A 53,633-nucleotide genomic window follows, 5' to 3' on the forward strand; every position below is an offset into this window, starting at 1 on the left:
GGTGAACAAGGCGACGGGCCTGGTGCTGGACGTGTGGGGCGAGGCGACCGCCGACGGTTCGCCGGTGCAGACGTACTCGCCGACTGCGGCGAGCAACCAGCGCTGGGCGGTGACCGATGAGACGGTGCTGGCCGCGGCGCAGATCAGCACGTACACGGTGCCGGGCTTCACGCCGGAGCTGCCGGCGACGGTGCCGGGCGTGTACCGCGACGGCGAGCGCGGGGCGCTGCCGGTCGAGTGGGTCATGCCCGACCCGAAGAAGTGGAACAAGCCGGGGACGGTGACCGTGAAGGGCACGGCGACGGATCCGCTCGGGAACACGTTCAACGCCAAGGCGAAGGTCAGTGTGGACACGTTCGCCGAGACCGCTCCGGCCGCGGCGAAGACGTACCCGGGCTTCACGCCGGACCTGCCGGACACGGTGACGGCCGTGGGCAAGCGCGGCACGCAGGCGTCGGTGCCGGTGGTGTGGGAGGAGGCGCCCGAGGGCGCGTTCGACGACTACGGCACGGTGACGCTGGAGGGCACGGCGACCCTGATCGACGGGACGGAGCTGCCTGCCGAGATCGCGGTCGAGGTGACCGACCCGATCGAGGTGAACGTGGCCACTGAGGACGGTGTGACGACCTCGGCGACGTACACGGAGCCCGGCTACTCGACCGAGTCCCTGCGGAACGGGAGTCTGACCGACAAGGGCTGGTCGAACTGGAAGTCGGGGCCGTTCAACACCGAGGACACCATCACGGTGACGCTGCCCGAGGCGCGCGACGTGACCCGCGTGGTGTCGTACTTCTGGAGCGACGGCGGCCGCAACAGCTACGCCGACACGCTGCAGGTGCAGTACCTCGACTCGGAGGGCAACTGGCAGAACGCCGGCGACGTCGTGGACGTGCCGACCGGCGAGGCGCCGGTCATCGACGTCGAGGTGAACGCCGAGACCTCGGCGGTCCGGGTCGCCATGACCGCCGGGTCCGGCGGCACGGTCGGCTGGATCATCCTCAGCGAGATCGAGGTCTACGCGAAGGCCCCGGCCGTCTAAGGCAAACGCGATTCGAGGGGTCCTTACCGCCGAGAGGCGGTAAGGACCCCTTCGTCGTGTCGGTCGGAGCGCGCAGGCCGGTGAGGTGGAGGGTCAGGAAGCGCCGCCAGTCCCCCGATTCGTGGATCACCTGGGAGACGGCCGCGGCGAGCATGGCGAGGTCCATGGGCGCGAAGTCCTCGCGGAGCCCGCCGCCCGCTTTGGCGCGGGCGATGAGTTCGAGGACGGCGTCGACGCTGCGGGCGCAGGCCTCGGCGACCTCGTCGCCGGCGGGTCGGCGCTGGGCGATCGCGTCGTTGAGGCTGCGGTCCCGGGCCATGAGGCCGAAGAGGCCTTCGAGGTAGGCGACGAAGCCTTCCCAGGGGTCTTCGACGTCGAGCGCGTCGGCGACGATCCGGTCGAGGGCGTCGAGGCGCGCGGGGATGATCGCGGCGTAGAGCGCGTCGCGGGTCGGGAAGTGGTTGTAGAGGGTCCCGATGCTCACGCCCGCGCTGCGGGCGATCTCGTCGAGCGGCACCTCCAGGCCGCGTTCGGCGAAGAGGTCGGCGGCGGTCGCCAGGAGCCGGTCCCGGTTGCGCAGGGCGTCGGAGCGGCGGGATCTGGTCTCAGCGGGCATACCTCCATCATACGAAGTCGAGGGCACCCTCAAGTTATGGTACGGTCGTTTTGAACTTGAGGGAACCCTCAATTTATTGTTCGGAAAGGGAACCGCCATGTCCACCAACAAGACCGCCGTCGTCCTCGGGGCCGGCCCCGGCCTCGGCATGTCCATCGCGCACCGGTTCGGCCGCGAGGGGCACCGGGTCGCCCTGGTCTCGCGCAGCGACGCCCGCCACGGCGCCTACCTCGCGTCTCTCGCCGAGGCCGGCGTCGAAGCGGCGGCCTTCACCGCCGACGTGAACGACGCCGCGCGGCTCGCCGCCGTGCTCGACGAGATCCGCACCCGCTTCGGCACGATCGACGTCGTCTACTACGGACCGGCCGCGATGGACGGCCCCATGCCCGGGGACATCGGCGCGGCCGGCCCGGCCGACGTGCGCGCGGCGATGGAGCTCATGTACCCGGCCGTCGACGCGGTCGCGAACGTCCTGCCGGGCATGGTCGAGCGCGGCTCCGGCGGCCTCCTCTTCGCCGGCGGGCTCAGCTCCGTCGTGCCCATGCCCTCGCTCGGCGCCCTCGCCGTCATGTCGGCGGCCCTGCGGAACTACGCCCTCACCCTCAATGCGGGGTTGGCGGACACCGGCGTCTACGCCGGGGCCCTCACCATCGGCGGACTCATCGAACGCGGCGACATCCACAAGGCCGTGACCGCCGACCCGAACATGTTCGGCGACATCGCCATCGCCACCCTCAACCCAGACGGCATCGCCGACGCCGCCTGGGACCTGTTCAGCGGGCGCGACCGCGCCGAAGCGGTCTTCAACGCCCTGGGCTGACGCGGGCGGCGGTGCTGCTAACCTTCGGGCTCGTTGAGGGCGAAGGGCGGCAGATGGACTCGTGGGTGGCGATCGACTTCGAGACCGCGAACGGCAGCCGGGCGAGCGCCTGCTCCGTGGCGGTGGCCCGGGTCAAGGGCGGGGAGGTCGTGGACCGGTTCGCGAGCCTCATCCGGCCGCCGCGAGGGCATGACCGGTTCGAGTACCGCAACACCCAGATCCACGGCATCCAGGCGTCCGATGTGGTCGGTGCGCCGGGGTGGCGGCAGGTGTGGGGGCGGCTGAGCGAGTTCGCGGGCGGCGATCCGCTGGTGGCGCACAACGCCTCGTTCGACACGTCGGTGATCCGGGCGGCCAACACCGCGGCCGGGCTGCCGTGGCCCGCGATGCGGTACGCCTGCACGATGGTGATCGCCAAGCAGACCTGGCCGATGCGCTCCTACCGGCTGCCCGATGTGGCGGCCGCGGCGGGCGTGAACCTCGCCCGGCACCATGAGGCCGCGTCGGACACGCTCGCGGCCGCCGGCATCCTCGTCGCCCAGCAGCGCGCGCACGGCGTCGACACCCTCGACGGTCTGCTCGAGTCCGCGCGGGTCTCGTGGGGGCGGATCTACGACGGCGGTTACGACACCTGCAGCCGGAGGTAAGGCTGCGACAGCACTGAGGCCCTTACCCTCGTTCGGGGGTAAGGGCCTCAGCGCTTCCGGCTAAGCGCCGATGACGTCGGAAAGCGCGGTGAGGTCGTCGGCCTCGTCGCGGGTCAGCTCGAGTTCGGCCGAGGCGAGCAGCGGGCCGAGCTGATCGGCGGTGCGGGCGCCCGCGATCGGCGCGGCGATGCCGGGCCGGGTGCGCGTCCACGCCAGCGCGACCGAGGCGATGGCGACACCGCGGGCCTGGGCTATCTGGTCGAGCTTCTCGATGATCGCGAGCCCGGAGGGGTTGAGGTGCTTGGCGGCCGAGTCGCCGCGGACGCTCTGCTGCAGGTCGGCCTCGGTGCGGTACTTGCCGGTGAGGAACCCGGAGGCGAGCGCGTGGTACGGGAAGCCGCTGAGGTCCTCGGCCACGGCGATGTCGCGCAGGCCCGGTTCGAAGGTGCTGCGGCTGACGAGGCTGTATTTGGGCTGCAGGGCGACCGGGCGGGCCGCGCCGATCGATGCGGTGATGTCGAGCCATTCGCGGACGCGCTCGGGGCTGTAGTTGGAGACGGCGATGTGCCGGACCTTGCCTTCGGTGACGAGGTCGTTGAAGGCGGTGACGGTCTCCTCGAGAGGCGTGTTCGGGTCGTCGAAGTGGGCGTAGTAGACGTCGATGGCGTCGGTGCCGAGACGTTTGAGGGAGGCTTCGGCGGCGGCTTTCACGTTCGGTCCGGCGAGGCCCTTGAACTGGGGGTGCTGGGAGACCTTGGTGGCGACGAGGACGTTCTTGTGGCGGTTCTTGGCGAGCCAGGTGCCGATGACGGTCTCGGATTCGCCGCCGGAGTTGCCGGGGGCCCAGGCGGAGTAGGAGTCGGCGGTGTCGATGAGGTTGCCGCCGGCGTCGGTGAACGCGTCGAGGACGGCGTGCGCCTCGGCTTCCTCGGTGTTCCACCCGAACGTGTTGGTGCCCAGGACGAGTGGGTGGATCTCGATGCCGGTCCTGCCGAGCGTGGCCATGTCGAACCTCCGTGCTGTCAGTGTTCGCGGGGGCGCTGCTCGCCCTGCTGCGGTGTACCCAATCGGCAATCCTGCCACGCGGCCCGGGGGCGCCGCGCCCGTTTGTGAGCGGTCGTCGTCTGGCGGCCGCCGGGCGGGCGCGGCGCGGCACCCGGTCGCAGGGCTCTAGCTCTGCTGGAAGGTGGGCATGATGGTGATCTGCTGGAAGTTGACGCGGGCTGGCTGCTGGGCGAGGAAGGCCACGGCCTCGGCCACGTCAGCCGGTTCCAGTACCTCCCGGGTCGCCAGGGTCTCGTCGAGCCAGGCCGTGGCACCGGGGTCGGTGACGTGGCTTTGGAGTTCGGTCTTCACGATCCCCGGTTCGATGACCGCGACGCGCACCTGCTTCGCGCCGAACTCGGCGCGGAGGTTGCGGGAGGCGTGCGAGACGAAGGCCTTCGAGCCGGTGTAGACGGCGAAGTTCTCGAAGATGTTCTGCGCGGCGATCGAGGAGGTGTTGACCAGGTCGGCCACGCCCTTCTCCGCCGCGGCCTTCACCAACTGCGGGGTGAAGGCGCCGATCGCGTTCATGAGGCCGCCGATGTTGATGTCGATCTGGCGCTGCCACTGGTCGGCGCGGAGTTCCGTGATCGGCGAGGCCAGCATGAGGCCGGCGTTGTTGAACAGGAGGTCGGCCGTGCCGAGTTCGGTCTCGACGCGGGCGGCGGCGGCCTCGAGCGCGGCGGCGTCGGTGACGTCGACCTGGATCGCGAGGGCGGTGCCGCCGCGGTGCTCGATGCGTTCGGCGAGTGCGGTGAGCCGGTCGGCGCGGCGGGCCAGGAGGGCGACCTTCGCGCCGCGTGCGGCGAGGAGTTCGGCGGTGGCCTCGCCGAGTCCGCTGGAGGCGCCGGTGATGACGGCGACGCGGTTCGCGAGCGGCGAGGCAGTGTTCACAGTGGACATGATGTTCCTTCGGTGTGCTGGGCGTTCTGGGCGGTCGATCCGTCCCGTGCTCAAGTGCATCACCGTTCGCGGCCCGTTCGGGGCGCTAAGACGACCCCCTCGTGACTGGTACCGCCAGGACCACCTTCGGGTCGCCGAGACGGGGGCGGCCGAGGCAGGATGGGACGCATGGACTCTCGCAGCGAGATCTCGGACTTCCTCCGCGGCCGGCGCGCGCGCGTGCGCCCGCAGGAAGCGGGCCTGCCCGACGACGGCCGCGTCCGACGGGTGCCGGGGCTGCGCCGCGACGAGGTGGCGCGCCTGGCGAACATGAGCGTCGAGTACTACACGCGCCTGGAGCAGGGCCGGGCCGGGAACCCGTCGCCGGAGGTACTGGAGGCGCTGGCCGAGGCGCTGCGGCTCGACCCGTCCGAACGCGAGCACCTGCTGGACCTCGCCGGGCCGCGCACGCCGCGCAAGCGCGGTCCGATCAAGGCGCAGCGCGTGCGGCCGGGGCTGCTCCTGACGCTCCAGAGCCTGGAGTCGGTGCCGGCGTTCATCATCGGCAGGCGCATGGACGTGCTGGCGTCGAACCGGCTCGCGAAGGCCGTGATCACCGATTTCGACGCGCTGCCGGCCAAGCGGCGGAACCTGGCGCGCTGGTACCTGCTCGATCCCGAGGCGCGGGAGAAGACCGTCGACTGGGCGGCCATGGCGCGCGATTCGGTGGCGGTGCTGCGCTTCGTCGCCGGGCGCCACCCCGACGACCGGCAGCTCGCGGACCTCGTCGGCGAGCTGACGCTGGGCTGCCCGGAGTTCACCGCTTGGTGGAACGACCACCACGTGCTGCGGCGCACGCACGGCAAGAAGTCGTACCGGCACCCGGTCGCGGGCGAGATCGAGTTCAGCTACGAGTCCCTGGCACTCCCGGACGACCCCGACCAGACGCTGTGCGTCTACAACGTCGAGCCGGGCTCGCCGAGCGCCGAGGCGCTGCGGCTCCTCGACAGCTGGACCGCCCCGGCCGCGCAGCGATCCTGAACCGCCCCGCCTTTTTAGCAACTAACGATTGCATGTCGTCGAGGTGTGCGGTATCGTGATACGCAACCAAAGGTTGCTTCAATGAGTGAAAGGCGGCGATCATGGAACTCGGATCGATCGAGCGGGAGATCCGCATCGAGGCCTCGCCGGAGGTCGTCTTCGACGTGGTCAGCAGTCCCGAACACCTCAAGGAGTGGTGGCCCGACGAGGCCGAGCTCTCCCCCGACGGCACCGGCCGGATCGGCTTCGACCAGGGCGACAAGGGCATGGCCTGGGAGCGGATCACCGTGGTGGACGCAATGCCGCCGCGCCACTTCTCGTTCCGGTGGACGCACCCGGAGGGCGAGGCGGCCGCGCTCGGCAACTCGTACCTCGTGGTCTTCGAACTCGAGCCCGCCGGCACCGGCACGCTCCTGAAGATGACCGAGACCGGCTTCCGCGAGCGCGGCTGGGCCGAGGCCAAGGTCGCCGCCGAGCACGCCGACCACGTCTCCGGCTGGGACTACTTCCTGCCGCGCCTGGCGCCGTACGCGGAGAAGGTGGGGGCCGGGCGATGAGCACCGCGGTCGACGACGACCTCTGGTCGGCGATCGGCGACCCTACCCGCCGCCGCATGCTCGACCTGCTCTTGAGCGAGGGCAGCGGCACCGCGACGAGCCTCAGCGAGCGCCTGCCGGTCACCCGCCAGGCCGTCGCGAAGCACCTCGCCGTCCTCGACCGCGTCGGCCTCGTGCACGCCGCGACCGCGGGCCGCGAGCGGCACTTCCGCGTGGACGCGGCCCGGCTGGCGCGCGCCGCCGCCCAGCTCGAGCAGGTCGGGTCCTCATGGGACTCCCGGCTCCAGCGCATCAAGCGCCTCGCCGAGACCATCGAGCGCCAGAAGCAAGAGACCGAAACGAACGAGTAGAAGGAGACACCGCGATGGTCGACATCCTGCACCGCATCGCCGCCGAAGGCGTTGCGGCCGAACGAACCTACGACGCGCTGACCACCCTCGAGGGGCTTTCCCGATGGTGGACCGAGAACACGACCGGCACCACCGACGTGGGCGGGCGCATCTCGTTCAAGTTCGAGAACGGCGACTTCGAGATGGAGGTCGCCGAGCTCGAGGCGGACCGGCGCGTCCTCTGGGAGGTCGTGGGCGGCAGCGCACCCGAGTGGATCGGCACGAAGATCCACTGGGACCTCAAGACGGACGGGGACGACACGGTCGTCCTGTTCAAGCATGAAGGATGGCGAGAGCCGGTCGAGTTCATGCACCACTGCAGCACCAAGTGGGGCTCGTTCCTGATGAGTCTCAAGCAGTTCCTCGAGCAGGGCCAGGGCGCGCCGTGGCCGCACGACGTGCACGTCGACAACTGGGGCTGAGCGAGCGCGCACGGGGAGGGCGGCAGGCCCTCCCCGTTTTTGTTACCAGTGAGTAATCAAGTGGTGGCACTCAATGACTGGTTTGCCCGCACTGGTTATGATTCGCGCCATGACGTTCATCTACGATGTGATGACTTGGACCCGTGAGGGAACCAGGGTCGAGGGCCGCATCACCAGCCTCGAGCGCGACCCCGTGAAGTTCTACGAGGGACCCGAATTCGGCCTGCAGCTGCTGATGGACGCCTGGTTCAACGGCTGCGGCGCCCTCACCGTCGACAAGGACGCGGCCCGCGAGTTCGAGCGGTGCTTCGAACTCTTCCTCGGCAAGAAGGTCTGGACCGACGCCGAGGGCCACGTGCTCGACGAGGCCACCAAGGAACCGCTGCAGCCCAAGGTGAAGGCCGAAACGCACTTCGCCGGCCGGCTCGACAGCGCCCGCGGCTACTGGGACGGCTACGACTACCTCGTCCTCAAACCCGACCGGCAGGGCTTCCTCGACCGCACCGCCGAGGTCATCGCGTCCTTCCGCATCGAAGGCAGCGGCACCGGCGAGCACGCCGACATCCTCATCGAGGCCACCGACCCGAAGTACGTGAGCCACATGGACGAGAGCCACCACTTCAAGACCACCTTCACCGGCCACCTCCCGCGATAGGGGCGCGCCGCCCCGGAGTCCACCGGGACGGCGCGGGCTCACCCGATCACTTACCGGTCCACGACCACAGCGGCGCCGTGTGGACACCCTGGCCGCTGGTCTTGTACCCGCCTTCGAGCCAGTGCTTGCCGGTCTCGGCCCAGTCGAAATTGCACCGGACCCACGAGCCGCTGCCCTTGGTGTTGCGGCAGATCCGGCCCGAACCGTTCTCCGACTGGAGGAACGAGATCGCCGACAGGTCGTCGACCTTGCCGTCCTTGACGTAGATGTAGTCGCCGTCGTAGACGACGCACACCCGCGTGCTCGCGTAGTCGCTCGGAGCCGTCTCGCACTGGCCCTGCGGCGCGGAGACTTCGACACCGGTCTGGCAGCTGATGCCTGGCTCGTACGCACCATCTGCCGCGAAAGTTGTCGATTGTGGCTTGCATCATGGTTTCCTCCGACAGCCGCGCACTCATGGCGCCAGGACGGGCGGACCGGCCGGTGCTCGGACCGCGGCGGTAGGGTGCCCGGCATGGGCGACAACGGGTATGAGCGCGCGACGCGCGAACGGTACGACCACTACGCGGGCGAGTACTTCGCGATGTTCCGCGACTCGCTCGACCACCACCGCTTCGACCGGGTCATGATCACGGCGTTCAGCGAGGCCGTGGCGGACTCGGGGAACCGGAAGGTGCTCGACATCGGCTGCGGCCCAGGGTATGTGACCGAGCACCTGCACGGCCTCGGCCTGCGGGCGCAGGGCATCGACCTCTCCCCCGAGATGATCGCGCTCGCGCGCGAGGCCTATCCGCACCTCGACTTCGCGCTCGGCGACATGACCGCGGTCGACCTCCCCGACGGCACGCTCGGCGGCGTCCTCTCGCGCTCCTCGGTCATCCACATGCCGCCCGAGCGCCTGCCCGCGGTCTTCGCCGAATGCCACCGGCTCCTCGCGCCCGGCGGGCACTTCCTGCTGATGTTCCAGGCGCACACCGACACCTCGCAGCTCGCCTGGGCCTTCGACCACACCGTGACGACCGCGTACCGGCTCTCAGTCGGCCGCGTCGCCGACCTGCTCACCGAAGCCGGGTTCCAGGAGGTGGCCCGCCTGGTCGTGGCCCCCGAAGAGGACACGCGGCGCGGCTTCCACCACGGCTACCTGCTCCTGCGCAAGCCCGGGGGCGACACCGCCGCGTGAGGTAATCATCCTCACAGCTAATTCAATTATCCATCTGGTTGATTAATCTGGTAGCGTCTTCGGCATGGAACCGAAGAGGCCCGGTCGGCGCTCCCCCGAATCCGCGGAGCGGGTGCGGGACGCCGAGCGCACCAAGCGCAAGCTCCTCGACGCTGCGCTGTCCGAGTTCGCCGCCAACGGCTACGACGGCGCGCGCGTCGGCGAGATCGCCGCGCGCGCCGGGGTCAACAAGCAGCTCATCAGCTACTACTTTGGCGGCAAGGAAGGGCTGTTCCGCGCCATGACGCGCGAATGGCTCGACGACGAGCGCGACCAGGCCGGACCCGACGTCCCCGCCGAGGAGGCCCTGCGCTGGTACCTGCGCGACAACCTCAAGGACCCCCGCATCGGCCGCCTCGCCATGTGGCAGGCCCTCAGCGACGACCCCCCCGAGGAGGAGTCCGAAGAGGACACCGCGCGCGAGGTCGCGCTCATGCGCGAACGCCAGCGCAGGGGCGAGATCGCCGCCGACCTCGACCCGGCGGCCGTGCAGATCGCCCTCATGGGCATGACCATGGCCCCGGTCGTCTTCCGCCGCACCGCGAAGCGCCTCTTCGGCGTCGACATCGACGACCCCGACTTCGAAACCCGCTACGGCGACACCCTGTCTCGCATCCTCGCGAGGCTCGCCGAGGAAACCGAACACCACCACGAAAGGAACCCCGAATCATGACGATTCTGGTCACCGGCGCCCGAGGCGCCATCGCCCGCAATGTGATCGACCTGCTGCTCGCGGCCGGCACGCCCGTGCGCGCGGCCAGCCGCGTCCCCGGCGCGACCGACCTCCCCGCGGGCGTCGAGCCCGTGCGGGTCGACTTCACCGCGCCCGAGACCCTCGCGCCCGCTTTGGAAGGCGTCGAGAAGGTCTTCCTGTACGCCGCCCACGAGGGCATCGAGGACTTCCTCACCGCGGCGAAGGCGGCCGGGGTGAAGCACCTGGTGCTGTTGTCGTCGGCCGCCGTCGCCATGCCCGAGGTCGAGGAGAACCTGATCACCAGGATGCACCGCGGCGCCGAACGGCCCATCGAGGCCTCGGGCCTGCCGTGGACGTTCGTGCGTCCGGGCATGTTCGCCACCAACAGCCTCTGGTGGGCCGATTCGATCCGGAAGGAGGGCGTCGTCCGCGTGCCCTTCCCCGAAACGCCGGTCAACCCGATCCACGAACGCGACATCGCCGAGGTCGCGTTCACCGCCCTCAGCGAAGGCGGGCACGAGGGGCAGGCCTACCTGGTCGACGGGCCGGGGCACTTGACGCAGCGCCGCCAGGTCGAGCTCATCGGCGAGGCCATCGGCCGCGAGATCGCCGTCGAGGAGCTGCCGCGGGCCGTCGCGGCGCAGTTCATGCCGGAGCCGCTGCTCGACCTGCTCGAGCGCGCCGACGCCAAGCGCTACGGCCCCTCCTCCGAGGCCGTCACCGGCCGCCCCGCCCGCACCTACGCCGAGTGGGCCGTCGACCACGCCGACGACTTCCGTTAGACCGCAAGGAAACCAGGACGCCTCCCGCCGAAACACCCCGGCGGGAGGCGCCGACGTATCCAGTCGTCCCCGAACGCGCGGCGGCGATGCCGCGGCCCCCGTCGAATCCTCCTGAGCCGCAGAAACGGCCGCCTTGCGGCGGCCCGGGCAGGTCTTTTACGCGGCTTCGATCGTGAGCACGGTCTTCCCGCGGGACAGCCCGGCCTTCAAGCGCGCCAGGGCATCCGCGGCGTCCTCGAGCGGGACCTCGAAGTCGATGCGGAACCGCAGCTGGCCGTGCTCCACCGCTTCCGCGAGGGACGCCAGCGTCGCGGGCCGGGCGTTCGCGTACAGGTTCGCGCCGCGCAGGCCGCGGGCCGCGAGCACCTCGGCGTCGATTGCGCCGTTCGAGGAGACGATGACCCCGTTCGGCTTGAGCAGCCCCGCGATCGGCTCGATCTCGGCCACGCTCGAGATGAGGTCCACGACCGCGTCGATGCCGCCCGGATGCGCCGCGCGCACCTGGTCGGCCGTCGGCCCCTGCGTGAAGTCCACCGTCTCCGCCGCGCCGATCTCCCGCAGATAACCCGCCGTGTCGGGGTCGGTGGTGGCGATGACCCGCACCCCTTGCGCGGCGGCGAGCTGGACGGCCGCCTGGCCGACACCGCCCGACGCGCCGTTGACGAGCAGCGTCTGGCCCGGGCCCACCCCGGTGCCCTCCACGAAGTCGTGGGCCGCCGCGCCCGCCGTGGGGAGCGCGGCCGCGGTGTCGAACGGCAGCGCCGCGGGAAGGCGGGCCAGCTTGGCGGCCTTCGCGATCGCGTACTCCGCGTACGAGCCGCGGCCGTGCTGCACGTCCATGAACTGGCCGAAGACGCGCTCACCGGGCTCGAACCCGGTGCCCTCCCCCGCCCGCTCCACCGTCCCGGCGCCGTCCGAACCGAGCACGATCGGGAAGGCGTGCTCGACCGAACCGCGCATCGCGCCCTCGATCACCTTCCAGTCGAAGGGGTTCACACCCGCCGCCGCCAGGCGCACGAGCACTTCGCCAGGCCCCGGCTCGGGGATCGGCAGCTCGGCCACGGTCGGCTCGGTATCGAAATCGGTGACTACGACGGCACGCATGGCCCCGAATCTACACCGATCACACGCGCGGTTCAGCCGTTCGGCCCCGCGCAGCACGCCTAGTACGCTTCCTTCTGGCCCTACACAATAGAGCCCGCGAGCCCCTGCCCCGGGGCCCCAAACCCCTGCATATCCGATCCCTCTGGAGGAGTTCGCCATGCGCCCATGGATGGGCCGCGCCGTGCGGCGCGGACGAATCCACGGCCGCCTCCTGCTCGCGCTCGTCGCGGTCGCCGCCCTCGCCTCCGCCGCCGCCCTCTGGCAGTTCAGCGCCCTCCGCGACGACCACGACCCCGACCTGGCCCAGTTCGACGACGACGGCGAGAGCGCCGCCGCCGCCCCGACCTCCGCTGCCGAAGGCCCCACCGGCGAGGCCCCGACCACGCCCTCCCCCGGCGTCTCCGCATCCCCCTCCGCGACCGCCTCGAGCAGCGCGCCCGCGAGCGAGGCCGCCACGACCGCCGAAGCCGCCGTCACCGGTCCACAATGCACCGCATCGCTCACGCTCGACAACGAATGGGACGACTCGGTGTCCGTCACCGTCACCATCGCCAACACCGGCGCCGACCCGGTCGACGGCTGGGAGGTCGTCATCGGCATCAAGCACCTGACCGTGACCTCGACCTGGGGGCTCAGCCACATCGAAGGCGAGCGCTACGGCGACATCCTCCTCAACGCCGCCCTCGACCAGGGCGAGAGCGTCGACGCGAGCTTCCAGGCCGACGTGCAGGGGAACTTCGAGATCCCTCCGACCATCCCTTGCACGCCCGTCTGAGCCGCTAGGCGACCTTGATCTGCGGCCGGTGGCGCACCGGGAAGTTCACCGAGTTCGCGATGAAGCAGTCCTTGTTCGCGTCGTGGTGCAGCTCCATCGCCCGCTCGACCTTCTCAGGGTCGGCGATGGTCACCACCGGCGCAAGGACCACCTCCGTGAATCGCCCGCCGTGGCCGTCCTCGGCCATGGTGCCGGTCGCGGTGTCCTCGTAGGCGGTCACGACGAGGCGTTCGCGCGCGCACAGCGACAGGTACGTGAGCATGTGGCAGTCCGCGAGACTCGCGACCAGCAGCTCCTCGGGGTTCCAGCGCTCGGGCTGGCCGCGGAACGCGGGGTCGGCGCTGGCCTGGATCACCGGCTTGCCCGCGGCGACCAGGTCGTGGTCGCGCCCGTATTCGCGGTAGTTCGCGGTGCCCTTGCCGGTGTTGCCGGTCCAGCGCATCGTGATCTCGTAGTGGTGCTCGCGGCCGCTCATGGCGGGCTCCTTCCGGCTCGGGGGCGGGCTCGAAATCCTAACCGAGCCGCCAGCGCCACGGTCTTCCCTTCGGGCAGCCGCGGCCACCAGTGGTGGTAGCGGCGGTACACGTCGGGGTCGCGGTCGGCGAGGAACGCGGCGAGCGCTTCGGCCTCGGCGGCGAGTCCGGCCCAGTCGTCGTCGGTGAGCGGCCGGAACGCGGTCGCCTCGATCCCGGCTTCGGTGGCGCGCCAGACGCCGGCGGCGCGGCCGTCGACCAGGATCATCGGCAGCACGTCGCCGTTGTTGCGGATCATGTGCGTGCGGATGTCGGCCGGGATCGTGCGGCTGCGGTCGAAGTAGGCGAGGAACACGTTGTCCCACATGGCCATCAGGCGCGGCGGCGCGGGCGTCCCGGGGTCGGGGAGTGCGGCGTCGGCGAGGTCGAAGAGCGCCTCGCCGTTCGGCCCCTCGTACGCGCGCAACCGGTCGCCGAGGGCTTTGACCGCGCGTTTCACCCTGCCGCGCTGCACCATCGCGAACTGGGCGACGTCGGGCACCGAGGCCGGGCCGAACCCGGAGAGGTAGCGGAGCACCAGGTTTTGGAGGGCCGCTTCGGCGGCGTCCTCGTCGCCGAGGGCCGGCCGGTCGGGCGCGGTGAGGTAGGAGACCTTCTCGTTGAACACCCACGGCCCGCCGAGCGGGACGCGCAGCAGCGGCGCGTACTGGCGGATGCCCGGCCAGGCGGCCTTCGCGGTCTCCGGATCGAGCCGTTCGGCGAGCCATGCCTCGCATTCGCGGGCGGTGCGGACTTCGGCGGTGAAGTCGAGGAGGTCGGCCGAGAGCGCGGCGGCCTCGGCGGCGGGGAGGCCCGCTTCGGCGATCCGCCCGCCGAGGCGCGAGGCGTACAGGGACGGCTCGGTGGCCTCCCGGAACGGCCGGTACTCGTCGGCCGCGACCGCGTGCAGGGTCATGCGGACCGGGTTGCCGCGCACCAGTTCGTACGAGGTGAACGCGGCGTCGAGGTCGGCCGCGTCGAAGCCCGCGACGCGGTTCCACAGCCCGATGTAGGGCGAGGCGGGCGACTGGGCCTGGACGGCGACGGCCGAGCGCACGGCGGCGACCACGTCGCCGGGCTTGCGCTCCAGCAGGGACTGGCGGTCGAGGGTGGCGCGGTTGAGGTGGGCGGCGGTGAGCTGCATGGGATCAGCGTCGCAGGTGCCCGGCGAAGGACGTCGGGCGCGTGCCGCCGTTTGCGCCGGGCGAGGGCGCGCCGGGACCGGGTCCTGCCCGGTCCGGCCCCGGCGCCTCCGCGGGGATCAGGCCTTCTGGAGGTAGGCGATGCAGGAGTCGAGGAGCATCTGGCTGCCTTCTTTGGCCATGTCGTGCTCCTCTTTCGTGGAGCAGGTCTGCGAGATGGTGAGGCGGGTGCGGTCGTCGCCGAGGTCGACCAGGTCGAGCCGCATGACTTCTTCCCCGCCGGGGACGTCCATGCCCATGAGGAGCAGTTCGTGCTCGACGACCTCGATGTACCGGCCGGTGATCGGGAACTCCTGGCCGTCGGGGGTAACGACGGTGCCGGTGTACCGGCCGTTCGGGGTCGGGTCGATCGAGACCGAGCCGGGCTTGGAGTAGCTCCAGGCCTCGTAGGGCTTCTCCTCGGTCCAGGCGGCCCAGACGGCGGCGATGGGGGCGTCGGCTTCGGCGGTGAGCGTGTAGGTGTGGCCTTCGGCGGTCATCGGAATCTCCTCGGTTCGTGCGTTTCGGTGTATGCCCGTGTAGACGACGGCCCTTCGGCGGATTCATCGCGGAGGCGAAAGGAATTCTCGGGTCCGCCGCGGTGGAGGCCGTCTGGGAGAATTCGGGGATGGACGTCGAGATCGAAGTCGCGGGCGCCGATGACCCCCGGGGCGAGCTGGAATCGTTGCTGCAGTGGCTGAACCGGGAGCCCGAGTACCGGGGCCGGGTCGAGTTCGCGCCCGCGGAGATCGGGGAAGGCGAGCTGGGGGCGCTGCAGGAGATCCTGCTCGCGGCGATCGCGGCCGGGGGCCTCGATGCGCTGGGGCAGACGATCGGCACCTGGCTCCAGGTCCGCCGGCCGGAGATCACGGTCAAGCTCCGCGCCGACGGCACGGTGAGGGAAGTGAGCGCGAGCGGCCCGGCCGCGAAGCTGGTCGCCGAGCACCTGTTCGGGGGCGACGGACCGAAGCGGATCGGCGAGTAGCCGATGCAGCTCCCGGACGGCGCGAACTCCCGCGCGCTCCTCATCGGGACGGCCGCGTACGAGCACCTTCCCGGTGTTCCCGCGAGCCGGAACAACCTGCCGGCGCTCGCGAACGCGCTCGAACGGCACACGGGTCTGCCGCGCGAGCACTGCACTCAGCTGCTCGACGCCCGCGACCTCGCCACGGTCGGCCGCGAGGTCGAAGCCGCGGTCGAGGGCGCGACCGACCTGCTCCTCATCTACTACAGCGGGCACGGTCTCGTCGCCTCGGACGGCCTCCTGCACCTGGCGCTGCCGCAGACCTCGCAGCAGTCCGTCGATTGGAGCGGCATCCCGTTCAAGCTGCTGCACCACGCGATCCAGGTGTCAAGGGCGCGAACCAAAGTGCTCATCCTGGACTGCTGCTTCTCCGGGAGGGCGACGCAGCTGCTGGGCGCCGAGGAGGGCAACATCCTCGGCCAGATCACCGCGAACGGGGCGTACACCCTCACCTCGTCCCCCGCCAACTCGCCGTCGTACGCGTTCGACGGCGACGGCCACACCGCGTTCACCGGCGCACTGCTGAACCTGCTCGACAACGGCATTCCCAGCGCGGGCTCACTGCTGACCCTCAAGGATCTCTACCTCGGTCTGCTGCACCACGCCCAGGCGCACGGACTGCCCGAGCCGCAACGTCTGGGTACGCACACCGCGGACATGCTGCCGCTGGCCGCGAACCGCGGATTCGCCGCACTCACGCTCGCCGAGGACGACCGCGTCAAGGAGCTGGCCGCGCAGATGGCCGCCATCGAGCAGCTCATTGAAGCCAACGCGAAGAAGATCGAAGCCACCGAGAAGGAACTGGCTTCGAAGCAAGCGGAACTGGCCGCGATGCTGAACTCCCCGACGCCGTCGGTCAGTCTGCTGACCGCCCGCGACATCGAGCACGTCCGGTTCAGGACCGTACGGTTCATCCAAGGCTACGACCGGGATCAAGTGGACGAGTTCCTCGGCAAGGTGGCGCTCGCTCTCGACGATCCCGAGGACGGTCCGCAGCGCATGCGTGCCGTGGATGTCCTGGGCGCCCGTTTCAGTCTCAGGGGCACGCGAATGCGGGAGGGGTACGACATCGACGAGGTGACCTCGTTCCTCGACCGCGTCCAGCTCGAATTCGAACGCCGCGAAGGACTCGGCACCGCGCAGGGCGGACCGTACTGAGGTGCCCGGTCGCCGGGAAGGCGATGGCGTCCGGCGTGGGACCGGCGTAGGTTCGACCGCGATCGTTTCGGAGAGCGGGAGTTGAGGTTCGGAAATGGGAAAGACGTATGACGCCATCGACGGCCGCCTGCGGGAGTTCATCGAGGCGCAGCCGGTGTTCTTCGTGGCGACCGCGCCGCTCGCAGAGGACGGCCATGTCAACCTCTCTCCCAAGGGCCACAACGGATCGCTGCGGGTGCTCGATGAGCGGACCGTCGCATACCTGGACTTCGGCGGGTCCGGCGCCGAGACCCACGTGCACCTGCGCGAGAACGGCCGGATCACCCTCATGTGGTGCGCGTTCACCGGGCCGCCGAACATCGTGCGGGTCCACGGCACCGGGGAGCCGGTCTACCGGGACGACCCGCGGTTCGAGGAGCTGATCCCGCTGTTCGCGGAGGCGGACGGGCCCGGCGTCCGCGCGATCATCATCGTGCGCGCCAAGCGCATCGGCGACACATGCGGCTTCGCGGTGCCGCGGATGGAGTACCAGGAGGAGCGGCCGCTGCTGCGCCAGTTCCTCGGGCGCAAGAGCGACGACGAATTCGCCGAGTACTGCGAATCCAAGGAGTACAACGTGAAGAGCATCGACGGGCTGCCGGCGCTGCCGTTGCCGCTGCCGCCGCGCAAGAGCTGAAGACGACGAAGGACCGCACCGAAGCCGGTGCGGCCCTTTGCCATCGTTGCTAGCCGACGACCGCGTCCAGGTCGATCGCGTCCTTCGCGGCGTCCGTGCGGGCGGTGCGCTCCTCCGGCGGGGTGGCCTGCGGGTCGAGCAGGGCCAGCGCCTGGTTGACCTCGACGAAGGGGCGCATGCGGCGCTCGTAGCGGGCGAAGGCGAGCTCGTGGTCGTCGGTGCGGCCGAGTTCGAGGGCGAGGACGTAGGCGCCGACCATGGCGAGGCTGGTGCCCTGGCCGGAGAGGGGCGCGGCGCAGTGGGCGGCGTCGCCGAGAAGGGTCACGCGCCCTTCGGACCAGGTGTCCATTTTGATCTGTGCCATGGCGTCGAAGTAGAAGTGCTCGGCCTTCCACATGCGCTCGATGAAGCCGGGCACCTCCCAGCCGAAGCCGGTGAGGCGGTCGGCGACGAGCTGCTTCTGCGCGTTGACGTCCCGGTGGTCGTAGTCGATCGGCTCGGGCGCGGCGAAGCCGAGGTAGATGCGCAGTTCGGCGTTGTCGCGGACGGTCATGACCGCGCCGCCGTCGGTGCCGTTGTTGAACCAGGTCTGCCAGTGGTCGAGGCCGAGGTAGTTCTCCTCGGTGAAGACCGAGAGGTAGGTGCCGAGGTGGTGGCTGTACCGGGCCTCGGGGCCGAAGACGAGTCCGCGGGTGTTGGAGTGGAGGCCGTCGGCGCCGACGACGAGGTCGAAGCGGCGCGGGGCGGCTTGCTCGAATTCGACCGTGACGCCGTCGGCCGCTTGGTGGATCGCGGTGATCGAGTCGCCGTAGAGGTATTCGACGCCGTCGATCTCGGCGTGGACGAGGTCGACGAGGTCTTCGCGGAGGATCTCGATGTCGTCGGAGGCGAGGCCGCCGGAGGAGAGCGCGAACTCCTCGGAGCGGAAGATCTCGTTGCCTTCGGGGTCGACCATGCTCATGCCGTTGGAGCGGTTGGCGAGTGCGCGGGCCTTGGTCTCGAGTCCCATGCGGCGAAGGACGTGGAGGGCGGCGCCGCGGACGTCGATGGCCTGGCCGCCGCGGCGCAGGTGCGGGGCGCGCTCGACGACGACGGGGGTCATGCCCTGCTCGCGGAGCCAGTAGGCGAGGGTGGTGCCGGCGATGCTGGAACCGGAGATGAGGACGGTGGCGTTCATGGGGTTTCCTCCGAATACGTTGTATCTGCTGCCTGGGACCAACTTAGGAAACTCGGCCCTGACCTGCAAATACGCCCTCGAACTGCCCTAGTACAGGCGGGCGTCGGCGGGCGGGCCGAGGCTAGGATCTGTCGTAGTACAGACCGAGGGAGGGGCCGCTGTGCCTGAGCCGACCGAGCCGCCGTACGTCCGCATCGCCGCGGAGCTGAGCAGGCGCATCACCGACCGGGAGCTGGCTCCCGGGGACAAGGTGCCGTCTACGCGGCAGGTCGCCCGAGAATTCAGTGTGGCGCTCGCCACGGCGACGAAGGCGTTGGACGTGCTGCGCGCCGAGGGCCTGGTGATCACGCGGCCGCGCTCGGGCACGGTGGTCGCGCCGCGGCGCGGGGGCAGGGCCGGGGAGCCGGCCGCGGAGCTCACCCGGGAGCGGGTCCTGACCGAGGCGATCGCGATGGCGGATGCCGAAGGGCTGGAGTCGGTCTCGATGCGGGCGGTGGCGGGCCGGTGCGGGGTCGCGCCGATGTCGCTGTACCGGCATGTCGAGGACAAGCAGTCCCTGCTGCTGCTCATGGCCGACGGCGTCTACGGCTCGGCCGAGTTCGAAGTGGATGCCACCGCGCCTTGGCGGTCGCAAGTGGAGTCCATCGCGCGGCGGCTGTGGCGGCTGCACCGCGCGCACCCGTGGCTCGGCGGTATCAGCCCGCTCACCCGGCCGCTGCCGCTGCGGAACCTGGTCGCCATGGGCGACAAGCTCCTCGGGGCGCTCGAGGCGCTGGACCTGCCGCCGCTGCTGCACTTCAACGTGCACGTGCTCATCTACAGCCACGTGGTGAGCCTGGCCTCGACCATCGACCACGAGGACGCGGCGGTCTCGGAGACCGGGCTGAGTGCCGACGAGTGGACCGACCTCCAGTGGATCCAGCGCACCGTCGACGAGCAGTTCATGGCGGAGCTGCCGCATTTCTCGCGGCTCTTCGGGAGGCTCGGCGCGATGGCCGACGGCTACGACATGGACCTCGACGACCTCTTCGAGCTCGGCCTGGGACTCATCCTCGACGGGGTCGAAGCCCTCGCGCAACGCACGGCGGGCAGGTCGGAGTTATATAGGAGGACCACACCCGAACCACCCCAGGAGCACCCATGTCAGACCTGCACGTCGTTCTCGGCGCCACCGGCGCCATCGGCAAGGCCGTCACCGCCGAGCTCACCGCGCGCGGCCGCGAGGTGCGCGCCGTGAGCCGCAATGCCGAAGGCCCGCAAGGCTTCCGCGCGGACATCACCACCGCCGAGGGCGCCGTCGCGGCCTGCGCGGGCGCGGCGGTCGTGTACCAGTGCGCGCAGCCGCCGTACGCCGAGTGGGCCTCGGAGTTCGTGGGCCTCACCGACACCCTCCTCACCGGCGTCGAGAAGGCCGGGGCGCGGCTCGTCATGGCCGACAACCTGTACATGTACGGCCCGGTCGACGCACCCTTGACCGAAGACCTGCCGTATGCGGCCGACTTCCCGAAGGGCCGCGCCCGCGCGCGGGTCGCGGAGATGATCCTCAACGCCCACAAGGAGGGCCGCGTCCGCGCGAGCCTCGGCCGCGCCTCCGACTACTTCGGACCCGGCGGTGTCAACACCGTCCTCGGACCCCAGATCTTCGCCGCCGCCGCGGCCGGGAGGACCGCCCGCTGGGTCGGCGAGCCCGACGAGCCGCACACCGTCGCCTACCTCCCCGACCTCGCCGCCGGGCTCGTCGCCCTGGGCGAGAACCCGAAGGCCGACGGGTACGCGTGGCACCTGCCCGCCGGGCCGCCCGTCACCGGCGACGAGTTCCTCGCGCTCGTCTGGAAAGCCGCCGGCGGCAGGCCCAAGAGCGCCTCGATCGGGCGCGGCGCGCAGCGGCTCATCGGCCTGTTCAACCCGGTCGTCAAGGAACTCGGCGAGACCTGGTACCAGCGCGACCGCCCCTGGGTCGCCGACGACACCGCCTTCCGCGCCGCCTTCCCCGACCAGGTCGAGGTCACGCCGCACGAGGAGGCCGTCGCCGCGACCCTCGACTGGTTCAAGCAGCGGGCCTGATTCCCCCGAAACCCCCCAGACCGCTCGAATCCCTCCGTAGACTGCGCAGACTCACCGTCTGCATTGGAGGCGTCAATGACGCAGGACTACGGGCCGGGCGCGCCGGTAAACGTGCCCCGCGAGATGAACGGCCTGGCGATCGCGTCCTTCGTGCTCGCGATCGTCGGGTTCTGCTCGCCGCTGGGCATCCTCGCGCTCATCCTCGGGTACGTCGCGAAAGGCCAGATCAAGTCGCGCAACAACTCCGGCAATGGCCTCGCCACCGCCGCGATCGTGCTCGGCTGGATCACGCTGCTCGCGCTCGCCGCCTTCGTCGTCGCCCTCGTGCTCGGCGGTTGGGACACCTGGATGGACCGCTGGGACGAGTACAAGCGGGACAACTACTAGAGCGCGACACGCGGGGAACCGGAGCTTCCACCTTGCAGACCACTTCCACCATCGCACTGACCACCACCGCACTGCTCACCACCGCGCTCGCATGGGCGCCGCCCGCGGCCGCTGCCGAGACGCCGGCCTACCGGGCCGACCAGATCGCCCAGCGCGAGACCGCCGACCTCGACCTCGCCCCCGGGCGGCCGCAGACGATCACGCACGCCGAGGCGGCCTTCATGAAGATCCGCTTCGACGAAGTCGCCCTCGGGTCGCGCGACACGCTCACCGTCGCGAGCGCCGACGGCGGCGAATCCTATGAGTACGGCGCCGCCGACGTAAGGGACGGCGGCCTGTGGTCGCTCTCGGTCGAAGGCGACAGCGCCGCCGTGACGCTCCACGACGCCGCGGACGGCACGACCGCGGCCGCGCACGTCGCCGAGTACTCCCGGGGCCTCACCGCGTCGGAGCTCGCGAGCCGCCCGAGCGCGGTCCCGACCGAGAGCATCTGCGGACAGGACGACACGCGGAACGCCGTGTGCTACCGGGACTACGACCCGTTCGCGTACGGCGCGAGCCGGTCGGTCGCGCGCATCATCGTCGACGGCGAGTCGTTCTGCACCGCCTGGATCGCCGGGGACGACCGGCTGCTCACCAACAACCACTGCCTCGAGAAGAGCGCCGACGCGCGCGACACCGAGGTGCAGTTCGGGTACGAGTGCGTCAGGTGCGCGGGCGGGCGGACCCGCGCGCCGCTCAAGGTGAGCGGCGCGAAGGTCCTGGCCACCGACTACACGCTCGACTTCACGCTGTTCACCGTGGCCGAACCGGAGCGGATCGCGCACCTGCCCGCACTGGAGCTCAGCACCGAACCCGTGAGCCTGCACGAGAAGATCTTCATCCCGGGGCACCCGGGCGGGCTCCCGCTGCGCATCGCCTCGGCGAGCTCCTCCGAGCCCCCCGGGCTCGGCGCGCGGTGCCTGGTCGGCGACGAGCGGCGGCGCGGGCGCGGCATCGGGACCGACTTCGCGTACCTGTGCGACACCGAGGGCGGCTCGTCGGGGTCGCCGGTGGTCAGCCGCGACACCGGCCGGGTGGTGGGCCTCCACCACTTCGGAGGGTGCCCGAACCAGGCCGTGCGGATGGACCTGGTGTACCCGCGGATCGCACCGTACCTGAACTGATGGGAGCGTCACGTGAGCGAGGCGGCGACCGAGGAGAGCGCGGAGGAGACCGCGCCGGAACGGGACCGCGGCGGCGTGCTGCGCGCGGTCCGGTGGGTCGTCGCCGTGCTCGCGTGCGCGCTCGCGGTCGTGGCCGTCACCGGCTCGGTGGCGGCCTACTACACGAAGCTCGAACTGCTCGACACGGACCAGTTCACCGAGCGGACAGCGGTGATCGCCGAGGACGAGCAGGTCCAGGCCGGGATCGCCGCGCTCACGACGCGTGAGATCGAACAGGCGCTCGACGTGCAGGCGATCGCGGCGGAGGCGAACGCGTGGATCGGGAGCGAGACCGCGCCCGCGCTCGTGGAGTCGCTGGTGGCCTCCGCGGTCGAGACCATGCAGGGCTACATCGAGAACGAAGTGAACGCGTTCGTCGCGAGCCCGCAGTTCCTCGAGGTGTGGGACGCGGCCGTGCGGGAGGCGCACAGTTCGCTCGTCTCGGCGCTCCAGGGCGACAACGCCGGTGCGATTCAGGCCGACGGGAACACACTCACGCTTGACCTGGGGAAGGTCGTGGCGGTCGTCAAGGAGCGCATGGTCGAGAACGATGTGGCGCTGGCCGAGAACATCCCGGCCGTGGAGGCCGACTACGTGCTGCTCGACTCCGAGCAGGTGCCGGAGCTGCGGCAGCAGGTGGACCAGCTCGAGTGGGCGGAGCGGTGGCTGCCGTGGATCGCCGCGGCGCTCTTGGTGATCGCGTTCGTGCTCATGCCCCGGCGGTGGGTCGGGGCGCTCATCGTCGGCGTCCTCGGCGCGATCCTGGCGGGCGCGGCGCTGTGGGCGCTCGCGAAGGGCCGCGACGTGTTCGTCGAGAACGCGGGTGACGCGGCGTTCGCGCCGGTCACGTACGACGCGTTCACGAGCGGCCTGCGGTCGACGTACACGCTCATGCTGTGGATCGGGATCATCGTCGCGATCATCGCGGCAGGGGCGCTGCTGATGCGCCGCAGGCGATCGGAGACGTAGCGGCCGTCCCCCTCGCGTCGCAGGACGAGGAGGACGGCCGGGGAGAGTGCTACGGGGTGGGGCTGCACTTCGGAGTGATGCCGAAGTTATAGCCCTTCTCGATCAGCTGCGGCAGCGCGATCTCCAGCGCCGCGACGGTCTGCGAGCGGTCGCCGCCGCCGTCGTGCATCAGGACCACGTCACCCGGGGTGGCCCCGAGCAGGACGTTCACGATCGCATCGACGCCCGGGCGGGCCCAGTCGCGGGTGTCCTCGTTCCACATCTGCCGCTTGAGGCCGGCGGCGGTGGTCGCGGCGTCGACGGTGCTGTTGTAGGCGCCGTACGGCGGGCGGAAGCAGTTGACCTCGGCGCCGTGGCTTTCGAGCAGGGTCTGGGAGCGGCCGATCTGCGAGTCCATCTGCGCGCGGGTCAGCGTGGTCATGTCCGGGTGGTCCCAGGTGTGGTTGCCGAGCGCGTGGCCGGCGTCGAGGACGGCTTGGACGCGCGCGGGGTCGCGCTGGGCGTTCTGGCCGATCATGAAGAACGTGGCCTTGGCGTTGTTGGCGGCCAGGACCTCGAGGATCTGGTCGGTGTTGGCGCCGCCGGGGCCGTCGTCGAAGGTGAGGAAGATGGTGCCGTTCCAGGGGTCGTCCGCCTGAACCGTCTCCTGGACGGTTTCCTGGGCGTTCGCCGGGGTGACGACGAGGAGGGAGCCGATGATCGCCGCGGCGGCGGTCACGATGAGACGAAGATGTTTCATCCGCACATCGTGGCCCGAGATCCCTTGTGGCGCAACGAGGGTGTTATCACCTCATTCCCGGGCAACCAGACGGCGGTCCCGCGGCGTATCAGCCCCCGGGGAGCTCCCCGCCCCGCTCGGCCGCGGCGGCCACGGCCGCCCGGATCGCCTCGTCCACATTCGACGTGTCGAGCGATTCGAGCGCGGCCTCGGTGGTGCCGCCGGGCGTGGCGATCCGCTCCAGGAGCGCGGCGGGCGGCTCGTCCGAGTCCTGCAGGTGCAGGCACGCGCCGAGGAGCATCTGGTCGACCAGGACGCGGGCGGCGTCGGCGTCCATGCCGCCGTCGACGGCCGCGCCCGTCATCGCGTCCGCGAGGTAGTAGAGGAACGCCGGACCCGAACCGGCAACGGCCGTAATGAGATCCATCATGGACTCTTCGGCGGTCACGGTGACGCCGATGCGGTCGAACAGGTCCTCGATCTCGGTCAGGTCGGCGCCCTCGGTCGCGGCCAGCGCGGTGGCGGCGCGGCGGGCGCGGGCGGCGATGTTGGTCATGGCGCGGACGGCGGTGATGCCCTTGGGAAGGCGTTCGGTGAGCTTGGCGAGGGGGACGCCGGCGGCGAGCGAGACGACGACCGCGTCCGGTTCGAGGTGGGGGCCGATCGCGGCGAGGAGGGGCCCGACGGCGACGGGCGGGACGGCGACGATGACGACGTCGGCTTCGGCGACGGCGCTCTGGTTGTCGGTGCCGACTTCGACGCCGTAGGTCTCGGCGAGCTGTGCGGCGCGCTCGGCGGGCAGTGCGGTGGCCCAGATCTGGGCGGGGGGTAGGCCGGAGTCGATGAGCCCTGCGAGGACGGCCTCGCCGAGTTGGCCGACGCCGAGCAGCGCGATGTCCATGTCCTCACCTCCGTGTCAGCGCCCCACAGCCCGAAATCTACGGGCCGGGCCTTCAGGCTTCCGGCTTTCGGGGGAAATGCCGGTTATGTACGTACTGTCAGGCGCGCGCGCACGCGTCGCGCATCGCCTTCACGAACCGGTCCGTGGCGCGCGACTGCAGGATTCGGGCGACGGGCTCCCCGAGCCGCGTGCGGGTGGCGCCGGGGTAGGTGACCTTAGACGCCATGTCAGTTTCTCTCCGGGTTGAGGACCTGGAAGAGCAGGTGGTCCTGCCACTTCCCGGCGATCTTGAGGTAGGCGGGGGCCATGCCGATCGGCTCGAAGCCGTTGCGCTCCAGGACTTTCTGGGAGGCCTTGTTGTCGATGAGGGTCTCGGCCTGGATGCGGGAGAGGCCGAGTCCGCGGAAGGCCGCGTCCTTCGCGAGGCGCACGGCCTCGGTCGCGACGCCGCGCCCGGCCGCGGACTCGGCGACCCAGTAGCCGGTGCTGCACGAGCGGAAGTAAGGGCCGCGCACGATCGAATTGAGGAAGATCTGTCCCACGAGCCGGCCGTCGTCCGCGATCGCGTAGGTGAGGCCGGTCCCCGCCTCGGCGCGGGCGAACGCGGCCTCGATCTCCCCGCGCACGCCTTCGGCGGTGAACGCGGCCTCGCCCCGGTCGGGCTCCCAGGGCGCGAGGTAGTCGCGGCCTTCGCGACGCAGCGCGGCGATGGCCTCGGCGTCGTCCAGCGCGATGGGGCGGATGGTGATCATGCCTTGATTCTGCACGTTCGCGGTTCGGACGGGGGTACGGGTTGCGGACATCGACCACCCCCGATGGGAGCGTGGTTGCGGCATACTGTTCAGCATCCTTCCCGGACCGCCCTCCGACGACACTCCACAGCGACACGGCAACGGAGCCACCAGTGGCCGCACCAGAACCCGACCGGAACGATACGACCGAGGCAACTGAAGACGGGACGTCCGCGCCGCCCGCAGCGGGGCCGGACGCGAAGGCCGTGCCTCCGCAGGCGGTGTACCTGGGCGGGGCGGCGATGACCATCGGCGGCCTGCTGGGGGCGCTGATCCAGCTGCTCATCGGCGCGGTGCCGCAGCCGTGGAGCACCGTGCTGATCGCCGTCGGGATCGTCATCATCATCGTCCAGCTGCTGTGGAGCCTCGTGCCGGTCAAGGACGGCAGGCGAACCGCGAGGTCCACCGGCTTCGTCGTGATCGCCGTGGCGGTCGCCTGCGCCTTCCTCCTCGGCTTCATCCTGCACCCCATGGTGTTGCGCTTCTACCAGCAGTTCGGTTCCTGCGGGGACCCGGTGGAGCTCACCGTCCTCGTCCCCGAGGACGGGGCCGCCTGGTTCCAGGAGTCGATCACCGATTTCAACCGCGAGTACGGCGAGGGCGACTGCCGCGCGGCGAACGTGACCGCCTACAGCGCGCCGTGGCCCGAGGCCGAGAAGGCGATGGCCCAGGGCTGGCAGCCGCCGCCGGACGGCGAGGAGGACCGGCCCTTCGAGGCGATGCGCGATGTCGGGCCCCGGCCCCACTTCTGGATCGCCGAGTCCCAGACCCAGGTCGAGCTCGCGGACGAGCTGCTGGGCGACCCCGCCTCGGGCGTCAACTACGAGGTCTTCGAGCCCAAGGACGCCGAGCCGATCGGCCGCACGCCGCTCGTCCTGGCCGTCCCGGAGGCCGTCTTCGACACGCAGGGGTTCAACGAGAAGTCCCAGACGACCGACCGGCCGCTGCACGAGCTCATCAACGAACTCGACGACGCGTACGGCACCCCGGTGCTCAGGTCCGACCCGGCCGTTTCCACCACCGGGCTGCTGTTCTTCCGCGCGCTCGACGACCACGGCTCGGCCGCCCTCGCCGAGAGCCGGCTCGCCGACGCCGCCGCGTCGACCGGGATCGCCTTGTCCCCCAGTGACACCGGTCTGCTGTGCGAGGTCGCGCGCTCCCAAGGCGCGATCCCGTACGCGGCGGTGCTCACCACCGAGATGGCGCTGGCGCACTACAACACCGGCAAGGCCCTCGGCGACGACTGCCCGGGCGCCGACGACACGCGGTCGGGACTCGTGCCGGTCTACAGCACCGGACTGGGCTCGCTCGACTACCGGGGCGTCCGCCTCGACTGGACCGGCGACCCCTGGGACGAGCAGCGGACGGCGGTGGCCGACGACCTGCAGTCCTGGCTCGCGGGCGAGAGCGGCGGGTCGAACCCGGAGGCCCTGGGCATGCGCAGCGAGGACTACGAGCGCGACGCGCTGGCCGGCGACTACCGCTTCGATACCGCCTTCGACGCCGAGTCCGATCCGCTCAGCGCGGCCGAGTTCGACGCGTTGCAGGCGGACTACGGCCGCAGCCGCCTGCCGACGACCGTGCTGCTCGCCGTGGACCGCTCGGGGTCGATGAACGAAGAGGTGGGCGGCGGCCGGACCCGCTTCGAACTCGCGACCGACGGCGTGGTCACCGCTCTGGACTACCTCGGCGTGAACCCGCAGGACCAGGCGGCACTGTGGACGTTCCCGGTCTCGGGGTCCGGTTCGCACGAACCGGTGTTCGACATGACCGCCGACCCGCCCGAGGATGTGGCCGAGCGCTTGCGGGCCGCGCCGACGAGCGAGGGCGTCGACCTCCACCAGACCGTGGTCGACGGCATCGCCGAGCTCGACGCCGCCGGTCTGGACGACGGCTCGAACGCGATGGTGGTCATCACCGACGGCGCCGACACCGACCGCTCCGGGACCACCGCGGGCGAAGTGCGGCAGCGGCTCGCCGAGTCCCAGGCGCAGCTGTACCTGATCGCGGTCGGCGACGCCGCCTGCCGGTCGGCGACCTTCGCCGCGCTCGACGAGGACCCCCGGGTCACCTGCCTCGAAGCCGAGGAGGAGCAGATCTCGGCGACCTTCGACGGCCTGTTCAACCAGTTGTGGAGCGGACGATGACCAGGCGGCGGTTCTGGCCGAAGCTCTCCCGGCGGACGCTCCTCGAAGCGGTCGGAGGCGTGGCGGCCGCGGGCGCGGTCGGCGGCGCCTACTGGCTCGGCGGCCGAGAGCCCGACCGGGACTGGGAAGACCTCGACGGGAAGCCGCTGCAGCTGCTCGCCGCCCGCGACGCCACGGCGAACGGCCAGCGCCGGCTCCTCATCGACCAGTGGAACGCCTGGCATCCCGCGCATCCCGTCGAGATGCGGGAGCTGCCGGCGACCGCCGACCTGCAGTACACCGCGATCCACGCGGCGCTGCAGGCCGAGGACCCGGACGTCGACGTGGTGGACCTCGACGTCCCCTGGGTGGCCGAGTTCGCGGCGGCGGGCCGCCTCGAACCGCTCGACGGGATCGACACCGGCGCTTTCCTGGAGCGGCCCGTGGAGGCCGGGCGGTTCGAGGGCGAGCTGTACGCGCTGCCGTTCAACACGAACGTGGGCATGCTCTACTACCGCAAACGGCTCGACTCCAAATCGGACTCCGACTTCCGGAGCGGCGCCCTGACCGAGCTGGAGGCCCGGTCGATCCGGACCTGGCCTGACCTGCGGCAGACCATCGGTTCGATCCTCAAGGAGGACAACGGCTTCTCCGGAGGCATCGCGATGCAGCTCGCCCCGTACGAGGGGTTCACGGTGAACGTGTGGGAGTACCTGCTGGCCAACGGGGTCGACGTCGCCGAGGACACCGGCATGATCGACTTCGGCCCGCGGTCCGAGGCGGTCGGCCTGCTCGGGCACTTCTGGGACGACCTGTGGGAGCCGGTGGCGCCGGGCAAGCACACGGTGCTGCAGGCCGCGGTGCAGCACAACGAGGACGAGTCGCTGGCCGCGTTCCAGGCGGGCTCGACCCCGTTCCTGCGGCACTGGCCGCAGGCGATCCGGACGCTGGAGCAGTGCGAGGCGTTCGCGGCCGCCCCCGCCGTCGACGTGCCGTTCGAGGTCGGCGTGGTGCCCATGCCCGGCGGGGTGCTGGGCGGCGGGAGCCTCGCGGTGAGCGCGTACTCGAAGCGCAAGCACGTCTCCCGGGCGCTGATCGAGTTCCTCACCGGCCCGACGAGCCAGCAGCTGCTGTTCGAGCGCGGCGGCTTCGCCGCGGCGCGGCCCGAACCGTACTTCGACGCCATGGCGCAGGTGGCGAACGAGGTGGAGGACGGCGGCTGCGAAGCGGTCGGCGGTCCGCGGCGTGAGGCAGAGGCGATGCACGAGGCGCTGACCGGCGAGGGGACCGGCCAACGGCCCGAAGTGGACCGGTACACGCAGTTCAGCTACGCGTTCCGCGACGAGCTGCACGGCAGGCTCGCTGACGGCGACGCCCCCGATTTCGGCGGCCTCGCCGAACGGCTCGAAAGGGCCATCGAGGGGAAGTGAGTCAGGCCCGCAGATCCAAGACGTGCCAATCCAGGACCCGGCCGTCGGGTTCGCTGCGGCGCTGGAGGAACGTGAAGCCCGCGCGGGCGGCTACCGCCGCTGAGCGGGTGTTCTCGGGTTCGCAGCGGATGACCGCCTCGGTGCAGCCGATCGTGGCCGCGTAGCCGCAGGCGAGGCGCACCGCGCGGGTGGCGAGGCCCCGGCCGCGCCAAGGCGGGTAGAGGCCGTAGGCGAGATTGGCCTGGCCGTCGCGCAGGTAGTAGAGGCCGGTCTGGACGTCGAGGGTGCCGGCGAGGGGCAGGTCGGGGAGGACGCGGATGCCGAAGTTGTGGAAGGGCCCTCCCGCGCGCCACCAGCGGGCGCAGCAGTCGAGGTAGTCGCGCAGGCCCTCGGGGGTGGAGGGGTCGCCGCTGAGCCAGCGCACCATCTCCTCGTCCTCCCCCGCGTAATGCGCCTCGAAGTCGGCGGGCCCGAGCGGGAGGAGCGTGACCGTGCCGTCGGTGAGCTCCGTGTGCATGCACCCAGCGTCGCGCAGTCCGCGTCCTCCCGCAACGGATTCAGCGGGCGCGGCGCAGCGCCCACCAGCCGAGGATGACGACGAGGAGGACCGCGGCGGTGTTGTGCCCGTACTTCGCGACCGGGTCCACGTCGCCGAGCGGCACCGCCAGGAAGCCGGTGACGGCCTGCGAGAGCAGCGCGCCGACCGCGAGCGCGGTGACCTGGCGGCGGCCCCACGCGGTCGAGCGCGCGAAGTACGCGATGCCGAAGCCCGAGGCGCACAGCAGGGCCAGGGAGAGGGCGACCCATGCCCAGGTCTCGTACATGCCGAACGCGAACACCACGGCCGCAGATACGGCGACGAGCGACCACAAGGGAGGGATTCGGCGCTCGACCCGGTCGACCTTCCTGCGCCCGAACAGGAACGCGCCCGCGATGAGGGCCAGTGCCACCGCGCCGGCGCCGACGAGCTGCCCGACGGAGGCGTGGTCGGTCTCGGTCTCGTAGTGCCAGTCGAGGACCATCCAGGCCCCGGCCAGGTAGAGCAGGACCGTGACGACGAGGCCGAAGGGCCGCAGCCACGGCCGGTCGGCCGACCGCGCGCCGATGCCCTCGACGAGCGCGATCGGCGCGGCGAAGCTCATCACCATGTGCCCGAATACGAACGTGAGGGTGGAGGACGCGGCGATGCCGAGCGCGGGAATCCAAGTCGGCCCGACCAGGTCCTGCCAGTAGTCGATGCCCCGGTAGTCCGTGGAGAACATCGACTGGTCGATGATCCCGGCCTGCACGACCCCGAGCGCGGCGGCGATCGCGAGGACGCCGCCCCAGCCGAGGCCGAAGCGGCGGGCGGTCTCGCGCAAGAGCAGCGCGGGGGCGCCGTACAGCGGGACGAAGACGAGCAGGCCGGCGAGGAGCGCGAGGACGTTCCCGGTGGTGTCGTCATAGCCGACCAGGCTTTCGGCCGCGATCGGCGAGAACCCGAGGAGGGCGGCCGCGAGCGCGAGCCGGACCCGGCCGACGCGCGGCGTCGCCGGAAGGGAGGTGGTGGTTGCCATGCCTTCGACGCTATGGGCGCGGGAGCGGGCGGCGCATCGGTTCTCGGTCGCGATCGGCCTGCCGAAGGCATCGCGTCACGGACGCGCGGCGCGACCGAGGGAGCGCGCGGGCTGACGAAAGTATCGGTTCGGGCGGGGAGGCTCGCCGCGCGGGCGCGGTGCGGATAGGTTCGGGCCCATGAACGGCGGACGAGAGCGGCGCGGTGCGCGCGGCCTGGCGGTGGACCTGGGCGTGCTCGCTCTCGGCGTGTTCTTCTGGATGTACATCGCCGGGGAACGCATGAACACCGAGATGCCTTCGCCGCCTTGGCTGTTCGATGTGGACATGGCCACGGGGCTGCTGGCGCTGCCAACCTTGTGGCTGCGGCGGCGCTGGCCGACGCAGGCGGCCGTGGCGCTCATCGCAGTGTCGTGGTATTCCGAGACCATCGCGTTCCCGCTGCTCGTGATGCTGTTCTCGGTGGTGGTGCGGCGGCCGCTGCGGACCGCGGCGTGGGTGTACGCGGCGTCGCTCGCGGCTTCGGCCGTCTACATGGTCCTCCGGCCCGAGGAGATGGGCCTCGCCGGTTCGATCGGCTTCGCCCTGTCCCTGCACGCGGCCGTCGCCGGATGGGGCCTGTTCGTGCGGTACCGTAGGCAGCTGGAAGCCCGTGCGGCCCAAGCGGAGCAGGACGAGCGCGAGCGGGCCCGGCAGCGGGCGCGCGACGAGCTCGCCCGGGAGCTGCACGACATGCTCGGGCACCGGCTGTCGCTGCTGAGCCTGCACGCGGGCGGCATGGAGTACCGGCCCGACGCGCCCGCCGAGGAGCTGACGCGCGCGGCGGGCGTCGTGCGGGAGCAGTCGCAGCTGGCGATGCGGGACCTGCGCGAGATCATCGCGATCCTGCGCGCCCCGATCGGCGAGCTGCCGCAGCCGACGATGGCGGACCTGCAGGCCCTCGTCGATGAGGCCCGCCCGGGGATGCGGATCGAGCTGACCGCGCACGTCGAGGGCGAGGTGCCCGAGCGGACCGGGCGCACCGCCTACCGGATCGTGCAGGAGGCGTTGACGAACGCTCGCAAGCATGCCGAGGACGCGCCGGTGGAGGTCACTGTGGAGGGACGCGTCGGCGAGGGCCTGGCGGTGACCGTGCGCAGCGGACCGGGCCGGGACGCCGGTCCCGGTTCGGGGCACGGCCTCATCGGGTTGGAGGAGCGGGCCGCGCTCGCGGGCGGGCGGCTCGAGTACGGGCCGGCGGCCGACGGCGGCTGGCGGGTGCACGCGTGGCTACCCTGGACCGCATGAGCGAGCCCGTGAAGATCCTGGTCGTGGACGACGATCCGCTGGTGCGCGCCGGACTGCGCATGATCCTCGGCGGGGCCGGGGACCTCGACGTGGTCGGCGAGGCCGGCAGCGGCGCGGACGTCCCCGGGCTCGTGGCGCGGCTGCGCCCCGACGTGGTGCTCATGGACCTGCACATGCCCGGGGTCGACGGTCTGACCGCGACCGAGCGGCTGCGGGCGGCCCCGAACGCGCCGGAAGTCCTGGTGCTCACCGCGTTCGAGGCCGACGGGCACGTGCGGCGGGCGCTGCGCGCCGGGGCGGGCGGGTTCCTGCTCAAGGACACGCCGCCCGCCGACATCGTCGCGGCCGTGCGCCGGGTCGCGGCGGGCGAGCCGGTGCTCTCGCCGGAGGTGACGCGCCGGCTCATCGGCATCGTCGCGGGCGGGGCTCCCGCGGACAAGCGCGGCGAGGCCCGGGAGCGCTTGGGCGCGTTGAACAACCGCGAGACCGAGGTCGCCGTCGAGGTCGGCCGCGGCAGCTCGAACGCGGAGATCGCGGCGGCCTTGCACCTCAGCGTCCCCACGGTGAAGACGCACGTCTCGGCCGCGCTGAGCAAGCTGGGGCTGAACAACCGCGTGCAGCTCGCGCTCCTCGTCCACGACGCCGGGCTCGCGGATTAGGGGCGGCGGAGCACGACCGCGAGGAACGACGGCCGGGCGTCGAGTTTCGCGAACGCCTCCGCGTCAATGGCCTCCAGGGCGGGGACCGGGCGCGGCTCGGTCAGCCGTTCGAGGACGAACCCCGCTTCGAGCAGTTCGCCGATGAAGCCTTCGACCGTGTTGCGCTGGAAGTGGATCGGCGGCAGGTCCTCGCCGACGTGCAGGTCGACCCAGTCGTCGGCGAAGTAGGAGCCGCCGAAGTGCTTCCAGTCGGCGGCCGGGTGCGTGGTCGAGACGAGGAAGCGCCCGCCCGGTCTGAGGACGCGGAAGACCTCGCGGAGCAGCCCGGCGCGATCGCGCAGGTGGTGGACGACGAGGGCGCTCAGCGCGAGGTCGAACGAGGCGTCGGGCGCGAAGTCGAGCGCCCGCTCCAGGTCGTGCAGCCGCAGTTCGGCCCTGTCGCCGACCTGCTCTTTCGCGTGGGCGAGGAGTTCGGCGCTGCCGTCGATGCCGACGACCTCGGCTCCGCGTTCGAGGAGCGCGGCCGCGTAATGGCCGGCGCCGCAGCCGACGTCGAGGAGCCGCTGCCCGGCGACGTCCCCGGCGAGGTCGAGCATCGCGGGCCGGTCGATGTAGGCGTTGTACGCCCCGGTCGCAGAGTGGGCGGCGAAGGCGGCGCCGAGCGCGCCGTGATAGGCGGTGTCCTGAGGCATCGGGACAGTATCCGCGGACCGGGCACGGCGGCGCCAGCGCTTTAGCACTGCGCGGCGGGTGTGACCGGCGCACATCGTCCAAGGGGCGAAAAAAGGGTTTGGGAGCGGCACGGGCGGCCGGTAGCGTTCTTCCGCGCAGCCCCCATAGCGAAGGAACCTGCAGATGGCACGTTTCACTCCCCCGCGCGACCCCGGCGGGCCGCTCGCACACCCCCGACCCGCCGTCGCCGTCATCGGCTGGCTCTTCCGCTCGCAATGGCGGATGCTCGCGATGAGCACCCTCGTCTCGTTCGCGTTCCTCGGCGGCCAGCAGTTCGTGCCCTATGTGGTCGGACGCGCGGTCGACGAAGGGCTCGTCGCGGGCGACCGCACCGCGCTCTACTGGTGGTCGGCGGGGCTCATGGCCTGCATCGCCGTCGCAACGGTCACCGGCGTGGCGAGCTTCTACTACATGATGTACACGGCCATGGACACCGACTTCCGGGTCCAGCGGCGGCTCGTGGACACGGTCGTCGCGGTCGGCTCCCGCATCAGGTCGCGGGCCGACGCGGGCGAGCTCGTGGCGATCTCCGCCGCCGACGCGCACGCGCTCAGCTCGGTGTCGATGATGTTCGGCCGCTTGGCCTCCGCACTCCTCGCGTTCATCCTCGCCCTCTCGATCCTCGCGACGCTCTCGTGGTGGTTCGTGCTCGCCGCCGGGATCGGCGTCCCGGCCATGTTCATGCTGCTGCGGCCGCTGTTCCTGCGGCTCGAGGAGCGCGGCCGCGAGTTCCGCGCCCGCATCGGCGCGCAGACCGGCATCGGCACCGACGCGGTCGCGGGCCTGCGCGTGCTGCGCGGCATCGGCGGCGAAGCGCACTTCACCGACCGGTACAAGACCGCCTCGCAGGCGTCTCGCCGCGCCGGGGTGCGGGTGCGGCGCACGGCGGCCGGGCTCGAGTTCGCGCGGCTCGCGCTGCCGGGGACGCTGCTCGTGCTCGTCCTGTGGATGGGCGCGGAGATGACCCTGAACGGCACCATCACGGCCGGCGAGTTCGTGGCGCTCTTCGGATACCTCGTGGCCCTCACGCGACCGCTCGGGTACACGATCCAGGGCGTCGACGCCCTGACGAGGGCCATCGTCGCCTCGGGCCGGTTCCAGAAGCTCCAGGACGAGCACCCCGAGCCCGAACCCGCGGACGAGACCCCTTGGCCCGCAGGCGAGACCCTGCACGACCCGGTCAGCGGCGTCACGCTCGAACCGGGCCTCATCACCGGGATCGTCACCGGGGACGGCAAGGGCGCGACCGAACTCCTCGACCGGCTCAGCGGCTACAGCGAGACCGGCGAGAGCGCCCGGATCGGCTCGATCCCCTTGGACGCCTTCGCGACCGCGACCGTGCGGCGGCACCTCCACCTCCTCGAGGCCCGCGCGCAGCTCTTCAGCGGGCCGCTGCGCGACCAACTCGACGTGGACGGGACCCGCTCGGACGCCGACATCATGCGGGCGCTGCACACCGCCTCGGCGGTCGACATCGTCGGCGTCGACCCCTCGCTTATCGAGAGCGACGAGGTGCCGGCCTCCGGGTTCGACCTCGGCACCGTCGCGGGCGAACGGGGCCGGAACTTCTCCGGCGGCGAGCGCCAGCGCCTCATCCTCGCCCGCGCGCTCCTCGTCGACCCCGAGATCCTCGTCCTCGACGACCCGGCCAGCGCGTGCGACGCCCAGACCGAGGCCCGCATAGCCGCGCGCCTCGCCCGGCACCGGGCGGGCCGGACCACCGCGATCCTCACCAACTCCCCGCAGCTGCTGGCGGTGTGCGACCGGGTCCAGTTCCTGGGGGGCGGACTCGTCTCCGGCACGCACGCGGACCTGCTGCTCCAAGCCGAGTACCGAGAGGCGGTCACCCGATGAGCCGCACGACGCTCCCCATCGCGACCCCTGCCGAGACGCGCCGGTACCTGCGCGAGCTGATCGGCCGCCACCGCGTGCGGTTCGGCCTCATCGTGGCCCTGACGATCGGCGCGGCCCTCGCGGGCATGTCGACGCCGTACATCGTGGGCCTGATGACCGACGCGTTCGCGTCCTGGGCGCGCGGCGGGGCGGACGACCCGGGCTCGGACCTGTGGTGGCAGCTGCCGCTGATCCTCGCCGCCGTGCTCGCACAGGCGGGCCTGACGTGGGCCTCCTACCGGAACCTGGCGGTGCTCTCAGAGCAGATCGTGGCCGACGTGCGCGAGGAGTTCATGGAGCGCACGCTGTCCCTCCCGCCGGGCCAGGTCGAGGCGGCCGGGACCGGCGAGCTCTTGTCCCGCACCAGTCTCGACGTGAGTCAGGTGCAGCATTCGCTGGTGCAGGCCGCGCCGCAGTTCTTCACCGGGATGATCACGGTGCTCGTGTACGTGGCGGGCGCGTTCTGGGTCTCGCCGGTGCTGGGCGCGGCGATCCTGATCGCGGTGCCGCCGATGATCCTGGTGCTGCGCTGGTACTTCAAGCGGGCGTTCAACATCTTCCACGACGTGCAGGCCGCGAAGGCCGAGCTGACCTCGGCGGTCGCCGAGACCATCGACGGTGTGAAGACGGTCGAGGCGCTCGGCTGGCAGTCGCGCCGCGTCGCGCACACCGACCGCGCGATCGACCACCTGTTCGGCGCGCAGGTGCGGTCGATGCGGTTGCGCGGCACGCTGTTCCCGGTGCTGGACTTCTCGGCGTTCCTGCCGTGCTTCACCGCGCTGCTGCTCGGCGGCGTGCTGACCGCGAACGGGTACTTGACGATCGCGCAGACGACCACGGTCGTGCTCATCATGCAGCTCGCGGTGGCCCCGGCGATCGAGATGATCCTCTCGCTCGAGTGGGTGCAGAGCGGCATGGTGTCGCTGGCGCGGCTCATCGGCGTGCGCGGCGTCGAGTCCACGGGCGGGGACGCGAAGCCGCGCCGCGAGGCGGACGAGATCATCGAGCTCAAGGGCGTGACCTTCGGTTATACGCCCGAGAAGCCGGTCCTCAAGGACGTCGACTTCGCGCTGCGGCGCGGCGAGCGGCTCGCCCTGGTCGGCCCGACCGGCGCCGGGAAGTCCACATTGGCGCGCCTGATGGCGGGCATCCACCAGCCCGACGGGGGCACCGTCCGGGTGGGCGGGGCCGAGACCGGCGAGATCGACGAGGCCCTGCTGCGGCGCTTCGTGATCCTCGCGACCCAGGAGTACCACCTCTTCAACGACACGCTGGGCTCGAACCTGCGCCTGGGCGCGCCCGGGGCGAGCGACGACCAGTTGCGGGAGGCCCTCTCGGTGGTCGGGGCCGGGGACCTAGCGGACCGCCTCGACGACGGCCTGGACACCGTGGTCGGCGGCCGGGACCACGCCCTGACACCGGCCGAGGTGCAGCAGGTCGCGCTCGCCCGCGTCATCCTCGCCGCGCCCGAGGTGATCGTCCTCGACGAGGCCACCTCGATGTTGAGCCCCAACGCCGCCAGCGACATCGAGCAGGGCCTCAACCGCATCCTCAAGGGCCGCACCGTCGTCAGCATCGCCCACCGCCTCAACACCGCGCACGACGCCGACCGCGTCGCCGTCGTCGAGCACGGCCGCATCACCGAACTCGGCTCCCACGACGAACTCCTCGAGCAGGACGGGGCCTACGCGGCCCTGTGGCGGCGCTGGCACGGCTGATCCACGGTCGGACCGGCGGGGTGCGCATTGCACACTGCTGACACCCCGACACGCTCGTACACCTGGATGAACCGATGACCCACACCGATCTCCGCCAGCGGCTCGACCAGATCCGCCGGACCCTCCGAGGCGAGGCCCGCTCGGCGGCACTGGAGCTGCACCTCGAAGCGGCCGAGGCGGCGGGCGACCGGCCGCTGGTCAACGAGACCCTCGCGACCCTCATCAACTCCTACGAGTTCTCGCCGGACGCCACGCGTCTGCTCGTGCCGTACGCGAAGTTCCTGCACAACTACGACACCGAGCCCGAGCACTTCGACGCCGAGCTCACCCGGCGCCTGTACTGGATGTTCAAGTGGGTGGTCAGCAAGATGACCGACCACCCCGACGTGCCGCTCGCCTCGATCGAAGAGGCCGTCGCGCAGATGCGCCGCCGGTACGCCGAGGCGGGCCACTCGCTCAACCCCGTGCACGAAGCCGAGTACTGGCTGTACCTCCACGTCGGCGACCGCGACCGGGCCGCGGCTGCCGCCGCGGCCATGCTCGCCGCCGAGCCCGACTCGATGAGCAACTGCGAGGCCTGCCGCTGCCACACCCTCGGCCTGATCGCGAAGGAACGCGGCGACTACGAGCAGGCCCTGGCCGACTGGGCACCGATCCTCAAGGGCGACTTGCGATGCGCCCACGAACCGCACGCGACCCTCGCCCAGTCCCTGCTGCCGCTCGCCGCGCTCGGGCGGCTCGACGAGGCCCGCGCCCACCACCTGCGCGGCTACCAGATCACCCGCGACCACGACGACATGGTCCGGATCATCGCCCGCCACATGCGGTTCTGCGCGCACACCGGCAACGAGGCCCGCGCCGTCGAGATCCTGGACGCCCACGCCCGCTGCTTCCAGCTCGGTCTCGAACCCGACGTGCGGCTGTCGTTCCTCGAAGGCGTCCAGGTCGTCAGCGGGTCGCTGCGCGTTCGAGGGCTCGGGGGCGCCGAGCTCGCCGGGCCCGACGGTCGCCGGTGGACCGCCGACGAGCTGTACTCGCACGCCGACGCCGAGCGCCGCGCGATCTGCGAACGCTTTGACCGCCGCAACGGTACCGACGCCGTCTCCCGCGCCTCCCAGCTGACCGTCGCACCCGAGCGCACGTATCCCCATGTGCCGCTGGGCCTCCGGACCCTCACCGCCGCTCCTGCACCGGTGGCTCCCGCAGCGGCCGCGCCGGCGGCCCCCGGGCCCGAGGCCCCGTCCGCCGCAGTGCTGGAGGCGGCCCTCGCCAAGGCGCGGGCGGCCAACGACGCGTTCACCGAGGACGTGATGGAGCAGTGGGAGGCCGTGGACCGCCTCGCCCAAGCGCTCGGCGCCGCACTCGAACCCGCCGACGAGGCCAACGTCCTGCTGAGCCGCGTGGACCTCAGGCAAGGCCTCGAACCGTCGCTTGCGCTCGCGGAGCGGGTGCGCGAGCGGTTCCTGGCGGCCGGACAGCCGGCCCGGGCGCTCGCCAACCTCGCCGCGACCCTGAACTGGCGGCTCCCCGAGAAGATCGAGACCCTTCCGGAGGACGCCGAACGCGTCCTGATCGAAGCGCGGGAGTACGCCGCGACCGAACCGGTCTTCGCCCTGCGGGCCCGCGCCGGGGCGTGTAGCGCGCTCCTGGGGCACTGCCAGGTCACCGGCACACCGCCCTCCCCCGGACTGCTGCAGCGGATCGAGGTGCTGGACGCCGAACTCGCGGCCATGCCCGGCGAGCGCCGGCTCGGCCTCGCGCGCGCGCAGCTCGCGTTGCGCTTGGCGGCCTTCGCGACCGAGCCCGAAGCGCGGGTGAAGGCGCTTCGCGAGGCGTTCGACCTCGCGGTCGCCGGAGGCCACCGCGAAGAGACGTTCGGTTCCGCACTCCACCTCAGCGGGGCGCTCAACTGGGCCGGCGAGCTCGAGGAGGCCATCCGGGTGGCCCAGACCGGCCTCGCCCTCGTCGAGCCCGGCGTCGAGCCCTTCCCGATCGCGGTGCTGCACCTGACCGTCACCGAGTGCGCCACCAACCTCGGCCGGCCGGAGCAGGCCGAAGTCCATGCCGTCCAGGCGGCGCACCATTACGACCAGGCCGACGAGACCGGCTGCGCGGCCGTCGCCCGCCACCTCCTCGGCCTGGCGCTGGCCGGGCAGGACCGCCACGAAGAAGCGGTCGTGATCTTCGAAGCGGCGCTCGCCGGCTTGCCCTCGATGCACGAATCCGAGCACTGGCGGCTGGTCGACTGCCGCGGCGGCCTGGCGGAGTCGTACCACCGGCTGCGGGAGGTCCGGCCCGCGCTCCGCGAAGCGCTCGAAGCGCTCAAGCTGATGGACGGCGGCCTCGAACACCGCGACCCGACCTACTTCGCGCGCATCTCCCAACTGGCCGGGCTCCTCCTCGAGCGGGTCCGCGAGCCCGAGGACGCCATCCGGAGCTACCGACGCTCCGAACAGGCCTGGCGCGAACTCGGCGCGCTCCCGACCGCGGCCAACCCCGCCCGGGCGGCGCTGTGGGTCGACCTCCGGAACGGCGTCGGCTCCGCGCCTCCCGCCACCGGAATGCAAACGCTCGCAGCCGAACTGCGCACGCACTGGCAGGACGACTCGCTCCCGCCCGGCTACCGGGAAGCCTGCCGCCACGAGCTCGCCAAGACGCTCATGCAGCACGCGATGCTCATCGGCGAGCAGGACGACCGAGGCCCGGGCACGCCCGAGGAACGTCGGACCCTCAACGAGGAGGCCCTGCGCGTCATCCTCGACGGGGAATTCGTCGAAGCGCTCGGCAGGCAGGCGGTCACGCAGCTCCTCTACTGCTTCGAAGCTCAGAGCGACAGCCCCGATGACTGGGAAGCCGCCGCCACCGAAACCGTCGCGCGGCTCGGCCTCGATGGGAACGAGACGGTGCGGCAGATGGTCACCGAACAGCTGGGCCGCATGAAAGACGAGTTCGACGAGTACGAGTCGAACGGCTCCTGAACGCCGCGGGCCGGTCGATCCGTGCGGATCGACCGGCCCTGGTGCACGGCGCGCCGGCCAGTGCGGGTCGGCGCGCCGTCGTCTACTCAGGATTCGCTGCTGTACCAGTCGGTGCAGTCCCAGCCGGTGGCGGAGTCCCAGCAGAGGGACCAGCGGAAGGTGTGGTTCTCGGGGAAGTCCTTGTTGCAGTACGTCCAGGCCTTGGCCTGGCCGAGGGTGTCGATGCATTCGCCGGAGCGGGTGCCGTCCTGGTCGTACCAGCGGAGCTTGACTCCGTAGCCGTTGGCCACGTTGTCCTTGACCCACAGGTCGTCACCGTTGGACTGGAAGCAGCCGTCGACGTTCGGGGTGTAGCGGCGGTCCGTGCAGGAACCGGTCCAGTCGGCGTCCACGGCGTAGTTGATCTCGTCGGCGGCCGAGGCCGGGGAGGCGATCCCCAGGACGGTAAGCAGGGAAAGGGAGAACACCGCCAGGACGGCGGCGATTCGCTTTCGCATCGTTGCGTTCCTTTCTTTGACTAAGGCTCCCACTCCAGTCGGCTACGGAGCGGGTTGCCGCAGACACGCTGCGCGGCAGGGGGATCCGCGTCAAACGACGTTGCCGCACTGTGAACGCTCAGAGGTATGGGAGCGGTTGCCTCAATCACAGAAGTTTTTGGTATCGATCCCACGATGGCCGGGTGGAGAACGGAGGAAGGCCGCCGAACCCATCCGATTCGGCGGCCCCGAAGCCGCGCGCCGGCTACTTCGCGGAGGGCACCTCCGTGCCGTTGACGATCACGTCGAACTCCTCGATGGTGCCGAACGGTTTTTCCGATCCGCCGACCTCGAAGAGCTGCACCGGTTCCTGCAGCCGGTACATCTGGTCCACCGGCGGGAAGGCCTCAGCGCCCGGGTCCTGGTGCTCGGTGAATTCGAGGGGCGCGGTCCGGAGGGTCACCGAGCCCTGCTCTCGGGCCCCGGGCAGGTGCTCGAACTCGAATTCGAGCACGCAGCCTTCGCCGTCCTTCTCCACGACCGGGTCGGTCGAGTCGTCGTCCGCGTGGTGCCCGCTGACGCGGACCTCGCCGAAGTCGCCTTCGAGGCCGACCTCGTTGTACATGGCTCCGCCCGCGATCATGACGTTGGCGGCGTTCGCGTCGACCAGCGCGTTGAGGTGGCCCTCAAGGGGACCGGTGGTGTAGGTCTCGCCGGTCTCGGTCGGGCTCGCCAGCGCGATGTGCGCGCCGTCGGAGTTGATCGGCACGCTCACCGGCGTCAGCCCCGCCATGGGGTTCGGCAGTCCGGCGGGGGCGTCCGGAGCGCCGTCGGGCAGAGCGTGCGCCGGCGCCGCCGCCAGCACGGCGAGCATGCCGAGCGGCACTGCGGCCGCGAACGCGCTGCGGGACAGCGAGCTGCGGGTCTTGTGGAACCTGTTGTCGTGCTTGTCGTTCACGTTGCTGTCGCTCCTTTGCCGGTCGTGGCGCAGCCACCGGTCAGCGGCCGCGAGCCGTGATTCCGCAAGGGACTATATGGGGGATGCGGCGTCTGACGTGCCGGTTCGCGCAAATCGGGATCAGTTCACCGAGCCGCGGCTCCCCTCGCCGATCGAGCCGACCTTGCCGCTGGAGCCGGCGCCCGCGGCGCCGGTCTGGAGCTTGCCGTAGTTGATGACGCCGTTGTTGACGATGGTGTTGGCGCGCTCGTCGAGCTCGCTCACATCGACGTTGTTCTCGCGCAGGTAGTCGAGGAGGGCGTCGAGGATCTGGCGTTCCAGGATCTCGATGTACTTGACGGAGTCGCGGTACTGGAAGTAGTTGTGCTCGAAGATGTCCGTGCCGAGCTCGCGCACGCCCGCGAGCGCGCCGTGGTCCCCCGCGCCGACGCCCGAGTCGCTTCGCGTCGCTCCGGAGGCGCGGCGAGCGAGCTCGCGAACGGTGTCGAACGGGCTGCGCAGCAGCTCGTACGGGAGCGCCGCAATACCGCGGACGACGCCGAGGAAGACCGCCATCTCCTTGGAGGCGCCGCTCCCGAACACGTGGTACCGCTCCGGGGTCGGCGGGAGGACGCAGCTGGTGAACTCGACGTACAGGGTCTCGCCCTGCAGCGCGCAGTGGAGGAAGACGGTGGTGATGAGTTCGCCGCCCCACGAGTCGATGGTGCAGCGAAGGTAGTGCCGCACGGGAGTGGTGGGGTCGGCCTGGACCTGCTCGACGGTCTCGAACGGGTAGCCCGAGCGCGGCAGTTCGTTGGGGTAGAACACCGGTGTGGCGGTGTCCCTTCCGGAGACGTAGACGTTGTCGGTCAGCGCGAGGCCGGGCAGGCGCTTGGTGATCGGCGAGTCCGCGCCGAGCTGTTCGACCCGGGCTTTGACGCTGCGGTTGAGGGCGACCGGGTCGATGGTCATCGCCGTCCCACCCTCGGCCGCGGCGTCCGCCGGGTGCAGGGTCATCGCGAACTGCCAGGTGGCGAGCGGGAACCCGGAGCCGACGAACGGCGCCCGGTGAGAGTGGTAGGTGACCACGGGCGAGTGCTGCGCCAGGCCGATGAACACGGTCCGGGCGTCCACTGGCCCGGCCGGTTCGAGCTCCTCCGGAATGGACATGAGGCGGTGGGCGCGCAGTCCGCCGCAGATGGCGGGAGTGGCGGCGACGAGGAGCAGAACGAAGACGAGCACTCCGAGCGGGGAGGCGCCGTCGCTGTTCGTGGGCACCGAGGCGCTGCCGGGCCGGTCGGACTCCTGCACGGCGAGACCGCCCCCGTACTGGTCGAGGATCAGGTTCCCGAGGATCATCGGCAGGAGCGCGGTGAGGAGGAACAGGACGGCCAGGACCGCCAGCGCGACCAGGGCGACGCGCACCCAGTTGAACTTGGTCACCACCGATGCCGCGATCGTGCCTGTGGGCGTTGCCGACCGGGTCTCGGCGATGAGCAGGGGGAGTCCGATCAGCGCCCAGACGCACAGGGTGACGGCGAGGAAGAACGAGGCCGCGAAGAACAGGCAGACCATGAGCAGGAGGATCACCGCGAGGATGCTCTGCTGGACGAGGTCGATCGTGCGGGCGGTGCGGATGTGCCGCAGGACCGGCACGACGTCGGTGCCCGGGTTGGGGGCGATGGCGCGGTCGGGGCGGTCGACCACTTCGTCGATGACCGCGTTGCGGAAGTCCCGGTCGAGGTAGGCGGCCGCGCAGAGGTGCTGGGTCGCGGCGTTCTTGCGGACCTGCGGCGGTGGTGGCGGGGGCGGTGCGAAGGACGCGGGTGGGGCGGTGACGGGAGGCGCCGGGGGCGGGACCGGCGCGGCCCGGTGCGGCGGCCGAGGAGAGGACGGAGTCGACATCGGGGTGTCGCCTTTCTCGTGTGGGGCGGGGCGGGATCACTTCCTGTAATCGATGCGGATGCGGCCGTGGGCGCGGTCGCCCATGGCGGCGATGTTGGCGTTGGCTCCGTTGCCGACGGCGCCGATGTAGGTGTTGCTCTTGCCGCCCGCGAGCGGCCTGATCTCGGCCTGCGTGGGCTTGGAGCGGGCGATGAGGGCGAGGGCGAAGGCGGCCGCATTGCGGGCGGCCAGGGGCTGGCGGTGCTTGTCCGCTTCCTTGGTCTTGTCGCCCAAGAGGTCCGAGATGCCCCGGACCACGATCGCGTCCACGGTGCGGCGCTGGTCGGCGGCGGTCATGGCGCCGAAGCTCTCGGTGTCGACGGCTTGGGCGTCGCTGGAGTGGCGCTTGATGTGCTCGGCGGAGGCGGCGGCGTTGCCGGTGATGACCTTCGAACCCGAGGCGATCGGGCGGTGGAAGACGCGCGGGGCGGCGTCGAGGCCTGCGGCCCAGGCGGTGTCGTCCGCGATCAGCTGGGCGCGCTGGTGGAGCGGGAATGAGGTGGGGACGGAGGCGGGGCGCGGGAGGAGGCCGGTGTCGGTGTCCTGGCCGGCCTCGTAGCCGTAGACGTGGGTGGCGGCGACGACGTCGCCGATGCGGGCGTCGCGGAGGCCTCCGGCGATGCCGCAGAGGACGAGGATCTGGGGGCGCCAGGTGGCGACGGCGTGCTCGACCGCGGCGGCGGCGCGTTCGTTGCCGCGTCCGGCCATGGCGAGGACGAGCCGCCAGACGCCTTGGGGCCCTTCGTACTCGGTCTCGCGGTAGACGACGCCGCCGATTTCGTGGTCGGTGAACTCGCGCTCCGGAAGGAGGTCGAGCACCGCGCGGCGCTCGATGTCGATCGGGGTGGCGAGGACGGCGGTCGGCAGGTCGGTCATGGCGCCTCCAATGCGGGTGGGGGCCGCGTGCGGTGTTCGCAGTCGCGCTCGGATCAGTTATTGTTGATCCAACAACAAGAACGAGCGTATATCGCGCCGCCGATAATTGTCAAGATGTCAATAAGGGGATTCACCTTGAGCGACAGCACGAACCCGCACAGCTTCGTAGCGGCCGACGTGGCGATCCTGACGATCCGCGACGGCGCCCTCGCGGTCCTGCTCATCAGGCGCGCCAACCCGCCGTTCAAAGGGCGGTTGGCCCTCCCGGGCGGGTTCGTCGAACCTGACGAGACCGTCGAGCGCGCGGCCGCCAGAGAACTGTTCGAGGAGACCGGGATCCCGAAGTCCGCGTCGCGGCTCGACAGCATCGGGGTCTACTCCGAGCCCGACCGGGACCCGCGCCGGAGGGTCGTCAGCGTCGCCTTCGCCGCGCTCGTGCCGAACCCCGGCGAGTCCCGTGCGGGCGGCGACGCGGCCTCCACCCAGTGGCTGCCCGTGGACCGGGCCCTCAAGGAGCCCTTGGCGTTCGACCACGTCGAGATCCTCGAGCACGCGGTCGAGCACGCGCGGCGCCAGCTCGAGTACACGACGGCCGCGACCGCGTTCTGCCGCGAGGAGTTCACCATCGCCGAACTGCGGCGCGTCTACGAGATCGTCTGGGAGACCAAACTGGACCCCGGCAACTTCCACCGCAAGGTCACCCGCATCGAGGACTTCCTGCGGCCCACCGGCGAGACGACCGCGCGCAACGGCGGGCGGCCCGCCGCGCTGTTCACCGCGGGGAGCCTCAAGCGGCTCCCGCTGCCGCTCTCGCCGGGCCGCTAGTTCACTTGCGGGGCAAGGACTCCGCGTACGCCAGGCCGCGCTCGACCCACGGGCGCAGCGAATCCACGGAAGCGCAGAGGCCGGCGTCGAGGCGGATCCAGCCGCGCATCGGGCGGTCCTTCATGACCATCGCCTCCACGCCGGGCTCCTGGAGCAGGTCGTCGTACTCGTCCCTGTCGACCCGCACCATCGCGCCGCCGCCGCCCAGCGCGGCGGCGGCCATGTTGCCGTGCGCGAGCCAGCCCAGCCCGCCGAACATCTTCTTCTCGGTGACGTACGGCCGGTTGTCCATGATCTCGCGCACCCGGTCGGCCAGCGCCTCGTCGTAAGCCATGCGGCCAGGCTGCCACACGGCACCGACAAGGCGCCGGCGAACCGATCACGGGGTCTCGCGGACCCAGACGGCCATGGAGCCCTTGCCGCGGTTCGCCCACGCGAAGTAGGGCACGGTGCGGATCGCGGTGGGCTCGGCCGCGGGGGCGGCGGTGCTGTAGAGGCCGTCCGGGGCGGGGCCGTCGACCAGGCCTTCGGCGATGATCGCGTCCTGGCCGTCGGCGTGCTCGGTGCGCAGTTCGCCACTGCGGGAGACGATCAGGCGCGGCACGGCGGCGGCGTTGTCGACCTCTTCGACGCAGTGGACGATCGGGCCGCGCTGGAACGCGACCTTGCCCGCGGTGGAGCGCACGCGGGGGTCGGCGCGGACCAGGGTCGGGTCCATGGGGAGGTGGAGCTCCACGCGGTCGCCGGCGGCCCAGGTGCGGTCGAGGACCGCGTAGCCCTTGTCGGTGGAGTACGGCAGGACGGTGCCGTTGACGCTGATCCGCGCGGCGCCGGTGGCCCATGCGGGCAGGCGCAGGCGGAGCGTCATGGGAAGGGGCGCTTTGGCTTCGGTGACGGTGAACGCGATGCCGCCGTCCCAGGGGTAGCCGCTCTCCTGGGCGACGGTGACCCGCTGCCCGGCGTGGGCGAAGCGGGCCGAGCCGGTGACGAAGAGGTTGACCCACAGGCCGTCGGCGTCGGCGGTGTAGACGTACTGCTCCAGGGAGGTGAGGAGCCGGGCGAGGTTGGGCGGGCAGCAGGCGCAGTCGAACCAGTCGCTGCGTTCGACGGTGCCGTCGCTGGCGAGCGGGTTGCCGTAGAAGTACTTGGTGCCGTCGGCGGAGGCGCCGGAGAGGACGCCGTTGTAGAGGGCGCGCTCGAGGACGTCGACGTACTTGGCCTCGCCGGTCAGGATCATCATGCGCTGCGCCCAGAAGACGAGCCCGATCGCGGCGCAGGTCTCGGCGTAACCGGTGTAGTCGGGGAGGTCGTAGGGCTTGCCGAAGCCTTCGATGGAGGGGTCGGAGCCGATGCCGCCGGTGACGTAGAGCTTGGTGGCGACGAGGTCGTCCCAGAGGCGTTCGCAGGCCTCGCGCAGGCCGTCGTCGCCGAGTTCGAGGGCGAGGTCGGCCATGGCGGTGTACTGGTACATGGCGCGCACGGCGTGGCCGACGACGGCGTCCTGCTCGCGCACGGGCGCGTGGGACTGGGCGTATTCGCGGCCGCGCTGGTCGCGCGGGGTGAAGGGGCGGTCCTCGCGGCCGCCGAAGTAGCCGGCGCGGCCGCGGCGCTCGCCTTCGACGTCGAAGTAGAACGGCCGGGTGCCGCGGTTGTCGATGAAGCGCAGGGAGAGGTCGAGGTAGCGGCGTTCACCGGTGGCGCGGTAGAGCTTGACGAGGGCGAGCTCGATCTCCTGGTGCCCGTCGTAGCCGCCTTCGCAGGAGCCGCCGGGGCCGAACTCCCGGTCGATGAGGTCGGCGTAGCGGCGAACGATGTCGAGCAGGCTGGTCTTGCCGGTGGCCTCGTAGTGGGCGACGCCGGCTTCGATGAGGTGCCCGGCGCAGTAGAGCTCGTGGGCGTCGCTGAGATCGGTGAAGCGCTGCCCGGGCTTGACGGCGGTGAAGTAGTTGTTGAGGTAGCCGTCCTCCTGCTGCGCGCCTTCGAGGAGGGCCACGGCCTTGTCGACGGCCGCGTCGAGTTCGGGGTCGGCCTGCGAGGCGAGCGCGTAGCTGGCGGCCTCGATCCACTTGGCGACGTCGGAGTCCCAGAAGATCGGGAAGCGCTCGCGGTCGTCGTCGTCGTGGCTGCGGGGCTTGAGGAGCAGCGCGTCGAACATGCCGCCGTCGCGCAGGCGGGCCTCCTGGTGGGGGATGGTCCGGGTGCGGACGGTCTCGCGGCGCGGGGACCAGAACTCGTCGGCGATCACGACGTCGGCGATGGGGAGGGGAGTCCGATGCGGAGCGGGCATGGCGGTTCCTTCTGGCGTGACGGAGAGGACGGGACGGAAAAGGTTTTCGGTCAGGCTACCCCCCGGATCGATTTACCGATATACGGGTCCCATGCTGCGGAACGCCGCCTCGCCGCAACGAGCCCGAAAGCGTTTCCGAAAACCGGTGACGGTGCGCAATCCGAGAGCGCCCCTTCACTTCCCGTTCACTTTCGGTTGGCGAACGGGGTACCCGCGGCGCATAGCCTCCGGAATCGGAACGCGCCGATCCGCCGCCCCGACCCGCGCATCGGCGATCCTGTTCCGGACGTACTGCCATAGGAGTCCCAAATGAATCGTCGTGACAACCGGCGCCGGCTGCCGCTCCTGACCGACCACATCGGCGGCCGCTCGCAGCTCACCTGCCTCTACCGCTGCGGCGACGCCTGCAGCCACCCCGTGCCGAACACCTCGGACAACCCCTACATGGGCGACCTCATCGCCTCCGCCGTCTCCCGCCGCGGCCTGTTCAAGGCCGGCGCCGCGGTGACCGTGGGCGCGGGCGCCGCGGGGGCGCTCGGCAACGCCGCCTACGCCTCCGAGGCCGACGCGCAGGCCTCGGCGTTCTGGGGCTCGGTCCCGCGCGGCCTGCGCTTCGACGCCGTCGCGCCGAACACCGACGACGCCGTCACCATCCCCGACGGGTACGAGCAGCAGGTCGTCATCCGCTGGGGCGACCCGATCCTCGACGACGTCAACGACTTCGACCCCGAGGCGCAGACCCCCGCGGACGCCGCCGGCCAGTTCGGCTACAACTGCGACTTCCTGGCCCTGCTCGACCTCCCCGGCGAGCGGCGCCGCAAGGTGCTCGTGGCCAACCACGAGTACACCAGCGAAGAGATGATGCACTTCGGCTACGACTCGGCCGCCCCCACCCGCGAGCAGGTCGAGATCGGCTGGGCCTCGCACGGCCTCTCCGTCGTGGTCCTGGACGAGGACAAGCACACCGGCGACCTCACCCCGGTCGTCGGCCACGAGCTCAACCGCCGCATCACCGCCACCTCCGAGTTCGTCCTCTCCGGACCGGCGGCGGGCGGCGACCTCCTCAAGACCACCGCGGACGCCGAAGGGACCCTCGCGCTCGGCACCCTCAACAACTGCGCCGGCGGCGTCACCCCGTGGGGCACCATCCTCTCCGGCGAGGAGAACTTCAACCAGTACTTCGCGAACGCCGGCCAGGTCACCGACCCGACCGCGAAGGCCCGCCTCGCCCGCTACGGCCTCTCCGGGAACGCCAGCGAGCGCAAGTGGGAGCAGTACGACCCTCGCTTCGACGTGCTCCAGGAGCCCAACGAGCCCAACCGCTTCGGCTGGATCGTCGAGCTCGACCCGTACGACCCCGACTGGACCCCGCGCAAGCGCACCGCCCTGGGCCGCTTCAAGCACGAGGGCGCCGGGCCGCGCGTGGACCGCTACGGCCGCGTGGTCGTGTACATGGGCGACGACGAGCGCTTCGACTACATGTACAAGTTCGTCTCCAAGCACAAGATGAAGTCCGGCTCGGGCCGCACCGCCCGCGAGCACAACCGCAAGCTCCTCGACGAGGGCACCCTCTACGTCGCCAAGTTCACCGGCGACAGCCCCGGCGAGATCGACGGCACCGGCGCGCTCCCCGAGGACGGCGCGTTCGACGGCACCGGCGAGTGGATCAAGCTCGCCAGCGGCGACGAGTCCTTCGTGGACGGCATGACCGCCGAAGAGGTGTACGTCTTCACGCGCCTCGCCGGCGACAAGGTCGGCGCGACCAAGATGGACCGCCCCGAGGACGTCGAGGTCAACCCCAAGACCGGCAAGGTCTACGCGGCCCTCACCAACAACTCCCAGCGCGGCACCGCCGGCAAGGCCGGGGCCGACGAGGCCAACCCGCGCAACAGCAACAAGCACGGCCACGTGCTCGAGCTGGAGGAGCGGCAGAACGACGTCGCGGCCACCGCCTTCGGCTGGCGGCTGCTGCTCGTCTGCGGCGACCCCGAGGACCCGAGCACGTACTTCTCGGGCTACCCCAAGGAGAAGGTCAGCCCCATCTCCTGCCCCGACAACGTCGCGTTCGACCCGCAGGGCAACCTGTGGATCTCCACCGACGGCAACGCCCTGGGCGCCAACGACGGCCTGTTCGGCGTCTCGCTCACCGGCCCGACCCGCGGCCTCACCAAGCAGTTCCTGACCGTGCCGCTCGGAGCGGAGACCTGCGGCCCGGTCGTCCAGGACCGCCACATCCTGGTGGCCGTGCAGCACCCTGGCGAGGTCGACGGCGCGAGCGCCGAGACCCCGGCCTCGCAGTGGCCCGACGGTCCTGAGGGGACGCTCCCCCGCCCGTCCGTGGTGAACGTGGTCAAGGAGCGCTTCGGCAGCATCGGCTGCTAAGCGGCGCAAGGCGAAACGGGGCGACCAAAGCTGGTCGCCCCGTTTTCCGTCGGGCTCATGAGCCGCTGCGGCCGTGGACGACGAGCGCCCAGGCCAGCGCGAGCAGCGACAGGAGCGCGGCGACGCCGCGCACGGTGTTCCAGGCGATCCAGCGCGATTCGATGCTCGCGCGGAGCGCGGCGGGGTCGGCGATCTGAGCAGGGTCGCCCGCGGCTTCGAGGCGGTCGTTCATCGGCACGTTGACCGCGATGGTGCCGATGAACATGACCAGGGCCAGGACGAGGGCGAGCAGCAGCCACGGGGACGCGGCGCGGTCGCCGGAGAACCAGTTCAGGGCGAGCGCGGCGGCCGTGAAGAGCACGGAGCCGAGGAACGCGGTCATGAACCAGCCGTTGAGGATCACGCGGTTGATGCTCTGCATCCCCGCGATCCAGCCGCGGTCGTCGAGGATCTTGAGGCCGGGCATCACCGCGTACGAGAACCCCGTGAAGAGCCCGGCCATGAGACCGACGCTGAGCACGGAGGCGAGGAGCGAGAGGAGCTGGAGGAGTCGCAAGGGGATTATGCCTTCCGGTAGGTCTGGACGACCGCACCTGATTCGAAGGCGCGGTTCTCAGTGAGCGTAAAGCTCAGCGGCGCGTAGGCGCCCGCGAACATCGGGATGCCCGCGCCGAAGAGCACCGGGTAGCGCTTGACGACGATCCGGTCGATCTCCGCCGCCAGGGAGGCGGCGAGACGGCCCCCGCCGCACAGCCAGATGCCCAGGCCCGCTTCGGCTTTGAGACCGCGGACGAATGCGGCCGGGTCGGCGGCCACCGCCGTGACGTCCGGGGAGTCCGCCTCGGACGCGGCGGTGAACACGTACTGCCGCAGGTGGGCGTACGGGCTGGGAGTGCCGCCGGCCCGGTAGGTGGCCGCGCCCATGAGCACGGTGTCGAACTCCCGGTTCGACGCGCCGGCGAGGCCGGCGGCCTCGCGGAATGCGGTCGGGACCGTCTCCGGCCGCAGCCCGTTCATCGCGGCCGCTACGTCGAGTTCCACGGGCAGGCCGTCGAACTCCCCGCGTGGCCCGGCGATGTAGCCGTCCAATGAGGATCCGACATAGTAGGTGAGTTCGCGCATGGGCTAAGCCTTCCGGTAGGTCTGGATCGACGCTCCGGATTCGAGGGAGCGGTTCGATTCGAGGGTGAACGCCGTGGGCTTGTAGGGCCCGGCGAACATGGGGATGCCGCCTCCGATGAGGACGCGGTAGCGCTTGACGACGATCTCGTCGATCTCGTCGATGAGCGCGGCAGCGAGCTTGCCGCCCCCCGCGAGCCAGATCCCGCCGCCCTCTTGGGCTTTGAGGTCGCGCACGAAGGCGAGCGGGTCGGTGCCGACGAAGGTGACGCCGGGGTCGGTGTCCGCTCCGAGCGTGGTGGTCACGACGTACTGGTCCAGGTGGGCGTACGGGCTGGTGATGCCGAGCTTGAGGCCCGGGTCGTAGGTGCCGCGGCCCATGACGACGGCGTCGAAGCCGCCGTTCGGGGCGTCGGCGACGCCGAGCGGCTCGCGCACGTGGGTCGGGATGGTCTCGGGCCAGTGCTCCTTGATGGCCTCGAGCAGGTCGGGGTCGAGCGGGAAGTCCTCGACCTGATCGTCCGGGCCGGCGATGTAACCGTCGATCGTGGCGCCGATGTAGTAGGTGAGCTTGCGGTTCTGCTTGCGCATACACACTCCGTTTGAAGTACTATGTTTGAAGTGGTTAGAACTTACCACTACACTCGGAGTGGTGTCAACCGGAGGTGGAGACGATGCGGCAGAATCCCGAGCGGCGCACGGCCCTGATCGACGCGGCCATCGAAGTGCTCGCAGGTCAGGGGGCGCGCGGACTGACGTTCCGGGCCGTCGACAACCAGGCGGGTGTGCCGATCGGCACAGCGTCGAACTACTTCGCGAACCGCGATGCGCTACTGGTGCAAGCGGGTCGACGGGTGTTCCAGCGGCTCGACCCCGGGGCCGCGGTGATCGGCGAAGCGCTCGCGCTGCCGCGCACGCGGGCGTCGGTGGAGCGGCTCATGCACGAGATGGTCGAGCGGATCACCGGCTTCGGCTCGGGGTTCCTGGCGATGCTCGAACTGCGGCTCGAAGCCACGCGCCGCCCCGAGCTGCGGAAGGTGCTCACCGAGCAGATCAGGGAGAACCTGCAGGCGAACATCGACTTCCACCTCGAGACGGGCATGCCCGGGGACGCCCGGTCGGTGGAAATGCTCTACCTGGCCTTGAACTGGCTCATCACCGAGCAGCTGACGCTACCGGAGGTGTTCGGCGAGGGGCGCACCAAAGAGCTGGTCGCCGCGGCGGTCGACATGATCGTGCCGCCGCGGTGAAGCCGGGGCGGGAGTCGGCCGAGAGCCTCGGTCGACCCGCCGCCCCGCTCACTCCCGCGCTATGCGCCGCCGCCGCCGGCTGCTCCGCGATCGTGCCCTCACCGAACATTCGGGGCTCCGGTCTCCCTTGTGAGGGAATGGATGTCGACGGGTCGGGACCCCTACGCGTAGGGGTCTTCCTCCTCGTCCTCGGGTCCGCCGCCCCAGACGTCCTCGTCCTCGGCGATCCAGAACTGGCGCTCCATCTCCTTGTCGTCCTCCGGGCGCTGGCCGCCGCCGCCAACGGGGCCGCCCATCATGCCGCCCGAGCCGGTCCCGCGGCCGCCCGCTCCGGCACCCGCACCCGCGCCCGCGGCACCGGCCGCGCCCATCGCGCCGCCCATACCGCGCCCCCCGGCGCCCGAACCGAGGCTGCCGCCGCGGGTCGAACCGGGGGCCGAACCGCTGCCGGAGCCGCCGCCGGAGAGGCCGGACGTGCGGCCGGAGTCGAGCTTGCGCGGACCGGAGCCCGAGCCGGAACCCGGACTCGCGCCGAGGCCGGTGCTGCGGCCCGAGTCGAGTTTGCGGGGGCCCGACGAGCGCGGCGGGGTGATGCCGCGCGTGCCGCTCGGCTGGGTGACGATCGGGGGCGGCAGGTGGCTGCTGCCCGGACCGAGGCTGCTGCCGCCGATGCCGGTGGGCGGCAGCGTGGTCGTGCCGCCGCCACTGGCGAGACCGCCGCTCACGTCGTCGGGGTCGGTGCTGGCGTTCCACGGGTTGTCGTCGAGCCCGTTCAGGCCGCCCGCGCCCGTGTAGTCGGTCGGCGGCACGCCGCCGCCGTTCGGCCCGAGGCCGGTGCCGCCCAGCGAGTCCAGGCCGGTGCCGCCGTTGTAGCTCCCGGGCGGGTTCGCGCCGTTGCCGGTGAGGTCGTCGGGGTTGTAGTTCGACGCGAACGGGTTCGCGTCGTCCAGTCCATTGAGGCCGCCGCTGCCGTTCACGTCGCCGGGCAGGTTCCCGCCGTTGTAGCCGGTGCTGTTGAGGCCGTTGGCGTTGAGGCCGCTCGTGTCCGGGTTGCCGCCCAGGCCCTTGAGATCGGTGGGCGGGGTGATGGAGTCCATGCCCCCGCCGCCGAGGTCGGGCATGCCGCCGCCCCCGCCCGCGTCCAGTTCCGGCGGGTCGAACTTGTCGGTCTCGCCGTCGTTGAAGGTGGTCGGCTCGGCCTTGCGCACGTCGGGCGCGATCTCCTGGACGTGGGCCTCGACGTTGGCGTGCCGCTCGGTCACCTCTTCGTTGACGCGGGCCGACTCCTCCTCGAGCTGCTCGGAGCCCTCCGCGCCCAGGGCGATCAGCTGCTCGTCGGCGTACTCGTCGGCCTTCTTGCGGGCCAGCTCCTCGCCCTTGAGGCCGTCTACTTCGTACTCGGGGTTGGCGTTGACGTACTCGAGCCACCGGTTGTAGGTGGTCTCGCGCCCCTCCTGGACCTCGTCGATCACCGTCGGGTCGAACCCGGCGAGCTCGACCGCCTTCTTGATCTCGTCGTTCTTGTGGATCTCGCAGTTCTTGAAGAACGGCGGCCGGATGTGGATCTGGTGCGAGCCGCAGCTGGTGCCCTGCATGTAGAACTTCGGCGCCGGGTAGACGCAGGAGGTGCCGCCCTGCTGTTCGTAGATCTCGGACTGCTTGTCGTCCAAGAGCTTCACGACGCCGCCCTTACCGTCCTCGCCGGCGATGT

Annotated in this window: 56 protein-coding genes and 1 pseudogene (2 of these 57 running past the window's edge); 31 read left to right on the forward strand and 26 right to left on the reverse strand. The window is 71.1% G+C overall.

Annotated features, from left to right (window positions below; all coding sequences use genetic code 11):
• Nucleotides 1-1,039, forward strand: partial view of an RICIN domain-containing protein gene (locus J5V16_RS19560; protein ID WP_208498655.1) — the end only. The gene continues 1,907 nt to the left of window position 1, outside the view; 1,039 of the gene's 2,946 nt are visible here — the last part of the coding sequence; its start codon lies off the left edge, out of view; the stop codon is at nt 1,037-1,039.
• On the opposite strand, the gene J5V16_RS19565 is transcribed toward J5V16_RS19560, so the two are convergent.
• Entirely contained in the window at nt 999-1,655 is a 657-nt protein-coding gene (locus tag J5V16_RS19565; RefSeq protein WP_208498656.1) for a TetR/AcrR family transcriptional regulator, read from the reverse strand. The genes J5V16_RS19560 and J5V16_RS19565 overlap by 41 nt on opposite strands.
• A 97-nt stretch (nt 1,656-1,752) precedes the next feature.
• Between J5V16_RS19565 and J5V16_RS19570 the strand changes: the two genes are divergently transcribed.
• A complete protein-coding gene (locus tag J5V16_RS19570; RefSeq protein ID WP_208498657.1) occupies nt 1,753-2,475 on the forward strand; it encodes an SDR family NAD(P)-dependent oxidoreductase in 723 nt (240 codons plus the stop codon).
• Between the two features lie 53 nt (nt 2,476-2,528).
• A complete protein-coding gene (locus J5V16_RS19575; protein ID WP_208498658.1) occupies nt 2,529-3,122 on the forward strand; it encodes a 3'-5' exonuclease in 594 nt (197 codons plus the stop codon).
• A 60-nt stretch (nt 3,123-3,182) separates the two neighbouring features.
• On the opposite strand, the gene J5V16_RS19580 is transcribed toward J5V16_RS19575, so the two are convergent.
• Together J5V16_RS19580 and J5V16_RS19585 are read right to left on the reverse strand one after the other, a co-directional pair.
• Nucleotides 3,183-4,127: an aldo/keto reductase gene (locus J5V16_RS19580; RefSeq protein WP_208498659.1), complete on the reverse strand. Its 945-nt coding sequence runs from the start codon at nt 4,125-4,127 to the stop codon at nt 3,183-3,185.
• Nucleotides 4,128-4,292: 165 nt separating this feature from the next.
• A complete protein-coding gene (locus tag J5V16_RS19585; protein ID WP_208498660.1) occupies nt 4,293-5,069 on the reverse strand; it encodes an SDR family oxidoreductase in 777 nt (258 codons plus the stop codon).
• Between the two features lie 168 nt (nt 5,070-5,237).
• Here J5V16_RS19585 and J5V16_RS19590 point away from each other — a divergent pair, with 168 nt between their 5' ends.
• The 5 genes from J5V16_RS19590 (at nt 5,238) to J5V16_RS19610 (ending at nt 8,112) form a co-directional block, all read left to right on the forward strand.
• Entirely contained in the window at nt 5,238-6,089 is an 852-nt protein-coding gene (locus J5V16_RS19590) for a helix-turn-helix transcriptional regulator (protein WP_208498661.1), read from the forward strand.
• A gap of 101 nt (nt 6,090-6,190) precedes the next feature.
• The gene (locus J5V16_RS19595; RefSeq protein ID WP_208498662.1) at nt 6,191-6,646 is read left to right on the forward strand and encodes an SRPBCC domain-containing protein; all 456 of its coding nucleotides are present in this window, start codon (nt 6,191-6,193) and stop codon (nt 6,644-6,646) included.
• Nucleotides 6,643-6,996, forward strand: a complete 354-nt coding sequence (locus tag J5V16_RS19600) for an ArsR/SmtB family transcription factor (RefSeq protein ID WP_208498663.1) — start codon at nt 6,643-6,645, stop codon at nt 6,994-6,996. The genes J5V16_RS19595 and J5V16_RS19600 overlap by 4 nt, the downstream gene beginning before the upstream one ends.
• Nucleotides 6,997-7,010: 14 nt before the next feature.
• Nucleotides 7,011-7,457 carry an SRPBCC family protein gene (locus J5V16_RS19605; protein ID WP_208498664.1) on the forward strand — a complete coding sequence of 149 codons (447 nt, stop codon included), beginning with the start codon at nt 7,011-7,013 and terminating at the stop codon, nt 7,455-7,457.
• Nucleotides 7,458-7,566: 109 nt separating this feature from the next.
• The gene (locus J5V16_RS19610; RefSeq protein ID WP_208498665.1) at nt 7,567-8,112 is read left to right on the forward strand and encodes a hypothetical protein; all 546 of its coding nucleotides are present in this window, start codon (nt 7,567-7,569) and stop codon (nt 8,110-8,112) included.
• A gap of 46 nt (nt 8,113-8,158) precedes the next feature.
• Here J5V16_RS19610 and J5V16_RS19615 read toward each other — a convergent pair whose 3' ends face one another.
• Nucleotides 8,159-8,407, reverse strand: a complete 249-nt coding sequence (locus tag J5V16_RS19615; protein ID WP_208498666.1) for a hypothetical protein — start codon at nt 8,405-8,407, stop codon at nt 8,159-8,161.
• 219 nt (nt 8,408-8,626) lie between these two features.
• Between J5V16_RS19615 and J5V16_RS19620 the strand changes: the two genes are divergently transcribed.
• From J5V16_RS19620 to J5V16_RS19630, 3 genes are all read left to right on the forward strand, one after another.
• On the forward strand, nt 8,627-9,292 hold the full coding sequence (locus J5V16_RS19620; protein WP_208498667.1) for a class I SAM-dependent DNA methyltransferase: 666 nt from the start codon (nt 8,627-8,629) through the stop codon (nt 9,290-9,292).
• A gap of 64 nt (nt 9,293-9,356) precedes the next feature.
• The gene (locus J5V16_RS19625; protein ID WP_208498668.1) at nt 9,357-10,004 is read left to right on the forward strand and encodes a TetR/AcrR family transcriptional regulator; all 648 of its coding nucleotides are present in this window, start codon (nt 9,357-9,359) and stop codon (nt 10,002-10,004) included.
• Complete coding sequence (locus J5V16_RS19630; RefSeq protein WP_208498669.1) at nt 10,001-10,807, forward strand: NAD(P)H-binding protein; 807 nt, start codon at nt 10,001-10,003, stop codon at nt 10,805-10,807. The genes J5V16_RS19625 and J5V16_RS19630 overlap by 4 nt, the downstream gene beginning before the upstream one ends.
• Before the next feature lie 156 nt (nt 10,808-10,963).
• On the opposite strand, the gene J5V16_RS19635 is transcribed toward J5V16_RS19630, so the two are convergent.
• The gene (locus J5V16_RS19635) at nt 10,964-11,911 is read right to left on the reverse strand and encodes an NADP-dependent oxidoreductase (RefSeq protein WP_208498671.1); all 948 of its coding nucleotides are present in this window, start codon (nt 11,909-11,911) and stop codon (nt 10,964-10,966) included.
• A gap of 157 nt (nt 11,912-12,068) precedes the next feature.
• Here J5V16_RS19635 and J5V16_RS19640 point away from each other — a divergent pair, with 157 nt between their 5' ends.
• The gene (locus J5V16_RS19640) at nt 12,069-12,686 is read left to right on the forward strand and encodes a cellulose binding domain-containing protein (protein WP_208498673.1); all 618 of its coding nucleotides are present in this window, start codon (nt 12,069-12,071) and stop codon (nt 12,684-12,686) included.
• Between the two features lie 4 nt (nt 12,687-12,690).
• Here J5V16_RS19640 and J5V16_RS19645 read toward each other — a convergent pair whose 3' ends face one another.
• From J5V16_RS19645 to J5V16_RS19655, 3 genes are all read right to left on the reverse strand, one after another.
• Complete coding sequence (locus tag J5V16_RS19645) at nt 12,691-13,161, reverse strand: OsmC family protein (protein ID WP_208498675.1); 471 nt, start codon at nt 13,159-13,161, stop codon at nt 12,691-12,693.
• Nucleotides 13,158-14,342 (reverse strand): winged helix DNA-binding domain-containing protein, encoded by a 1,185-nt coding sequence (locus J5V16_RS19650; protein ID WP_208498677.1) that lies wholly within the window; start codon nt 14,340-14,342, stop codon nt 13,158-13,160. The genes J5V16_RS19645 and J5V16_RS19650 overlap by 4 nt, the downstream gene beginning before the upstream one ends.
• A gap of 117 nt (nt 14,343-14,459) precedes the next feature.
• Entirely contained in the window at nt 14,460-14,879 is a 420-nt protein-coding gene (locus tag J5V16_RS19655) for an SRPBCC family protein (protein ID WP_208498679.1), read from the reverse strand.
• Nucleotides 14,880-15,007: 128 nt separating this feature from the next.
• Between J5V16_RS19655 and J5V16_RS19660 the strand changes: the two genes are divergently transcribed.
• From J5V16_RS19660 to J5V16_RS19670, 3 genes are all read left to right on the forward strand, one after another.
• Nucleotides 15,008-15,364, forward strand: coding sequence for an effector-associated constant component EACC1 (locus J5V16_RS19660; protein ID WP_208498680.1), 357 nt, complete (start codon nt 15,008-15,010; stop codon nt 15,362-15,364).
• A gap of 3 nt (nt 15,365-15,367) precedes the next feature.
• Nucleotides 15,368-16,561 carry a caspase, EACC1-associated type gene (locus tag J5V16_RS19665; protein WP_208498681.1) on the forward strand — a complete coding sequence of 398 codons (1,194 nt, stop codon included), beginning with the start codon at nt 15,368-15,370 and terminating at the stop codon, nt 16,559-16,561.
• A gap of 94 nt (nt 16,562-16,655) precedes the next feature.
• Entirely contained in the window at nt 16,656-17,237 is a 582-nt protein-coding gene (locus J5V16_RS19670; protein WP_208498682.1) for a pyridoxamine 5'-phosphate oxidase family protein, read from the forward strand.
• Between the two features lie 49 nt (nt 17,238-17,286).
• Here J5V16_RS19670 and J5V16_RS19675 read toward each other — a convergent pair whose 3' ends face one another.
• The gene (locus tag J5V16_RS19675; RefSeq protein WP_208498683.1) at nt 17,287-18,414 is read right to left on the reverse strand and encodes an FAD-dependent monooxygenase; all 1,128 of its coding nucleotides are present in this window, start codon (nt 18,412-18,414) and stop codon (nt 17,287-17,289) included.
• A gap of 160 nt (nt 18,415-18,574) precedes the next feature.
• On the opposite strand from J5V16_RS19675, the gene J5V16_RS25610 reads away from it, so the two are divergent.
• From J5V16_RS25610 to J5V16_RS19700, 5 genes are all read left to right on the forward strand, one after another.
• Entirely contained in the window at nt 18,575-19,651 is a 1,077-nt protein-coding gene (locus tag J5V16_RS25610) for a GntR family transcriptional regulator (RefSeq protein WP_208498684.1), read from the forward strand.
• Entirely contained in the window at nt 19,555-20,478 is a 924-nt protein-coding gene (locus J5V16_RS19685; RefSeq protein WP_208498685.1) for an NAD-dependent epimerase/dehydratase family protein, read from the forward strand. The genes J5V16_RS25610 and J5V16_RS19685 overlap by 97 nt, the downstream gene beginning before the upstream one ends.
• A 75-nt stretch (nt 20,479-20,553) precedes the next feature.
• Nucleotides 20,554-20,865, forward strand: a complete 312-nt coding sequence (locus tag J5V16_RS19690; RefSeq protein WP_208498686.1) for a DUF4190 domain-containing protein — start codon at nt 20,554-20,556, stop codon at nt 20,863-20,865.
• 32 nt (nt 20,866-20,897) lie between these two features.
• Nucleotides 20,898-22,031, forward strand: coding sequence for a trypsin-like serine peptidase (locus tag J5V16_RS19695; RefSeq protein ID WP_208498687.1), 1,134 nt, complete (start codon nt 20,898-20,900; stop codon nt 22,029-22,031).
• 12 nt (nt 22,032-22,043) lie between these two features.
• Nucleotides 22,044-23,039, forward strand: coding sequence for a hypothetical protein (locus J5V16_RS19700; protein ID WP_208498688.1), 996 nt, complete (start codon nt 22,044-22,046; stop codon nt 23,037-23,039).
• A gap of 49 nt (nt 23,040-23,088) precedes the next feature.
• On the opposite strand, the gene J5V16_RS19705 is transcribed toward J5V16_RS19700, so the two are convergent.
• The 4 genes from J5V16_RS19705 to J5V16_RS19715 all read right to left on the reverse strand — a co-directional run bounded on the left by J5V16_RS19705 (nt 23,089) and on the right by J5V16_RS19715 (nt 25,410).
• Nucleotides 23,089-23,778: a polysaccharide deacetylase family protein gene (locus tag J5V16_RS19705; RefSeq protein WP_208498689.1), complete on the reverse strand. Its 690-nt coding sequence runs from the start codon at nt 23,776-23,778 to the stop codon at nt 23,089-23,091.
• 88 nt (nt 23,779-23,866) lie between these two features.
• On the reverse strand, nt 23,867-24,658 hold the full coding sequence (gene proC / locus J5V16_RS19710) for a pyrroline-5-carboxylate reductase (protein ID WP_208498690.1): 792 nt from the start codon (nt 24,656-24,658) through the stop codon (nt 23,867-23,869).
• Between the two features lie 97 nt (nt 24,659-24,755).
• Nucleotides 24,756-24,884 (reverse strand): hypothetical protein, encoded by a 129-nt coding sequence (locus J5V16_RS25140; protein ID WP_255537524.1) that lies wholly within the window; start codon nt 24,882-24,884, stop codon nt 24,756-24,758.
• Nucleotide 24,885: 1 nt separating this feature from the next.
• Nucleotides 24,886-25,410: a GNAT family N-acetyltransferase gene (locus tag J5V16_RS19715; protein WP_208498691.1), complete on the reverse strand. Its 525-nt coding sequence runs from the start codon at nt 25,408-25,410 to the stop codon at nt 24,886-24,888.
• 152 nt (nt 25,411-25,562) lie between these two features.
• Here J5V16_RS19715 and J5V16_RS25615 point away from each other — a divergent pair, with 152 nt between their 5' ends.
• Nucleotides 25,563-27,596 (forward strand): vWA domain-containing protein, encoded by a 2,034-nt coding sequence (locus tag J5V16_RS25615; RefSeq protein WP_208498692.1) that lies wholly within the window; start codon nt 25,563-25,565, stop codon nt 27,594-27,596.
• Complete coding sequence (locus J5V16_RS19725; protein ID WP_208498693.1) at nt 27,593-29,005, forward strand: extracellular solute-binding protein; 1,413 nt, start codon at nt 27,593-27,595, stop codon at nt 29,003-29,005. Before J5V16_RS25615 ends, J5V16_RS19725 begins: the two co-directional genes overlap by 4 nt.
• Before the next feature lies 1 nt (nt 29,006).
• Here J5V16_RS19725 and J5V16_RS19730 read toward each other — a convergent pair whose 3' ends face one another.
• Both J5V16_RS19730 and J5V16_RS19735 read right to left on the reverse strand, forming a co-directional pair.
• The gene (locus J5V16_RS19730; protein ID WP_208498694.1) at nt 29,007-29,522 is read right to left on the reverse strand and encodes a GNAT family N-acetyltransferase; all 516 of its coding nucleotides are present in this window, start codon (nt 29,520-29,522) and stop codon (nt 29,007-29,009) included.
• Between the two features lie 40 nt (nt 29,523-29,562).
• Entirely contained in the window at nt 29,563-30,561 is a 999-nt protein-coding gene (locus J5V16_RS19735) for a hypothetical protein (RefSeq protein ID WP_208498695.1), read from the reverse strand.
• A gap of 178 nt (nt 30,562-30,739) precedes the next feature.
• Between J5V16_RS19735 and J5V16_RS19740 the strand changes: the two genes are divergently transcribed.
• On the forward strand, nt 30,740-31,846 hold the full coding sequence (locus tag J5V16_RS19740; RefSeq protein WP_208498696.1) for a sensor histidine kinase: 1,107 nt from the start codon (nt 30,740-30,742) through the stop codon (nt 31,844-31,846).
• On the forward strand, nt 31,843-32,505 hold the full coding sequence (locus J5V16_RS19745) for a response regulator (protein ID WP_208498697.1): 663 nt from the start codon (nt 31,843-31,845) through the stop codon (nt 32,503-32,505). Before J5V16_RS19740 ends, J5V16_RS19745 begins: the two co-directional genes overlap by 4 nt.
• Here the strand turns inward: J5V16_RS19745 and J5V16_RS19750 are convergent.
• The gene (locus J5V16_RS19750) at nt 32,502-33,197 is read right to left on the reverse strand and encodes a class I SAM-dependent methyltransferase (RefSeq protein ID WP_208498698.1); all 696 of its coding nucleotides are present in this window, start codon (nt 33,195-33,197) and stop codon (nt 32,502-32,504) included. The two genes, J5V16_RS19745 and J5V16_RS19750, sit on opposite strands and share 4 nt — an antisense overlap.
• A 163-nt stretch (nt 33,198-33,360) precedes the next feature.
• Here J5V16_RS19750 and J5V16_RS19755 point away from each other — a divergent pair, with 163 nt between their 5' ends.
• The 4 genes and pseudogenes from J5V16_RS19755 to J5V16_RS19765 all read left to right on the forward strand — a co-directional run bounded on the left by J5V16_RS19755 (nt 33,361) and on the right by J5V16_RS19765 (nt 39,826).
• A complete protein-coding gene (locus J5V16_RS19755; protein ID WP_208498699.1) occupies nt 33,361-35,091 on the forward strand; it encodes an ABC transporter ATP-binding protein in 1,731 nt (576 codons plus the stop codon).
• Nucleotides 35,088-35,978: pseudogene (locus tag J5V16_RS25820) on the forward strand (ABC transporter transmembrane domain-containing protein); the annotation flags it as partial. The gene J5V16_RS19755 and the pseudogene J5V16_RS25820, both read left to right, overlap by 4 nt.
• 66 nt (nt 35,979-36,044) lie before the next feature.
• A complete protein-coding gene (locus J5V16_RS25825; protein WP_408612501.1) occupies nt 36,045-36,848 on the forward strand; it encodes an ABC transporter ATP-binding protein in 804 nt (267 codons plus the stop codon).
• 74 nt (nt 36,849-36,922) lie between these two features.
• Nucleotides 36,923-39,826 (forward strand): hypothetical protein, encoded by a 2,904-nt coding sequence (locus tag J5V16_RS19765; RefSeq protein ID WP_208498701.1) that lies wholly within the window; start codon nt 36,923-36,925, stop codon nt 39,824-39,826.
• Nucleotides 39,827-39,912: 86 nt separating this feature from the next.
• Here the strand turns inward: J5V16_RS19765 and J5V16_RS19770 are convergent, their stop codons facing one another.
• The 4 genes from J5V16_RS19770 to J5V16_RS19785 form a co-directional block, all read right to left on the reverse strand.
• Nucleotides 39,913-40,323 carry a hypothetical protein gene (locus J5V16_RS19770; protein WP_208498702.1) on the reverse strand — a complete coding sequence of 137 codons (411 nt, stop codon included), beginning with the start codon at nt 40,321-40,323 and terminating at the stop codon, nt 39,913-39,915.
• Nucleotides 40,324-40,567: 244 nt separating this feature from the next.
• A complete protein-coding gene (locus J5V16_RS19775) occupies nt 40,568-41,260 on the reverse strand; it encodes a hypothetical protein (RefSeq protein ID WP_208498703.1) in 693 nt (230 codons plus the stop codon).
• 120 nt (nt 41,261-41,380) lie between these two features.
• Nucleotides 41,381-43,144, reverse strand: coding sequence for a hypothetical protein (locus J5V16_RS19780; RefSeq protein WP_208498704.1), 1,764 nt, complete (start codon nt 43,142-43,144; stop codon nt 41,381-41,383).
• 36 nt (nt 43,145-43,180) lie between these two features.
• Nucleotides 43,181-44,059, reverse strand: coding sequence for a 5'-methylthioadenosine/S-adenosylhomocysteine nucleosidase family protein (locus J5V16_RS19785; protein ID WP_208498705.1), 879 nt, complete (start codon nt 44,057-44,059; stop codon nt 43,181-43,183).
• 135 nt (nt 44,060-44,194) lie between these two features.
• On the opposite strand from J5V16_RS19785, the gene J5V16_RS19790 reads away from it, so the two are divergent.
• Nucleotides 44,195-44,884, forward strand: a complete 690-nt coding sequence (locus tag J5V16_RS19790; protein ID WP_243901470.1) for an NUDIX hydrolase — start codon at nt 44,195-44,197, stop codon at nt 44,882-44,884.
• 1 nt (nt 44,885) lies between these two features.
• Here the strand turns inward: J5V16_RS19790 and J5V16_RS19795 are convergent, their stop codons facing one another.
• Together J5V16_RS19795 and J5V16_RS19800 are read right to left on the reverse strand one after the other, a co-directional pair.
• The gene (locus J5V16_RS19795) at nt 44,886-45,218 is read right to left on the reverse strand and encodes a TfoX/Sxy family protein (RefSeq protein WP_208498707.1); all 333 of its coding nucleotides are present in this window, start codon (nt 45,216-45,218) and stop codon (nt 44,886-44,888) included.
• Between the two features lie 45 nt (nt 45,219-45,263).
• Nucleotides 45,264-47,171, reverse strand: a complete 1,908-nt coding sequence (locus tag J5V16_RS19800) for a glycoside hydrolase family 127 protein (protein ID WP_208498708.1) — start codon at nt 47,169-47,171, stop codon at nt 45,264-45,266.
• Between the two features lie 309 nt (nt 47,172-47,480).
• Between J5V16_RS19800 and J5V16_RS19805 the strand changes: the two genes are divergently transcribed.
• Nucleotides 47,481-49,553: a PhoX family protein gene (locus J5V16_RS19805; RefSeq protein WP_208498709.1), complete on the forward strand. Its 2,073-nt coding sequence runs from the start codon at nt 47,481-47,483 to the stop codon at nt 49,551-49,553.
• Between the two features lie 55 nt (nt 49,554-49,608).
• Here the strand turns inward: J5V16_RS19805 and J5V16_RS19810 are convergent, their stop codons facing one another.
• Genes J5V16_RS19810 through J5V16_RS19820 form a run of 3 tightly spaced genes read right to left on the reverse strand, consistent with a single transcriptional unit; the run spans nt 49,609 to nt 51,263 of the window.
• Nucleotides 49,609-50,109: an anthrone oxygenase family protein gene (locus J5V16_RS19810; protein WP_208498710.1), complete on the reverse strand. Its 501-nt coding sequence runs from the start codon at nt 50,107-50,109 to the stop codon at nt 49,609-49,611.
• Nucleotides 50,110-50,114: 5 nt separating this feature from the next.
• On the reverse strand, nt 50,115-50,675 hold the full coding sequence (locus J5V16_RS19815) for a dihydrofolate reductase family protein (RefSeq protein WP_208498711.1): 561 nt from the start codon (nt 50,673-50,675) through the stop codon (nt 50,115-50,117).
• 3 nt (nt 50,676-50,678) lie between these two features.
• A complete protein-coding gene (locus J5V16_RS19820; protein WP_208498712.1) occupies nt 50,679-51,263 on the reverse strand; it encodes a dihydrofolate reductase family protein in 585 nt (194 codons plus the stop codon).
• Nucleotides 51,264-51,346: 83 nt separating this feature from the next.
• Here J5V16_RS19820 and J5V16_RS19825 point away from each other — a divergent pair, with 83 nt between their 5' ends.
• Nucleotides 51,347-51,922, forward strand: a complete 576-nt coding sequence (locus J5V16_RS19825; protein ID WP_208498713.1) for a TetR/AcrR family transcriptional regulator — start codon at nt 51,347-51,349, stop codon at nt 51,920-51,922.
• 161 nt (nt 51,923-52,083) lie between these two features.
• Here the strand turns inward: J5V16_RS19825 and J5V16_RS19830 are convergent, their stop codons facing one another.
• Nucleotides 52,084-53,633, reverse strand: the 3' portion of a protein-coding gene (locus J5V16_RS19830) for a hypothetical protein (protein ID WP_208498714.1). It continues 478 nt past the right edge of the window; 1,550 of the gene's 2,028 nt are visible here — the last part of the coding sequence; its start codon lies beyond the right edge, outside the window; the stop codon is at nt 52,084-52,086.

The organism is Glycomyces niveus (assembly GCF_017592475.1).
GTDB classification, from domain to species: domain Bacteria; phylum Actinomycetota; class Actinomycetes; order Mycobacteriales; family Micromonosporaceae; genus Glycomyces; species Glycomyces niveus.

What these genes read in the sequence shown, in the direction of transcription:
- J5V16_RS19715 (WP_208498691.1), bottom strand. Translation starts at nt 25,410, where the DNA reads ATGATCACCATCCGCCCCATCGCGCTGGACGACGCCGAGGCCATCGCC.
- J5V16_RS19580 (WP_208498659.1), bottom strand. Translation starts at nt 4,127, where the DNA reads ATGGCCACGCTCGGCAGGACCGGCATCGAGATCCACCCACTCGTCCTG.
- J5V16_RS19650 (WP_208498677.1), bottom strand. Translation starts at nt 14,342, where the DNA reads ATGCAGCTCACCGCCGCCCACCTCAACCGCGCCACCCTCGACCGCCAG.
- J5V16_RS19745 (WP_208498697.1), top strand. Translation starts at nt 31,843, where the DNA reads ATGAGCGAGCCCGTGAAGATCCTGGTCGTGGACGACGATCCGCTGGTG.
- J5V16_RS19610 (WP_208498665.1), top strand. Translation starts at nt 7,567, where the DNA reads ATGACGTTCATCTACGATGTGATGACTTGGACCCGTGAGGGAACCAGG.
- J5V16_RS19815 (WP_208498711.1), bottom strand. Translation starts at nt 50,675, where the DNA reads ATGCGCGAACTCACCTACTATGTCGGATCCTCATTGGACGGCTACATC.
- J5V16_RS19645 (WP_208498675.1), bottom strand. Translation starts at nt 13,161, where the DNA reads ATGAGCGGCCGCGAGCACCACTACGAGATCACGATGCGCTGGACCGGC.
- J5V16_RS19765 (WP_208498701.1), top strand. Translation starts at nt 36,923, where the DNA reads ATGACCCACACCGATCTCCGCCAGCGGCTCGACCAGATCCGCCGGACC.
- J5V16_RS19725 (WP_208498693.1), top strand. Translation starts at nt 27,593, where the DNA reads ATGACCAGGCGGCGGTTCTGGCCGAAGCTCTCCCGGCGGACGCTCCTC.
- J5V16_RS19755 (WP_208498699.1), top strand. Translation starts at nt 33,361, where the DNA reads ATGGCACGTTTCACTCCCCCGCGCGACCCCGGCGGGCCGCTCGCACAC.
- J5V16_RS19730 (WP_208498694.1), bottom strand. Translation starts at nt 29,522, where the DNA reads ATGCACACGGAGCTCACCGACGGCACGGTCACGCTCCTCCCGCTCGGG.
- J5V16_RS19640 (WP_208498673.1), top strand. Translation starts at nt 12,069, where the DNA reads ATGCGCCCATGGATGGGCCGCGCCGTGCGGCGCGGACGAATCCACGGC.
- J5V16_RS19635 (WP_208498671.1), bottom strand. Translation starts at nt 11,911, where the DNA reads ATGCGTGCCGTCGTAGTCACCGATTTCGATACCGAGCCGACCGTGGCC.
- J5V16_RS19825 (WP_208498713.1), top strand. Translation starts at nt 51,347, where the DNA reads ATGCGGCAGAATCCCGAGCGGCGCACGGCCCTGATCGACGCGGCCATC.
- J5V16_RS19785 (WP_208498705.1), bottom strand. Translation starts at nt 44,059, where the DNA reads ATGACCGACCTGCCGACCGCCGTCCTCGCCACCCCGATCGACATCGAG.
- J5V16_RS19750 (WP_208498698.1), bottom strand. Translation starts at nt 33,197, where the DNA reads ATGCCTCAGGACACCGCCTATCACGGCGCGCTCGGCGCCGCCTTCGCC.
- J5V16_RS19705 (WP_208498689.1), bottom strand. Translation starts at nt 23,778, where the DNA reads ATGAAACATCTTCGTCTCATCGTGACCGCCGCCGCGGCGATCATCGGC.
- J5V16_RS25825 (WP_408612501.1), top strand. Translation starts at nt 36,045, where the DNA reads ATGGTGTCGCTGGCGCGGCTCATCGGCGTGCGCGGCGTCGAGTCCACG.
- J5V16_RS19570 (WP_208498657.1), top strand. Translation starts at nt 1,753, where the DNA reads ATGTCCACCAACAAGACCGCCGTCGTCCTCGGGGCCGGCCCCGGCCTC.
- J5V16_RS19805 (WP_208498709.1), top strand. Translation starts at nt 47,481, where the DNA reads ATGAATCGTCGTGACAACCGGCGCCGGCTGCCGCTCCTGACCGACCAC.
- J5V16_RS19620 (WP_208498667.1), top strand. Translation starts at nt 8,627, where the DNA reads ATGGGCGACAACGGGTATGAGCGCGCGACGCGCGAACGGTACGACCAC.
- J5V16_RS19735 (WP_208498695.1), bottom strand. Translation starts at nt 30,561, where the DNA reads ATGGCAACCACCACCTCCCTTCCGGCGACGCCGCGCGTCGGCCGGGTC.
- J5V16_RS19655 (WP_208498679.1), bottom strand. Translation starts at nt 14,879, where the DNA reads ATGACCGCCGAAGGCCACACCTACACGCTCACCGCCGAAGCCGACGCC.
- J5V16_RS25140 (WP_255537524.1), bottom strand. Translation starts at nt 24,884, where the DNA reads ATGGCGTCTAAGGTCACCTACCCCGGCGCCACCCGCACGCGGCTCGGG.
- J5V16_RS19630 (WP_208498669.1), top strand. Translation starts at nt 10,001, where the DNA reads ATGACGATTCTGGTCACCGGCGCCCGAGGCGCCATCGCCCGCAATGTG.
- proC (WP_208498690.1), bottom strand. Translation starts at nt 24,658, where the DNA reads ATGGACATCGCGCTGCTCGGCGTCGGCCAACTCGGCGAGGCCGTCCTC.
- J5V16_RS19605 (WP_208498664.1), top strand. Translation starts at nt 7,011, where the DNA reads ATGGTCGACATCCTGCACCGCATCGCCGCCGAAGGCGTTGCGGCCGAA.
- J5V16_RS19660 (WP_208498680.1), top strand. Translation starts at nt 15,008, where the DNA reads ATGGACGTCGAGATCGAAGTCGCGGGCGCCGATGACCCCCGGGGCGAG.
- J5V16_RS19575 (WP_208498658.1), top strand. Translation starts at nt 2,529, where the DNA reads ATGGACTCGTGGGTGGCGATCGACTTCGAGACCGCGAACGGCAGCCGG.
- J5V16_RS19780 (WP_208498704.1), bottom strand. Translation starts at nt 43,144, where the DNA reads ATGTCGACTCCGTCCTCTCCTCGGCCGCCGCACCGGGCCGCGCCGGTC.
- J5V16_RS19665 (WP_208498681.1), top strand. Translation starts at nt 15,368, where the DNA reads ATGCAGCTCCCGGACGGCGCGAACTCCCGCGCGCTCCTCATCGGGACG.
- J5V16_RS19820 (WP_208498712.1), bottom strand. Translation starts at nt 51,263, where the DNA reads ATGCGCAAGCAGAACCGCAAGCTCACCTACTACATCGGCGCCACGATC.
- J5V16_RS19590 (WP_208498661.1), top strand. Translation starts at nt 5,238, where the DNA reads ATGGACTCTCGCAGCGAGATCTCGGACTTCCTCCGCGGCCGGCGCGCG.
- J5V16_RS19770 (WP_208498702.1), bottom strand. Translation starts at nt 40,323, where the DNA reads ATGCGAAAGCGAATCGCCGCCGTCCTGGCGGTGTTCTCCCTTTCCCTG.
- J5V16_RS19595 (WP_208498662.1), top strand. Translation starts at nt 6,191, where the DNA reads ATGGAACTCGGATCGATCGAGCGGGAGATCCGCATCGAGGCCTCGCCG.
- J5V16_RS19670 (WP_208498682.1), top strand. Translation starts at nt 16,656, where the DNA reads ATGGGAAAGACGTATGACGCCATCGACGGCCGCCTGCGGGAGTTCATC.
- J5V16_RS19800 (WP_208498708.1), bottom strand. Translation starts at nt 47,171, where the DNA reads ATGCCCGCTCCGCATCGGACTCCCCTCCCCATCGCCGACGTCGTGATC.
- J5V16_RS19565 (WP_208498656.1), bottom strand. Translation starts at nt 1,655, where the DNA reads ATGCCCGCTGAGACCAGATCCCGCCGCTCCGACGCCCTGCGCAACCGG.
- J5V16_RS19585 (WP_208498660.1), bottom strand. Translation starts at nt 5,069, where the DNA reads ATGTCCACTGTGAACACTGCCTCGCCGCTCGCGAACCGCGTCGCCGTC.
- J5V16_RS19690 (WP_208498686.1), top strand. Translation starts at nt 20,554, where the DNA reads ATGACGCAGGACTACGGGCCGGGCGCGCCGGTAAACGTGCCCCGCGAG.
- J5V16_RS19600 (WP_208498663.1), top strand. Translation starts at nt 6,643, where the DNA reads ATGAGCACCGCGGTCGACGACGACCTCTGGTCGGCGATCGGCGACCCT.
- J5V16_RS19675 (WP_208498683.1), bottom strand. Translation starts at nt 18,414, where the DNA reads ATGAACGCCACCGTCCTCATCTCCGGTTCCAGCATCGCCGGCACCACC.
- J5V16_RS19740 (WP_208498696.1), top strand. Translation starts at nt 30,740, where the DNA reads ATGAACGGCGGACGAGAGCGGCGCGGTGCGCGCGGCCTGGCGGTGGAC.
- J5V16_RS19795 (WP_208498707.1), bottom strand. Translation starts at nt 45,218, where the DNA reads ATGGCTTACGACGAGGCGCTGGCCGACCGGGTGCGCGAGATCATGGAC.
- J5V16_RS19625 (WP_208498668.1), top strand. Translation starts at nt 9,357, where the DNA reads ATGGAACCGAAGAGGCCCGGTCGGCGCTCCCCCGAATCCGCGGAGCGG.
- J5V16_RS19685 (WP_208498685.1), top strand. Translation starts at nt 19,555, where the DNA reads ATGTCAGACCTGCACGTCGTTCTCGGCGCCACCGGCGCCATCGGCAAG.